The 48,448-nt window shown below is 47.3% G+C and carries 40 protein-coding genes, 1 other RNA gene and 1 riboswitch; of the genes, 25 read left to right on the top strand and 16 right to left on the bottom strand.

From position 1 onward, the window contains the following. The 4 genes from MGMO_RS10735 to MGMO_RS10720 form a co-directional block, all read right to left on the bottom strand. Positions 1-200: BrnT family toxin (locus tag MGMO_RS10735; protein WP_036307563.1), on the bottom strand; the 200-nt coding region annotated here is incomplete at its 3' end. Between the two features lie 334 nt (positions 201-534). Continuing rightward, the gene (locus tag MGMO_RS10730; protein ID WP_023495077.1) at positions 535-1,188 is read right to left on the bottom strand and encodes a hypothetical protein; all 654 of its coding nucleotides are present in this window, start codon (positions 1,186-1,188) and stop codon (positions 535-537) included. Further along, a complete protein-coding gene (locus MGMO_RS10725; protein ID WP_023495076.1) occupies positions 1,185-2,816 on the bottom strand; it encodes a carboxypeptidase regulatory-like domain-containing protein in 1,632 nt (543 codons plus the stop codon). The genes MGMO_RS10730 and MGMO_RS10725 overlap by 4 nt, the downstream gene beginning before the upstream one ends. Positions 2,817-2,928: 112 nt before the next feature. Beyond that, the gene (locus MGMO_RS10720; protein ID WP_023495075.1) at positions 2,929-3,396 is read right to left on the bottom strand and encodes a PH domain-containing protein; all 468 of its coding nucleotides are present in this window, start codon (positions 3,394-3,396) and stop codon (positions 2,929-2,931) included. Between the two features lie 383 nt (positions 3,397-3,779). Continuing rightward, positions 3,780-3,857: riboswitch (cyclic di-GMP riboswitch) on the bottom strand. Between the two features lie 733 nt (positions 3,858-4,590). Between MGMO_RS10720 and MGMO_RS10715 the strand changes: the two genes are divergently transcribed. From MGMO_RS10715 to MGMO_RS10705, 3 genes are all read left to right on the top strand, one after another. Beyond that, complete coding sequence (locus tag MGMO_RS10715; protein WP_200922729.1) at positions 4,591-5,016, top strand: FKBP-type peptidyl-prolyl cis-trans isomerase; 426 nt, start codon at positions 4,591-4,593, stop codon at positions 5,014-5,016. A 73-nt stretch (positions 5,017-5,089) separates the two neighbouring features. Further along, the gene (gene rlmKL, locus MGMO_RS10710; protein WP_023495071.1) at positions 5,090-7,447 is read left to right on the top strand and encodes a bifunctional 23S rRNA (guanine(2069)-N(7))-methyltransferase RlmK/23S rRNA (guanine(2445)-N(2))-methyltransferase RlmL; all 2,358 of its coding nucleotides are present in this window, start codon (positions 5,090-5,092) and stop codon (positions 7,445-7,447) included. Beyond that, the gene (locus tag MGMO_RS10705) at positions 7,431-7,706 is read left to right on the top strand and encodes an acylphosphatase (protein ID WP_023495070.1); all 276 of its coding nucleotides are present in this window, start codon (positions 7,431-7,433) and stop codon (positions 7,704-7,706) included. The genes rlmKL and MGMO_RS10705 overlap by 17 nt, the downstream gene beginning before the upstream one ends. A gap of 76 nt (positions 7,707-7,782) precedes the next feature. Here MGMO_RS10705 and MGMO_RS10700 read toward each other — a convergent pair whose 3' ends face one another. Together MGMO_RS10700 and MGMO_RS10695 are read right to left on the bottom strand one after the other, a co-directional pair. Continuing rightward, entirely contained in the window at positions 7,783-9,099 is a 1,317-nt protein-coding gene (locus tag MGMO_RS10700) for a dicarboxylate/amino acid:cation symporter (protein WP_023495069.1), read from the bottom strand. After that, positions 9,100-10,374, bottom strand: a complete 1,275-nt coding sequence (locus tag MGMO_RS10695; protein WP_023495068.1) for a dicarboxylate/amino acid:cation symporter — start codon at positions 10,372-10,374, stop codon at positions 9,100-9,102. It abuts the gene before it with no gap. A gap of 452 nt (positions 10,375-10,826) precedes the next feature. On the opposite strand from MGMO_RS10695, the gene MGMO_RS10690 reads away from it, so the two are divergent. Together MGMO_RS10690 and MGMO_RS10685 are read left to right on the top strand one after the other, a co-directional pair. Then, complete coding sequence (locus MGMO_RS10690) at positions 10,827-12,455, top strand: lyase family protein (protein ID WP_023495067.1); 1,629 nt, start codon at positions 10,827-10,829, stop codon at positions 12,453-12,455. A 153-nt stretch (positions 12,456-12,608) separates the two neighbouring features. After that, positions 12,609-13,373: a TIGR02391 family protein gene (locus tag MGMO_RS10685; RefSeq protein WP_023495066.1), complete on the top strand. Its 765-nt coding sequence runs from the start codon at positions 12,609-12,611 to the stop codon at positions 13,371-13,373. On the opposite strand, the gene MGMO_RS10680 is transcribed toward MGMO_RS10685, so the two are convergent. Together MGMO_RS10680 and MGMO_RS10675 are read right to left on the bottom strand one after the other, a co-directional pair. Beyond that, positions 13,354-13,812, bottom strand: a complete 459-nt coding sequence (locus MGMO_RS10680) for an EVE domain-containing protein (protein ID WP_023495065.1) — start codon at positions 13,810-13,812, stop codon at positions 13,354-13,356. The two genes, MGMO_RS10685 and MGMO_RS10680, sit on opposite strands and share 20 nt — an antisense overlap. A 355-nt stretch (positions 13,813-14,167) precedes the next feature. Further along, positions 14,168-15,151 carry a heme-binding protein gene (locus MGMO_RS10675; RefSeq protein WP_023495064.1) on the bottom strand — a complete coding sequence of 328 codons (984 nt, stop codon included), beginning with the start codon at positions 15,149-15,151 and terminating at the stop codon, positions 14,168-14,170. Between the two features lie 478 nt (positions 15,152-15,629). Between MGMO_RS10675 and MGMO_RS10670 the strand changes: the two genes are divergently transcribed. Then, positions 15,630-16,097 (top strand): hypothetical protein, encoded by a 468-nt coding sequence (locus MGMO_RS10670; RefSeq protein ID WP_023495063.1) that lies wholly within the window; start codon positions 15,630-15,632, stop codon positions 16,095-16,097. A gap of 2 nt (positions 16,098-16,099) precedes the next feature. Here the strand turns inward: MGMO_RS10670 and MGMO_RS10665 are convergent, their stop codons facing one another. Beyond that, positions 16,100-17,152, bottom strand: a complete 1,053-nt coding sequence (locus tag MGMO_RS10665) for an asparaginase (RefSeq protein ID WP_023495062.1) — start codon at positions 17,150-17,152, stop codon at positions 16,100-16,102. 59 nt (positions 17,153-17,211) lie between these two features. Here MGMO_RS10665 and MGMO_RS10660 point away from each other — a divergent pair, with 59 nt between their 5' ends. The 3 genes from MGMO_RS10660 (at position 17,212) to MGMO_RS10650 (ending at position 20,150) form a co-directional block, all read left to right on the top strand. Next, the gene (locus MGMO_RS10660) at positions 17,212-17,706 is read left to right on the top strand and encodes a dihydrofolate reductase (RefSeq protein WP_023495061.1); all 495 of its coding nucleotides are present in this window, start codon (positions 17,212-17,214) and stop codon (positions 17,704-17,706) included. A gap of 213 nt (positions 17,707-17,919) precedes the next feature. Next, positions 17,920-19,440, top strand: a complete 1,521-nt coding sequence (locus tag MGMO_RS10655) for an ArnT family glycosyltransferase (RefSeq protein ID WP_023495060.1) — start codon at positions 17,920-17,922, stop codon at positions 19,438-19,440. Next, positions 19,437-20,150: a phosphatase PAP2 family protein gene (locus MGMO_RS10650; protein ID WP_023495059.1), complete on the top strand. Its 714-nt coding sequence runs from the start codon at positions 19,437-19,439 to the stop codon at positions 20,148-20,150. The genes MGMO_RS10655 and MGMO_RS10650 overlap by 4 nt, the downstream gene beginning before the upstream one ends. 75 nt (positions 20,151-20,225) lie before the next feature. Here MGMO_RS10650 and MGMO_RS10645 read toward each other — a convergent pair whose 3' ends face one another. Beyond that, positions 20,226-21,008, bottom strand: a complete 783-nt coding sequence (locus MGMO_RS10645) for an outer membrane beta-barrel protein (RefSeq protein WP_023495058.1) — start codon at positions 21,006-21,008, stop codon at positions 20,226-20,228. Between the two features lie 1,104 nt (positions 21,009-22,112). Here MGMO_RS10645 and MGMO_RS10640 point away from each other — a divergent pair. The 6 genes from MGMO_RS10640 to MGMO_RS10615 all read left to right on the top strand — a co-directional run bounded on the left by MGMO_RS10640 (position 22,113) and on the right by MGMO_RS10615 (position 29,923). Continuing rightward, positions 22,113-22,688, top strand: a complete 576-nt coding sequence (locus MGMO_RS10640) for an ANTAR domain-containing response regulator (RefSeq protein WP_023495056.1) — start codon at positions 22,113-22,115, stop codon at positions 22,686-22,688. Positions 22,689-22,705: 17 nt separating this feature from the next. Further along, positions 22,706-23,626 (top strand): GAF domain-containing protein, encoded by a 921-nt coding sequence (locus MGMO_RS10635; RefSeq protein ID WP_023495055.1) that lies wholly within the window; start codon positions 22,706-22,708, stop codon positions 23,624-23,626. A gap of 487 nt (positions 23,627-24,113) precedes the next feature. Beyond that, complete coding sequence (locus tag MGMO_RS10630) at positions 24,114-25,517, top strand: CmpA/NrtA family ABC transporter substrate-binding protein (RefSeq protein WP_023495054.1); 1,404 nt, start codon at positions 24,114-24,116, stop codon at positions 25,515-25,517. A gap of 225 nt (positions 25,518-25,742) precedes the next feature. Further along, a complete protein-coding gene (locus MGMO_RS10625) occupies positions 25,743-26,759 on the top strand; it encodes an ABC transporter permease (RefSeq protein WP_023495053.1) in 1,017 nt (338 codons plus the stop codon). 95 nt (positions 26,760-26,854) lie between these two features. Then, the gene (locus MGMO_RS10620; RefSeq protein ID WP_200922730.1) at positions 26,855-28,576 is read left to right on the top strand and encodes an ABC transporter ATP-binding protein; all 1,722 of its coding nucleotides are present in this window, start codon (positions 26,855-26,857) and stop codon (positions 28,574-28,576) included. A 57-nt stretch (positions 28,577-28,633) separates the two neighbouring features. After that, the gene (locus tag MGMO_RS10615) at positions 28,634-29,923 is read left to right on the top strand and encodes an alginate export family protein (RefSeq protein ID WP_023495051.1); all 1,290 of its coding nucleotides are present in this window, start codon (positions 28,634-28,636) and stop codon (positions 29,921-29,923) included. Between the two features lie 399 nt (positions 29,924-30,322). On the opposite strand, the gene MGMO_RS10610 is transcribed toward MGMO_RS10615, so the two are convergent. Beyond that, positions 30,323-31,969, bottom strand: coding sequence for a SulP family inorganic anion transporter (locus MGMO_RS10610; RefSeq protein ID WP_023495050.1), 1,647 nt, complete (start codon positions 31,967-31,969; stop codon positions 30,323-30,325). Between the two features lie 621 nt (positions 31,970-32,590). Here MGMO_RS10610 and MGMO_RS10605 point away from each other — a divergent pair. From MGMO_RS10605 to MGMO_RS10595, 3 genes are all read left to right on the top strand, one after another. Beyond that, positions 32,591-33,316: a DUF2490 domain-containing protein gene (locus MGMO_RS10605; protein WP_023495049.1), complete on the top strand. Its 726-nt coding sequence runs from the start codon at positions 32,591-32,593 to the stop codon at positions 33,314-33,316. A gap of 273 nt (positions 33,317-33,589) precedes the next feature. Further along, entirely contained in the window at positions 33,590-35,014 is a 1,425-nt protein-coding gene (locus MGMO_RS10600) for a sensor histidine kinase (protein ID WP_023495048.1), read from the top strand. Continuing rightward, positions 35,011-36,396, top strand: coding sequence for a sigma-54-dependent transcriptional regulator (locus tag MGMO_RS10595; protein WP_023495047.1), 1,386 nt, complete (start codon positions 35,011-35,013; stop codon positions 36,394-36,396). The genes MGMO_RS10600 and MGMO_RS10595 overlap by 4 nt, the downstream gene beginning before the upstream one ends. Positions 36,397-36,423: 27 nt before the next feature. On the opposite strand, the gene ssrS is transcribed toward MGMO_RS10595, so the two are convergent. The 3 genes from ssrS to MGMO_RS10580 all read right to left on the bottom strand — a co-directional run bounded on the left by ssrS (position 36,424) and on the right by MGMO_RS10580 (position 37,147). Next, a non-coding RNA gene (ssrS, locus tag MGMO_RS10590) (6S RNA) lies at positions 36,424-36,602 on the bottom strand. 21 nt (positions 36,603-36,623) lie between these two features. Then, entirely contained in the window at positions 36,624-36,923 is a 300-nt protein-coding gene (locus tag MGMO_RS10585; protein ID WP_023495045.1) for a cell division protein ZapA, read from the bottom strand. Continuing rightward, the gene (locus MGMO_RS10580) at positions 36,920-37,147 is read right to left on the bottom strand and encodes a TIGR02449 family protein (protein ID WP_023495044.1); all 228 of its coding nucleotides are present in this window, start codon (positions 37,145-37,147) and stop codon (positions 36,920-36,922) included. Before MGMO_RS10580 ends, MGMO_RS10585 begins: the two co-directional genes overlap by 4 nt. Before the next feature lie 160 nt (positions 37,148-37,307). On the opposite strand from MGMO_RS10580, the gene MGMO_RS10575 reads away from it, so the two are divergent. From MGMO_RS10575 to MGMO_RS20340, 4 genes are all read left to right on the top strand, one after another. Next, a complete protein-coding gene (locus MGMO_RS10575) occupies positions 37,308-37,841 on the top strand; it encodes a UPF0149 family protein (protein ID WP_023495043.1) in 534 nt (177 codons plus the stop codon). Positions 37,842-37,855: 14 nt separating this feature from the next. Further along, positions 37,856-39,166, top strand: a complete 1,311-nt coding sequence (pepP, locus tag MGMO_RS10570; protein ID WP_023495042.1) for a Xaa-Pro aminopeptidase — start codon at positions 37,856-37,858, stop codon at positions 39,164-39,166. Then, a complete protein-coding gene (gene ubiH, locus MGMO_RS10565; protein ID WP_023495041.1) occupies positions 39,166-40,398 on the top strand; it encodes a 2-octaprenyl-6-methoxyphenyl hydroxylase in 1,233 nt (410 codons plus the stop codon). Before pepP ends, ubiH begins: the two co-directional genes overlap by 1 nt. Positions 40,399-40,613: 215 nt before the next feature. Continuing rightward, positions 40,614-41,282: a hypothetical protein gene (locus MGMO_RS20340; protein ID WP_235557268.1), complete on the top strand. Its 669-nt coding sequence runs from the start codon at positions 40,614-40,616 to the stop codon at positions 41,280-41,282. A 74-nt stretch (positions 41,283-41,356) separates the two neighbouring features. Here MGMO_RS20340 and MGMO_RS10555 read toward each other — a convergent pair whose 3' ends face one another. Together MGMO_RS10555 and MGMO_RS10550 are read right to left on the bottom strand one after the other, a co-directional pair. After that, positions 41,357-42,700: a sigma-54-dependent transcriptional regulator gene (locus tag MGMO_RS10555; protein WP_023495039.1), complete on the bottom strand. Its 1,344-nt coding sequence runs from the start codon at positions 42,698-42,700 to the stop codon at positions 41,357-41,359. Continuing rightward, on the bottom strand, positions 42,697-44,268 hold the full coding sequence (locus MGMO_RS10550) for a sensor histidine kinase (RefSeq protein WP_023495038.1): 1,572 nt from the start codon (positions 44,266-44,268) through the stop codon (positions 42,697-42,699). Before MGMO_RS10550 ends, MGMO_RS10555 begins: the two co-directional genes overlap by 4 nt. Positions 44,269-44,453: 185 nt before the next feature. Between MGMO_RS10550 and sucC the strand changes: the two genes are divergently transcribed. The 3 genes from sucC to MGMO_RS10535 all read left to right on the top strand — a co-directional run bounded on the left by sucC (position 44,454) and on the right by MGMO_RS10535 (position 48,340). Beyond that, the gene (gene sucC, locus MGMO_RS10545; RefSeq protein WP_023495037.1) at positions 44,454-45,623 is read left to right on the top strand and encodes an ADP-forming succinate--CoA ligase subunit beta; all 1,170 of its coding nucleotides are present in this window, start codon (positions 44,454-44,456) and stop codon (positions 45,621-45,623) included. Next, the gene (gene sucD / locus MGMO_RS10540; RefSeq protein ID WP_023495036.1) at positions 45,620-46,489 is read left to right on the top strand and encodes a succinate--CoA ligase subunit alpha; all 870 of its coding nucleotides are present in this window, start codon (positions 45,620-45,622) and stop codon (positions 46,487-46,489) included. The genes sucC and sucD overlap by 4 nt, the downstream gene beginning before the upstream one ends. A 213-nt stretch (positions 46,490-46,702) precedes the next feature. Further along, positions 46,703-48,340: an NAD+ synthase gene (locus tag MGMO_RS10535; protein WP_023495035.1), complete on the top strand. Its 1,638-nt coding sequence runs from the start codon at positions 46,703-46,705 to the stop codon at positions 48,338-48,340. Positions 48,341-48,448 lie beyond the last annotated feature (108 nt).

The raw sequence follows: 48,448 nt of genomic DNA, 5'->3' as shown, positions 1-48,448 counted from the left end.
CGTTCCATATAAGAAACGAATAATAATCTCCCTTGAGCCGATTTACCCAGCAGGATAAAACAGTGTTCTGCGAAGGAATGGTCTGGATCATAGAAATCCACATAGAATGGATCATCAAAAACTGTTTTCGCTTCTTCAAAAGAGACATCATGTTTTGACAAATTTGCTACTGCTTTGTTTTTATCCCAGTCGTATTCCATTGAAAACATCCTCAGCTCACAACGTAATATGCTATCTGTATTCCTTCCTTTTTGGCAACATATCCGCTCCGTTTATGACGGTTTGCTAGCGCGAAACCGTCTTACGGGTTGCTCACGCGAATCCACCTTACACACCGCACAATTTAACCGACATACGGACGTATGTTATGGAAAGCTAAACCGGAAACCCTAGCCTTTTGATGTCAACCCGTAAGATGCGCCAAATGTCGGATGTGCCGAGGAACGAGGCGCATCAATCGAGACAACACGAACGATGCGCTTCCCTTCGTTCAGCACATCCTATGGCCCTAACCGGCCTACCTTGATCTGAATATTATTCTTTACAAGTGATGCCTTGTTTTATTGCCTCGTTTTTGATCACGCTAGTCAGACGCTGTTTTGGAAAAAATAGCTCACCCCCTTGTACTCCTGGTGCCAACATAAGTATTTCTTCCATTGGCAACCCATCTCTGCAAAGTTCAACAGCTTCTGGTATCCAACGTTTCTGAGCGTCGGTAACATTTTTTTGGTTTTGGGCAATCTCTGGAGAATTTTCAATTATTGTAATTCCCATATCTGTTACCGCTCCGCCACCAGATGGATACTGCGCAGGAGTGGAAGGCCCTCCTTGGAAGAGTTTATAAATGTTTTCTAATAGTCCTGTTTTTAAAAAAGAATAGATTTTGTTTACGATTCCATTATCTGCATTTACCGCAGCGGCATGTTCTGACTGTGCCTTCGTTACCACAGCAGCGTGTTCGAATTGTGCCTTCGTTACCGCAGCGGCGTGTTCGGCTTGTGCCTTCGTTACCGCAGCGGCGTGTTCGGCTTGCGCCTTCGTTACCGCAGCGGCGTGTTCGGATTGTGCTTTCGTTACCGCAGCAGCCTGTTCTGACTGCCTTTGGTAGTCCAAAGATTGCACAGCCGTAGCTACACCAGGTAGTGAAATCAAGACGCATACGAGTAATACCAGCAGTTTAATCTTCATTTTGTTACTTCATATTTGATTAACTGAATATCCTGTTTGGATTCAACCCCTTCGGAATTTTTTGAAGAAGTTAACGACCTGACGCTTCTGCGTACTTCCGGCACATACCACGACGTGTCTGTACCTGTAGTTTTTTGTCCGGTGGTTCGGTCAAGAAGTTCAGTCTGAATCGTGACTTTAACGCCACGGAATGTTCCCGCAGGGACGGTAACGGTTTCCCAGTCTCCAACAGTAGCGGATAGCGTATGTTCCCTTGTTGCACTGGTCTTTGTGTTGGTCTCTATACTTGTTTGCTGCCACGTTTTCCCTGGAGTAAGAGGGAATTCGTAGTATTTAAGCGGTGGCGAGTAATTTAAACCGCTTCCCTCAGCGTTTCGAGTCGCGACTACATTCCATTCCGGGGTAAATTCAAGTTGTCGCACAGCGGCACTTTTACTGGCGAGGTTTCTTGATTCGAGTACCACTTTCTCAGAGCTTGCCAAGACTACTTTTCGTTCTGTCGTGTTATTAGGTGTTCCGCTGTCCAAGTTAATCGATACCAGCGTATAAGTATCTCCCTGCTTATGTATCGGAACTGCCGGTGCTTGAGTCGTCTGTTGGTCTTTGGTTTGGACTTTTACTTCTTGCTGTGGAACTTGAGACGTTTCGCGAGTAACTGCGGGTTGAGCGATAGCTTGCGATGGAGAGGTCGGTTCAGGAACTTGGGGAGCGGGTGCCTGAGATACGGCCGGTTGAGACGCGGGGATTTGCGCAGGCTCAGTCCGTTCTTGTTGAGAAATCGGCTGCGGTGGAACGGGAGCCTCAGATGACTTCTGTTCGTCGTTGGTCTGAGCGCCCGCCGCAAAATAGAAGCATGGTTTGTCTGGGGTTAGAATCCATCTACCGTCCGAGAAAATCGCTTGGTTGACTGCCACCCACGCGTATCTACCGTTGCGGTCGGTCGTAATGGTTCGGATCTGCAATTGCTCCTGACCAACTGTTGCCGTTTTCTCTTTCAGGAAGCCGCTGTACTTGTCTTCATTCTTACCAAAATAGTCTGCGCGTGCAAACTGCAGCGCGACTCCACTTTCAGTCTCGTCGTCCCTGCGCAGCTTCACGGGTTCGATATGCGCTGAAACACGGTCTATGAACGTAAGCTCCCCCCACTTTGGAAAATCACTCTTTAAGCCGTTCTGTGCGTTCACAGAAAATGTCCAGAGCGTCTGTCCTTCCCATCCGCCTCCAATTTTTTGGGTAGAGACGGAAACCTTGCAGCCATCCGAGACCCTTTGCAGGCCGCTTTCAGATAATAAAAACATACCTTCTGTTTCTGGGATGGGATACAGCACAGCGGGTTGAAGCGGGAGTTTCGTCTTCTGCTGAATTGACAAAGGTATGTTTTGAGTTGTATAGCCAGTCTTGGAGATTTTTACGGTGAATTGCCCTGGTGCGTAATCCAAGATGAAACGGCCGTCGGCTTCGCTGGTAGCTGCAAATAGTGTCTGCTCAATTTGAATATTGGCGCCGGCAAGAGGTTTGCCAAAAGAGTCGGTGACTTGTCCTTCGATTTTCTTAGACTCGCAGCCTGCGAATAAGATGGAGACCGCCGCAATACTCAAGCTCAAAAAAATGGTAGCTGTTCGATTCATAAAACCCTCACTATCGTTCACTTAGTTGTAAACGGTGGGCAAAAAAGCTTGCCCACCCTACCAGGCTGAACAACAAAATCGGATTATAACCGCGCTCCGGTTGAGCGCCCTTTTAGGTTTGTTGACTCTGGTCAATTGTTTCCATTGCATTTTTACGAAAATCAAACGGCGAGTCTACGCCTTGAACACCTGTTCTTCCCCCTCCTGTCCCTCTAACTATGATAGTTCCATAATTAAACATCCTTCCAAAAATACTTTGATTAACAATAAAGCTTTCAACTTTGCTGTGATTAAGCTCAACCGAACGCCTACGAATAAATCCAGCTTTTGCAATTACCCGTTTAGAGGTTACTGCTAAGTCAGTAGAAATTTTTATTATAAAAGCCTTAAGCAGTAAAATAACAGCGTAAATTAGTAGCAATAAACCAATAGTAGCACCGCCTTCCCCTTGCTTATTTGCAGCAATCAGCAAGATTCCCAATGCAGCAAAAATGATACCTGGCAAAAAAATAAACCAATGGATATAGGCTTTGTAGATTATTTTTTCTCCTGACATCAAATTACTTTCAACGTAGCTCATGTTCTCTCCTTCTTTCACATTGTAAAAACAGGTTAAACTTAAAGCTCAGCGGGCTGAGCGTAAGGCGGATTGAATGGAGGGAGGATTAGCAGCGCAAACATCTGGTCTATCCGTTTTGTTTGTCCTTTGGGCGCTTCTAATCCGCCCTACCCGACTTCCCACATCTTTATGCGGAGTACGAGGTGTGTTGCAAAACACCACGAGAGTTATCAATCCTAACGCCCACACCGCAAAGTTCGCGTGAGTTCCCTTTTGCTGCGGATTAACGCTTGGGTTGTGCGTCTTGGCATTGTTCATAGTCTTCACTCCCAGTGCTGCGGCGAGTAAGAACCTGCACGCAATAAAAAAGCCGAGCTGCCTTACGCAACATTCACGATGTCGCCCTCGGCAGTCCGGCTTTCCATCATTCTGGATCCGCGACTTTCTGTACCTACCTTCCGATAGGCTTAGCTTTTTTTGTTATTCTTCACGCTAACTTTTATTCTTAAACCAGTCTTAGGGCTATTAGATGCATATATTTAAAAAATGTCAAATTTATTATAGTTGGCTATGCCTTCCAGCCTACGACAGTGATTTTAGTCTTCGTGGCTAGGCGTTTAAAAAGCAGGTAAGTCTTGAAACAAGGTCGGGTTTCAATTGTTGCTTATTAAGTTTAGGAAGCTCTGAATAAGTCCTTCGACAGGCTCAGGACGAACGGTAACGTGTTGATTCCGTTCGTGGTGAGCTTGTCGAACCATGAGCGGAATCAACTTGTTCAGAGTTTCCTTTAGTTGTATCAGTCGGCTACGGGATGCCATAGTGAACGCCTACTGTTGGCCGGTCCTATTTTTTCAGCTTATCGACCAAAGCAGTCTATCACAAAGTCAAAATTGCTTTTGTATGTACCGTTATGATAGCTGGTTGATGAAATTATTGAATGTCGGGCTCTAAGAAAACCAGGGTATAGTTTTGATCGTCGGTTACGGGGTCGAAAGCTGTATTCCAACCTTGTTTTGCACATAGCCGATTATTTTTGTGGTGAGCCTATCGAACCATGATCGAAATCAACTTGCCTTGGGTTCTTAAATAATCCCTTTTTTAACAAGCATAGACGTTTATAATGTGACTTTTCATTTTTAACGCGAGGTCAATAAAGTGCAAAAAATTCATACCCAATTTCTTTCTGTCCTTTTTATCATTGCTATAGGATTTACCATGTTATCGTTCGCTAATGCGGGTACACCCGATGAAAACAAGGCCGCTGGTGAAAAATTTCTGGCTGAAAATGCCAAAAAACCCAATATCAAAACCACAGCAAGCGGCTTGCAATACGAAGTGCTGACTCCAGGTACCGGCAAAACCAATCCTACCGCAACCGATAATGTCACCGTGCATTACAAAGGCACATCCATTGATGGCAAGGAGTTCGACAGTTCCTACAGCCGTGGCGAACCCACCTCCTTCCCATTGAATGGCGTTATTCCCGGCTGGACAGAAGGCGTACAACTAATGACCGAAGGTGCGAAATACAAATTTTATATCCCTTCCGCGTTAGCTTATGGCGAAAATGGTGCTGGCGGCGCAATCGGCCCTAATGAGGCGTTGATTTTTGAAGTTGAGTTAATCAAAATCAATAAATAATAGTAGAAAAAACCACCTGCCTTTTTACGGCTATTGTTAAAGCCTTGCCTAGCAAGGCTTTTTCATTTGAACCATGCCAAACTACCCGCTCTTCGCCACCACCCCTAAAGCAATGGAAGATATCCTCGCGGATGAGCTACGTTCGCTAGGTGCAGAAAAAGTTAAATCGACCATTGCCGGTGCATTCTTTGAGGGTGATTTAGCCACCGCTTACCGAGTTTGTTTGTGGTCTAGGATTGCAAATAGGGTTTTGCTGCAACTCAGTACATTCAGGGTCACAAGCCAGGATGACTTGTATCAAGGCGTGCAAAAAATCAATTGGTTTGAACATCTTGGGCCCGAAGGCAGCTTTGCGGTGACCTTCAATGCGAAAAAATCGCAGGCCATTAACAATACCCATTTCGGCGCATTAAAGGTCAAGGATGCTGTCGTTGACCAGATGCGGGCAAAATTTCACTTACGCCCGAATATCGACACGGAACAGCCCGACATCCGCATCAATGTCAACTTAAACGGTGAAACGGCTGTGCTCAGCTTGGATTTGTCGGGCGAAAGCCTGCACCGTCGTGGTTACCGTGATACCACCATCAAGGCTCCCATAAAAGAAAACCTGGCGGCAGCGTTGTTGATACGCAGTCGTTGGTCAGACATCGCCAAACAAGGTGGCACGTTGATCGACCCCATGTGCGGATCCGGCACCTTATTGGTGGAAGGCGCGATGATTGCCGCCGATTATGCCCCCGGCTTGCTGCGGGATTATTACGGCTTCATCGGATGGAAAAAACATGATGCAACTAGTTGGAAATCGTTGCTGTCTGAAGCCTTACAGCGCAAAACGACAGGCTTAAAGCAATTGCCAATGATAGTTGGTTTTGATAAGGACCGCCGTAACATCAACGCCGCCCATACACATATTGCAACTGCGGGTTTAGAGGGCAAAATCCATCTTGAATGCCGTGAAATTGCGGATGCCGCGCCAGCCTTAAGTTGGAAAACTGGGTTGTTGATTTGCAATCCGCCTTATGGCGAACGCCTGGGTGATGAGCAGGAAACCGCTGAGTTATACAAAAAATTTGGCGATACCTTGAAAGCGCACTTTAACCATTGGCAAGCGGCGATGATTACGAGCAATCCCGAATTGGGTTTCCGTTTGGGCATACGTTCGCAAAAACCTGTCAGTTTTTATAACGGTGCATTGGAATGTAAATTATTGCGGATGACGGTTGAAGATACGGCTTTTTTTGTGCCTAAAGCCAAATCTGCGGATGAACGTATGGCCCAAATTAACGATGCCATCATTGCCAACCAAGGTGAGATTGCAACAGATACGAAAGTTAGCGGAGTGCTTGAACCAAAGCCAGAAAATGCCGCTTATTATAAGGCGATAACTGAGGCGCGTAAGCTTGAGGCTGCAAACCTCGACGACAAGGTTGACGATAAGGTGAGTGACCTGGGTGTGGCGAGCTTTGTAAACCGCCTGCAAAAAAACTTGAAAAAACTTGCATCCTGGAAAAACAAAAATAACCTGAGTTGTTACCGTATTTATGATGCCGACCTGCCCGAATATGCCGTGGCGATTGACCTCTATCACGTCAACAAAAATGGGGGCAAAGAAACCTGGGTCAATGTCCAGGAATACGATCCCCCCAAAAGTATTGATCCGTTCAAGGCCAACCAACGCTTGGCCGAACTGCTGGCAGAAATCCCCCAAATATTGGGCGTTCTGCCCAACCATGTATTCCTAAAAATACGCCGCAAGCAGAAAAGCACAGATCAATACCAAAAATTGGCCGACAAAAGAAATTTTCATGTCATCGAAGAACATGGTTGTCAGTTACAGGTCAATTTTGAAGATTACCTGGACACGGGCTTATTTTTGGATCACCGACCCATCCGGCTGATGATCCAGCAACAAGCCAAAGGCAAGCGCTTTCTCAACCTCTTTGCCTACACGGGCAGCGCGACAGTCCATGCCGCAGTCGGTGGGGCCAAAGCCACGACCACGGTCGATATGTCCAACACTTATCTCGATTGGGCAAAGGCCAATCTGGCACTTAACAATACCAGCGGCAAGCACGAATTCATCCAAGCCGATTGCCTGGAGTGGCTGGAAACTGAAGCGAGACATGCTTATCCTAGGCGATATGACTTGATTTTTCTGGATCCGCCGACCTTTTCAAATTCCAAGCGGATGGCCGACGTTTTCGACATACAAAAAGATCATGCATCGTTAATCCAGCAAGCGGCTACCTTGCTTGAATCCCAAGGCGTACTTTATTTTTCCACCAATTTTCGGCGTTTTGTCTTAGATAGAGGTGCATTGACTGGGCTTACAATTGAGGATATAACCGCCAAAACAATACCGGAAGACTTTATCCGCAACCCAAGAATCCATTATTGCTGGAGGATTCAGCATGAACCGCACCGTTAACATCCAAATTTCTGGGCGAGTGCAAGGCGTTTATTTTCGCCGCTTCACTAAAAACAAAGCCCAAGACTTAGGCGTAAAAGGGACGGTCAGAAATAGGGAAGATGGACGTGTAGAAATTGTCGCCCAAGCCGAAGTCGGCATCTTGGAACCTTTTATCCAATGGTGCCACAAAGGCCCGATTACGGCGCGGGTCGATCAAGTGGAAATCACCGAAGTGGAATCGAATGAAAACGTATTCAGCTCGTTTGAAATCCTATAATGGGCAGTAGCCTTGCTTCATAAATGTAAAAAAGGTTTTTCAGTTAACTTTAGAATGCTCCCATAGTTCTGCAGCTTTAATCCGTTGCTTTAGCATTAAGTTCGGCATTCATTTGCTGTTGGTCCAGTTCATTTTCCCATTTCGCGGCGACTATCGTAGCCACCCCATTTCCGATCAAGTTGGTCAAGGCACGGGCTTCTGACATAAAGCGGTCAATGCCGAGTATCAGCGCAAGACCGGCGACGGGAATGGTCGGTACAGTAGAAAGCGTGGCGGCAAGTGTGATAAAGCCGCTGCCTGTGACACCCGCTGCGCCTTTGGAGGTCAACAACAAAACCCCAAGCAGCGTTAATTCTTGCGTCAGTGACAAAGGCGTATTGGTCGCTTGGGCGACAAAGATAGCCGCCATCGCCAGATAAATAGACGTGCCATCAAGGTTGAACGAGTAGCCAGTTGGGATAACCAACCCAACCACCGACTTAGAGCAGCCCAAAAGTTCCAGCTTGGTCATGATGCGTGGAAGCACGGATTCAGACGATGAAGTCCCTAGCACAATTAGCAATTCATCCTTGATGTAGGCAATAAAACGCAAGATGCTAAATCCGGTTAACCGCGCTATCAAACCTAGTACGCCAAAAATAAACAGGCCGCAAGTCAGGTAAAAACTGCCCATCAGGGCTGCAAGCGGCGCAAGTGAGGTAATGCCGTATTTGCCTATCGTAAACGCCATCGCTCCGAAAGCCCCAATGGGGGCGAGCTTCATGATTGTCTCCACGATCCCGAACAGGGCGTGTGAAACTTTGCCGATAAAATTCGTCACTTCCGCCCCTTTGTCTTTCATGGCGGCTAGGGAAAAGCCGAATAGCAGCGAAAACAGCAATACCTGCAATATGTCACCCTTGGCAAATGCATCGATCACGGTGGTTGGGATGACATTCAGCAGGAACTCGACCACCGATTGTGTTTTTGCCGCATCCGTATAAGCCGTAAGGCCTTGGGTGTCGAGCGTACTTGCATCCACATTCATGCCTACGCCCGGTCGGATACTATGCACAACCAACAGGCCGATAAGCAGTGCCAGCGTACTCACCACTTCAAAATAAATCAGGGCTTTAACACCGACACGCCCAACTTTATCCAAAGCTTGCATCCCGGCAATTCCTGTCACTACGGTGCAGAAAATAATGGGCGCAATCATCATTTTGATGAGCTTAATGAAGCCGTCGCCCAGGGGTTTCATGTTAACGGCCAACTCTGGGCAGAAATGGCCGAGCAAAATCCCAAGGCTAATGGCGGTCAGGACTTGGATGTAGAGATGTTGGTGGAGTTTTTTATTGGGTTTATGTTTTTGGTCGCCCATCAAATTAGTCATCTGCTCTGAAGGGATACTCATCTACCGCAACGCCTTTTCCCATCGGCTAATGACTGCCGATGCCATGCTGTTGCCAAATACGTTGGTTGCGCTACGTCCCATATCCAGGATTTGGTCGATGCCGAGCAACAACAATAACCCGGCCTCGGGGATGTTGAACATCGACAAGGTGGCGGAGATCACAATCAGCGATGCCCGTGGCACACCCGCCACGCCTTTACTGGTGAACAGCAACACCAACAGCATTAAAAGCTGGTCGGGAAGCGGCATGTGGATTCCATAAGCCTGGGCGATAAACAGGACGGCAAAGGTCATGTACATCATGCTGCCGTCGAGGTTGAACGAATAACCCAAGGGTAACACCAAGCCGCAGACTTTTTCATCGCAGCCGAAACGTTCCAGTTGCTGTAATAGTTTTGGATATGCACTTTCGCTGCTGGCCGTGCCGAAAGCCAACAGCATCGGTTCGCGGATATGGCTGATAAGCGAGAAAAGTTTGCGCCCTAAAATCAGGAAGGCCACACAGCCCAACAAGGTGCATAGCAATAGCAATCCAAAATAGAATTCCCCGATAAATTTGCCGTAAGTCAATAACACCCCTATGCCTTGCTGCGCGATTACGGATGCCATGGCAGAGAATACCGCCACGGGGGCATAATGCATGACGTAACTGGTGACTTTCAGCATGATATGCGTCAGTGAATCCAGCAGTTTGACCATCGGTTGCGCCAGCTCGCCCAGCGAGGCGCAGGCCACGCCAAAGAACACCGAGAACACCACGATTTGTAAAATCTCGTTGGTTGCCATCGCTTCCACCACGCTTTTCGGGAAGATATGGGCGGCAAATGTGCTAAGTGTCGGTTTAACGTCCGGCAGTCCGGTCTCAGCACCGACGGTCGGCAAAGGAATATGGAGAGAAGCCCCCGGTTCCAGCACATTCACCAACAACATGCCCAACAACAGGCTCATGAGCGATGCGGAAAAAAACCACAACAACGCCTTGATGCCGATACGGCCAACGGTGTTTATGTCGCCCATCTTGGCCATGCCCACGACCAGGGTGGATATGACCAAGGGCGCGATAATCATCTTGACCAGGCGCAGGAAAATATCCGTCAGTACGGTAAACACCGTGATAATTTGCTTAAGTTCTGGGCTAGGCTTACCGTCCCCTGTATCACCGAGCGACAAATTAAGCAATTCGCCCACAATGACGCCTAATATAAGCCCGATTACGACATACAAGGTTTGGCGGTTGGGTTTGTGGCTGTGGTCGTGTGTTGTATGAGTGGTCATTGAATAAATACCTTATTGGTCGGTTCAGGCAACTTTAACAGAGACGCTGCGGTTAATACAATTGCTGCCTAGATGCTCGAATGGGTTGGGAGTTGCCAAAAGGAACCCTTGCCTCGTTGTGAAACATGGATAGCCGGATTAAGTTTTCAGTTTACCGATGACGATGTATTAGATTTATCGTAATCATTCTTTGGATTGATCGAGTTATCTTACAACAAATTGAGTTGAAAAGAGATTTTCGTTTTGCTGGATGCTATTACCCCATAGGTTAGGGCAAAGTGTTGTGCAAAATAAACCTGCTAAACATGTCGGGACAATCGATAATTCGCCTCAAAATCGCTAGAGTTTATGGGTAAAATAATTTAACAGGCAAATCGCGCCGTGCTTGCCACCGGTTAGGCTGGTAAAATGATGCCTTTGGGATTATCTTGGCAAACCATCGACTATCATCAATGAAATACCTATTGCTGGGGACATCCGGTTGCCATTTGTGCGATCTGGCGGAGGAATTGTTGCATGAATGCCTTGTTGTCGAAACCGGCATTACCGTTGAGCTGATCGACATTGCGGAACAAACCCGATGGCAAGCAGGTTATGCTGACTTAATCCCAGTGCTATTACACAATCGCACTAACAAATCCCTTAACTGGCCGTTTACCAAAACTCAAGTTTTAACCTTTATTGAACACACAATGACTGAACCCTATCGAATCGAAAAAGACAGCATGGGCGAGCTGAAAGTCCCTGCCGATGCCTTGTACGCCGCGCAAACGCAACGCGCCATTGATAATTTCCCGATCAGCGGCCTTGCCATGCCGCCCGCTTTTATCAAGACGGTCGCGCTTATCAAAAAAACCGCTGCCAAGGTCAATATGGCATTAGGCGAAATGAATGCCGACACGGGTAACGCCATTATTAAATCGGCCCAAACGATAATAGATGGGCAGTATTACGACCAATTTCCGATAGACGTGTTCCAGACAGGCTCCGGCACCAGCACCAATATGAATGTCAATGAGGTCATTGCCACGTTGGCCTCCCGTTCATCTGGGATTGTGATTAGTGCCAACGATGATGTCAATAGGGGACAAAGCAGTAATGACGTGATTCCTACCGCCATCCACGTCAGTGCCGCGATTGAATGCCAAAGCGCTTTACTGCCTGCTTTAAACCACCTTTTGGAAGCGATAGAAATAAAGGCGCGTTCGTTAGATCATGTGACCAAAACCGGAAGGACGCACCTGATGGATGCCATGCCCATACGCTTGGATCAGGAACTGGGCGCTTGGGCGTTGCAAATCAGGAATGGTATAGACCGAATTCAAGCGACCTTGCCCAGGGTGCATAAGCTCGCCCAGGGGGGTACGGCGGTGGGTACGGGCATCAACGCGCATCCTGAATTTGCCGAACGGTTTGCGGTGTTGTTGTCGGAAGAAACAAAGCTGCCTTTCCAACCCAACGCTTCATTTTTTGAAAGCCTAAGCTGTCAAGATGCCATCGTGGAATTGTCGTCGCAACTGAAAGTCATCGCCGTCAGCCTAATGAAAATCGCCAACGACTTGCGCTGGATGAACAGCGGTCCGCTGGCAGGATTGGGCGAGATCGAGCTGCCCGCCTTACAGCCCGGCAGCAGCATCATGCCAGGGAAGGTCAATCCGGTTATACCCGAAGCCGTAGCGATGGTCGCCGCGCAAGTCATCGGCAACGACGCCACTATCACCATTGCCGGGCAATCCGGTAGTTTCCAATTGAATGTGATGCTGCCCGTGATCGCCTATAATATCCTGCAAAGCATTGAACTCATCGCCAACGTCAGCAAGTTGCTGGCGGACAAGGCCATTGCGGGCTTTACGGTGCGCGAAGATAACCTTCAAAAAGCATTGGCCCTTAACCCGATCCTGGTGACTGCACTCAACCCTATCATCGGCTATGCCAAAGCCGCCGAAATCGCCAAAGCCGCATATAAACAAGGCCGTCCGATTATTGATGTGGCGGCTGAGATGACTGATCTGGGTCGGGATGAACTACAAAAGCTTTTGGAACCAGGGCATTTGACACAAGGGGGAATTGGAAATTCGTAATTTCCGCTAGTTCGATATAGGATTAATCTATTGAAATTTAATATTATTGATCCGGCCTTATAATGTTTGAAACCGTTCGTGTTGAGCCCGTGGAAAGGCGAACGGAAACGAGGGCTATACTAGGCCGAATCATTAGGACGACGAATACCATTTATGCCTACACTTTATGATCTGCAACCTGACGCTGCTTCGATCCTTGCTCTCGAACCCGAAGAGTTGGCTGGGCTAGCGCTGGAGCTTATTAATGCATCTGAGCCTAACGCCCAATCGCGGCTACATCCAACCAGTTTCTCCGATTCGGGGACAATAGGGCCTTTTGCACAGGCCGACAGGGAACAAATTCGCTTTGCGATGGCTGAAGGTTGGAACTGGTTAGTCAACGAAGGGATGCTGGCCCCAACCCCAGGCGGTACTAATGGCTGGCATTTTGTGACCCGACGCGGAAAGAAAATCAAGAACCGTGACGAGCTTGCTGCTTACGTCAATTCAATCCTTTTGCCCCGCTCTATGTTGCATCCGACAATCGCTAAGATCTGTTGGCCTACCTTTATGCGTGGCGATTACGCCACCGCCGTTTTTCAAGCCTTCAAGGAACTGGAAGTCGCCATTCGTGGTGTGGGAAATTTTAAAGTTGATGAATACGGTGTTGATCTAGTCCGCAAGGCGTTCGACGAATCAACGGGTTCGCTCACAGACCAATCAATACCTGCCGCTGAACGTATTGCGCTTTCTGACTTGATGGCTGGCGCTATTAGCTCTTACAAGAACCCGCACAGCCATAAAAAAGTCCAGTTAGGCGCAGAAGAAGCCTGCGAAATGATTATTCTAGCTAGTCACCTGCTCAAGATTGTTGAAGCGCGACAAGCCAGTTCTATTGAGCCGCCTGCCGTTAACGATCTTATTCCAGAGCCAGAATAAAATCCCACTGCTGCTTGCTGACGGGCATGATGGACAAACGGTTGCCCCGCCTTAGCAATGCCCAATCGGAAAGCTCCGGTTTTTGTTTGAGTTCGGTTAGCGTGATGGTACGGGTTAACGTCCTGACGTATTTGACATCCACCATCATCCAGGTCGGTTTGTCAGGATCGCTTTTGGGGTCGAAGTGGATGTCGTCGGGATCAAAAGCCAGAAAATCGGGATAACCTTCCCTTGCCACTTCCATAATCCCTACGATTCCAGGTTCGGCACAGTTGGAATGATAAAAGAATACTAAATCGCCCAGTTTCATTTCATCCCGCATCATGTTCCGCGCCTGATAATTACGGACACCATCCCAATGCTCAGTTTGGTTAGGGCGGTTTTTTAAATCATTAATGCCGAATGCCTCGGGTTCGGATTTCATTAACCAGTAATTCATGTTTCTCCCCGTATTTTTATTCTCATCGTTACTGCATGGTAGCTGAGTAACGCGCTCCCTGGCAATAAGTAAGAGAGACATCAATGGCAAATTCTTTTGTTTCAGGATAGCGGCTATTTTTGTGCTGATTATCGCACTATTAATTCCACGTTCGTCCTTATCGGATATTCTCAATGAGCCGCTTGGTCGAGGACAGCAAGACTATAGCGGCATCAAGCAATAGAGGTCTAGGGAGTAGGTTTTGGTTTGAGTTGTCGGGATGCCTTATGAAGGGATCATGGCAACGATGGGACACGGCGTACCTAAGGTAAGGCGTGTCCCATACGCTGGTTAGAACCCTCTAGGATTCTGGTGTTTAGCTAACATCTTTCTCCAATGTATTGATGCTGATATGAGGCCATCGGATGAGGCCAGGCAATCCGTCCCTGCGCGGGAAGAAATCAAGCATCACTATCTGCAAATATTGCAGGCGGAGTTTCGGGTTGCCATGGCTGTCTTTATCCGCCAGTTCCTGAATCCAGAATGTGGATTTCATAGACGCAGCGTTGGCTTGTTTCACGACGAATGGGATGTTGACTATGCCGCCCGTCGCGTTATTGGTATCTACCGTAAGCGTTGTGGTCTTAACGATATTCACGCCCTGGTTGGCAAGGTCTAGCAAGTTTTGCGGGTTCGTGGGGTCGAACCCTGGGAATCCTGGGGCGGCCACATTCCCCTTGAACGGATTATCGTGGAATTTCTTGTACGGGGCCAAGTAGGGATTGGCATTTAGGTCTTGGCTGACGCCTTCCGGTAAGCCATTGACTTTGGGGATTACCGATGCGCCTTGGGACTTGGCGCTCTTGCCCAAGGCCAGCACCGAGTCGCCGTGCGGAATGGTGGCAAGCCGTGCGATATCCAGCCCGTCAGTAACCTCATTGGTCATGAATAACCACAAGCCGGGTTCATGATGGATAGCCAGATTTGCTGGCCCCGCCTTCCCGCTGACTGGGAAATCTTCAGCCGCAACTTGTGCTATCGTCTGCTCATAATCCAATGCCACAAGAAACTGATCATCTTCGATGGTAACGCCACTCCTATGAATGCCACGGTTAGGGATCGCCTTATCCACAAGGTTGAATTTGAGTTCTTCGTTATACTGGTTTAACAGTAACCGAAAGTTCGCTGGGCTCCCGGGTTCAGTTGCAAACGGCAACGCGATCATGTTCCAGCCGCGACCCTCGCTTTTCCACACACCAGGCAGTCGTTTTAACGGGCCCATTGCCGCATCACCCCTTTTTGCGGGATAAAGCTTACGCCCTTCACTTTTAAGTTCGTCGAGTTGTTCTTTATCTAACATCACATAACTCCTATAAATTATTGCTGCTTATGCTGCAAAAACAGGTACGGATATTTCCATACCACGAGATTAGTGGAGCATAAAAACAAGGAATTATCAACTTTCCGGTTTTATGACCCACGAAAATACAGTGTTGAGTTGGCTGTATGACTACTGTCGATAATCCTGTGCATTTCAGGAAATCGCGGCATGCAAACAATTAACCCAGCTTATTTAAAAACTATCAAAAGAAGGGCCTTTCAATCGGCATTCTAGCCCGTCAATAAAATCAATGGGATTGCCACGACTCATCTTGCCGCCATTGATTTTCAATGCACATCCACTTTAAGTTAATTTGAAATTTATGGTAGTGAACCATTGCACTCAAAAAATGTGAAAATATTCACAGCTTAGGCAAGTTTAAATTTCTTGGTTTTTATCTTTGTATCGGCCTAAACGTATATAATTTTGGCGACAAAACTTTGCGAGCGTAAATTCATTGAAAATCGAGAATAGCGAACTGTCCCCCCATTGGTTTGTTGTGGGCATCATGCTACTGGCACTGATGGTTTACTTGTTCATCTGCCATCAATTCGGGCATGCATTGCAAGACCCGTTGCCGGAGGATCGGCGCATTTTCATCAGGAGCGTATTTTATGCGATAGCGATTGTGGTTTTCCCCATCACTAACTTGATTCGGCATATCCAACTCAGGCTAAACCAAACGATACCGGGCAACAAATCGGCAAAAAGTCGTTATCTGCTGACTGTTGTCGTTTCGATGATGTTGGTTGAGGGCGTTGGGGTTCTGGGTTTTGTAATGTTTATGTTGGGCGACGATTTCAATACCCTCTACATATTCACGGGACTTGCGGTTTTAGGCTTGTATTTGTACAGGCCAAAGTTTGCGGAATATGCCCAAATCGTTGACGCCTTATCGGATGAGGATGAGAAATTTCGGCAATAGCTTTAAATATGCTCAAACGCGATGTTCCCATGAAGAAAATTATTTATCTTTCCGGGTTCGGTAAAATTGCCGTAAGCCAGCATCAGCTTGACATAAGCGGCTTCAATCGACATATCCCAAACGGTTTCTGCGCCTTGTCCAATCAATTCTCGGGTACTTTGGTAAGCATTTTCTGATTGAATGGCTGGGGCGAGATAAACAGGAATTTTATTGTCGCGACAGCGAGTTATAAACGCAAGGAGCGAGTGTTTCTCGCCCCATCGTCCTGTGCTGCAAGCGGTGCCGGAATGATACAAATCGTGCAGGACCGCATCGACAGCAGTCAAGTTAAAATGGCTGTAATCCAGCCCAGGATAAGGCTTTACCATCAGGATACGGCTGGAAAACGTGGGCATAAGTAAGTTGAAATCACTTGCAGCGGTATTGCGGCAATCTTGTTCTGTTGATTTGCAAGAGTCGATCAAAGCGGTATCAACGGGCGTGAAATGCTGTCCGTCAAACAGCATAAGACTTTTGCCCTGGACGCTGTAAAAATCCCCGCTCAATTGCAAAGAACACGTCAAGCGTGAGCCGAGATGGATTTGCATGGCTTGCCCTGCATTGCGATAAGGCACGAAAACGCCTACGGCTAAGTGTTGCTTGATAAACTCAACCGCGCAGATAAAATTTGCCAAGCCGTTAGCTTTGGGGTTATCTAATGGGTAATCGCTGGAGACCAATAACACGGGTAAGGCCAAGGCACCAAAATAAAAGCTCAGTGCCGCTGCCGTATACGCCAAGGTGTCTGTGCCGTGGGTGACGATAATGCCATCATATTTATCGGGTTGTGCGGATTCGATAGCCTCTATGATAATTTTCCAGGCAGCAGGTGCAAGATTTTCGCTTAAGATTTGGATGGGCTGCAAGGTTTCAAATTGGATGGTTGCGGCATCGCCGTACTGGTCTTGAAAAAGGTGCAACAATTTGTACGGCGCATTGTCGGAGGGCCTGATCGTGCCGTTAGCCGCTGCCGAGCCGATTGTGCCGCCAGTAAACACAAGTAGAATCTTTTTCATAGTATGATGCGATGATATTCAATGTACGACAAGCATAGCAAAGCCGCCTAACCATTCAAATGAAAATATCGCTCATCGTCGCCATGTCCAGCAACCACACCATCGGCCTTGGGGGGCAAATGCCTTGGCATTTGTCCGCCGACCTTAAGCGCTTCAAACAAATTACGATGGGATATCCGATTATTATGGGCAGGCTTACCTTTGAGTCTATCATGCGCCCTTTGCCTGGGCGCACCAACATAATCGTCAGCAGAAATCCTGCTTACAAAGCGGAAGGCTGCATTGTGGTTGACAGTGTGGAAACCGCTGTCAGTCGCGCTTGCCAATTGGCCGATGAAGCGTTTGTGATTGGAGGGGCTGCGCTGTACGAATCGACATTACCCTTTGCCGATACCTTGTATATCACGCGGATTAACCAGGTTTTTGACGGTGATACGTTTTTCCCCAATTTTGACTGCAAAAACTGGGCTGAAGTTGAACGTGAAGATGTGCTGGATGACGCTGCCGTCAGTTTTACTTACCGTTTTTTGAAATTACAAAAAACGCTTAGATAACTATGGGTGTCCTTGCCCAACCCTGGATTTCGACTTATGGTGTTGGGGTAACCTATTTTAGAAACCTCCTGACGACACCTTATATTTATACCAAAAGATTGAGGTTTAACCTGCTTGTATATTCCTATCGGGCATTTATATTGCCGATCTTTTTATTTGGAATGGCGCATTTAGCGTTATCATAATTCGTATTGTTATTGTGGCTGCTTTCTGATGCTAGAAAATCTTTTAAACTTCATCAATCGTTATTTCGTGCCGGTGTTGACCGGCATTTTTGTATTGCGGGTAGGCTATCTTTTTTGCAATGGCCTGGATTTAATCGGCGATGAAAGTTATTACTGGGATTGGTCGCGCAGGCCGGACTGGTGTTATTACAGTAAGCCGCCGATGGTGGCGTGGCTGATCGCCCTATCTACCGGCTTGGGCGGAGATTATACCGCCGTGGTGCGAATGCCGACGGTTGTCCTGGGTACTATTTTTCTGGCCTACCTCTATGCGACGGCCAAAGCATTTTATTCGCCTAAAGCAGGGGCATTGGCGGTCGCATTAATATTGGCGATGCCGTTCAATATCCTGGCCAACTTCGTCATGACGATCGATCCACCGCTTTATTGCTTCTGGATGATGAGCCTTTACTATTTACGCAGGGCGTTATTCGACCACCAAAAAAGTGCCTGGTTTTGGGCTGGTGTGTCAACGGGGGGCGCACTGCTCAGCAAGCAGGTTGCGTTGCTGATACCGTTGATGCTGGTTTGTTACCTGTTGCTAGACCGACAACGGCATCCTTTATTCAAGCGCGAGTTTTTATGGTATTTGCTCCCAGTGGTTGTGAGCTCGCTGCCTATCATATGGTGGAATCAGCAACATGACTGGGTCATGTTCGGTCATAGTAAAGGGCATTTCGGCATTAAAGAAGCGCTTACGTTCACAGCTTGGATAGGGCAAGCGGGTTCATTCCTGTTATACCAATTGTTGCTGGTTTCACCTGTGCTTTTCGTTATAATTTTGGCCATGTCTTTAAAGGCAAGCTCTCGGCTTACCCGCTTAAGCCCTGAAGAACAGTTTTTGATACTGATGGGCCCTGTGTTATTGCTGGGTATCCTGTTGTTGGGTCTAGTGCAGAAAGTGCAGGGCAACTGGTCCATGCCTTTTTATTTTAGTGCGCTGATTTTGTTAAGCGGTCAATTCTTGTCCGGCGCATGGGAGAAATCGCTTAAAATAGGCATCGCACTGGGCTACCTAATGGTATCGCTAACCTACGCGCTGCCCATGCTGATATCGGCTTTTAACCTGCATAATACGCTGATTGACCCAACTGCCCGGTTCAGGCACTGGCAGGAAGTGTCAGAATCCATTGGGTCGGCACGTAGAGAAATACTGCCCAATACCGAGGGTACGCTGGTGGTTGCCCTGGGACACCGCTTTTTGGCAGGCCAATTGGCTTTTTATCTGCCCGACCACCCTGACGTGTACCGTTACGAAGAGAGCGGCCAGGTAGCTTCGCAATATGAGGTTTGGGGCGGGCCTAAAGACGCTGTCGGAAAAACGGCTTTCATTGTCGGTGAACAAAAAGAAACGGAAGTGCCTTCTGCCTTAAAATCTGCATTCCAGCGTTTTCATGAAGTGGGCACAATTGCCAACCCCATGAACATTAAGAGCCGTTACCACTTGTACTTGGGGGAATCGCTAAGGTCATGGCCGGAACTGGCAAAAATAACTAAGGGAGAAGAATGATTTTCGCTAAACTGGGACGACGTTGGAATGAACTGCTCATCCTGTTGTTATTAATCTGCGTTACTACCCCGGTATTCTGGTTGAGCGATCTCGACCAACGGGTCGCTGAGTTATTTTATCGGCCAAGTAATGGCGCTAATGTCTGGCCTTTGCAGCATGGCTGGCTCTGGGACAATTTATTTCGTTATGCGACGGTCTTTACCGTCACCATCGCGATGGGCGCATTGCTTGCCGCGGTTTCCGGCTATGTATTTCCAAAATTAATGCCGTTGCAACGGCCTTCAATCTATATCGTTTTAGTCATTGCGTTGGGTCCAGGATTGGTCATCAACCTAGTCTTTAAGGATCACTGGGCGCGACCAAGGCCTTTGCACACCAGCGAATTTGGTGGTCAGTATACTTACGTCCCACCGTTGAAAATAGGCAATACGCCTGACAAATCATTTCCTTGCGGACATTGCTCGGTTGGCTTCATGTTTTTTATGCTGTATTTTTTGTCGCGCAAGCGCAAGGCATTTTATTTCACCTTAACGATTTTGTTTGCGATGGTGATGGCTTTGACGCGGATGATGGCGGGCGGTCATTTCCTTTCGGATATTTTATGGTCCGGTTACTTGGTGTTTTTTGTGGCGTGGCTTGTTTACTACGGTTGGTATGAGCGCGAGGATTATCGTAATCGAGAGGCTCGCTACAACGACAACGCTAGATGACAAGCCTCTGTTTCTGTCCTTAAAAATACAACGGCTTACGCACAAATCAATATTCGTGCGTAAGTTGAAATCAGCTTAAAGGTCGAAGTGCGCTGCCAGACCGAAAATCAATTGATGGTTGACTGTTTCGGTGTTGATGGTGCCGCCACCTTTCAAATCGTCTTCCACATCAGCGTAAGTCAGCTTGTATTCGGCAAACCCAGAGATAAAACTATAAATGTCGTAGTTAACCCCTAACATGCCATTGACGACAGGGCCTGCCCCTGCTTGATATTCGTACGTCCTTACGCCTTTTACGACCGCTTCTACGTGCGGGACACTAAACCCTGCCCCTAAGCCGGAGTAGAGTTGCATACGCCCCAGTAAGGTTTGATCACGTTGCCCCGCAGGAAACCAGCGATATTGGCCATTGAACGTAATGGTGTTCAAACCGTGGGACATATTGAAACTTTCAAGATTCGTGCTATTTATAGGGACATTGCCGTTAAATGGGATACCGTTTTGGACACCATTGACCGCGACAGTCCCACTGTCAACGACATAATTCTTAAGATGGCTGTAATCAACGGAAACTCCCCAGTTTGGGGCATCATTAAACCAATAACCAATTCGTGCGCCATAAAAAATAGGGGACTCGAACGATTTGTCATCCCAGCTGACATTTTTGTAATTCAGGTTGGTGTTTCCTTGCGTCAAGTTTAAATCACCATTGTCGACAAATGATTGTCCAGCAAACACCCCAAGGGTCACTTCAGCAGTTACTGGGGGTGTCAACAAAAGCCCGGCTATAAAAAGTAGCGCAAGCAGTTTCAGCTTGTTGGGCCGGCTCTGGGCAGGGTTCACTTTTTGTTGTTTCATTGTGGAGTTACCTTAATTTTAATTATGATAAAAAATAACAATCAAGATGGACCTGGCCAGGTCTTAAAGTGGATTGTTGGGATACCTAATCACTCATGTAGCCAAATCTTGGCGTTAATCAGCGTTACATGGATCATGTAAGTGCAACACAAGCCTAAAGAATAGCAAATATGGTGCAATTTTGTAAAGAAACCTTAAATCAAGGGATTCCCGCAATCGGATGGATGCTTAAAAAATTTGCCAAATTGGTGCGTTCTAATTATCCGCCGCACATAATCAATGCAACGGCATCACGAGTTTAAATTTTCTATCTTAACCAAAAGCGTCGTTTAGTCCATTGTAAATAAAGACTAAAATATAAATGTTGTTAGGATTTTATTAAATTGGCGCGTTGTATGCATGGTCAATAATAAACGGATTATGAGTGAGCGTTAAATTTAAGTTTGACCCTGCCTCGCAACCTTATTTGTAATCCCCAATAAACTAACTTTGAGGTTAACATGATTCAAACCCGTAAAGCCGTAATGAGAAATACCGTTTCGGAAGTATACGTAATCGCAGGATTAATCGCATTGATGATTGCTTTCAATGGACAGGTCGCAAGTTGCCTGAATGATGTTTTGGGTATGTCTTTTGAAAATTACTAAAGTTCCAGTGTTGTGCCAGTTGTAACCCTCCTCGTGTAGATTGGATGTCGATTTAGTGCAAGGATGCACTTTTTTTGGAAGGGGTGATACTGAAGAATGAATAGGTTATGGCCTGAATGCTTATCGTTCAGCTTCGAAAGGTAAAGTGTTTTTATTTGATAAGGAGAAAATTACCAGGATTTGATACAGTTTTTGCTTTACCATTAATACCTTCCTCGTGTAATGAAAACGGATTTCAATTGATGCAAGGATGCATTTTTTAATGATAGTCAGTTTTTTCTATTAAAGGGTAGCTGTTCAGTAAGGCTTGTGGATCAATTTTTCATTTTGGTTGCTGCAACTTTAGCAGCCCTTTGGGATAATGCCTGAAATGAAAATTAGGACGACTATCATGAACGCAATAACCGTAACTACTCAATGATTGTCGCACCTATTCCAGCAAAATATTAGACATATTATGTTGAATGTCTTGTTAGTTGAATGCGAACCCGCTAGTGTCTCGCTAGAAAAAATGCCTGATCTCGACGTAATCGATTTGCTGGCAGTCCAGTATAGCCCTCTTTTTTTGTCGTTCGTTAAGGAATCCAAGCCTGACTTGGTTATATTGAATTCCGATAAGCCATGCGATAAGTTATTCGCCGATTTGCGGATGCTAGGCCAGCAATTTCCTTTGCCGATAATCATGTTCTCCAATGACGGGAGCAATGAGATCATTGATAAGGCCATCAAGTCCGAAGTCAGCGCTTTTGTCGTTAACGGTTTTCCCTTGACTAGCCAGCGTCTCAATAGTCTCATCCAAGTCGCTTTATCCCGATTTAAACAAACGCAAGTACTGAAAAATGACTTGGAAGAAGCCCGCACCCAACTTGAAGACAGGAAGCAGATAGACCGCGCCAAGGCTATCTTGATCAGGACCCAAAATTTTACCGAAGACAAGGCCTACCACACCCTCAGGAAATTGGCGATGGACAGGAATATCACCCTTGGCGAGATGTCCAGAAATGTCATTGCGATGGCTGAATTACTCAAATAACAATCACTCAATTTGCCATGAAGACGTTTATCAAAGTAATTGAAATATGGGTGCCCGACAAAGAGCGTACCCAGTTAGAATTTGGCTCCGGCCTATACGGCGCTCTCTCTGAATTTAAAAGCGCAAGCGAGCAACAACACTTTTCCTATGATGAGGGATTGCCCGGCAAAGCTTGGGCCAAAGGGCATCCCATTGTTTTGACACGATTTGAGCATTCCTATTTTAAACGTACTGTGGCGGCACAAAAAGCAGGTTTGACTTGTGGCATAGCGTTGCCGATTTTTTCCGGCGATTTCCTATTGGCCGTGGTGCTTTTTTTATGTGGCGATGATGAGCACCATGCTGGCGCGATCGAAGTCTGGTGCAATAACCAAGGAGAGGAAAATACCTTGCACGTCATGGATGGTTATTATGGGAAACTGGAAAATTTTGAAAACATCTCAAGGCTGGTATCCATGCCCAAAGGCAAGGGTATTCCCGGCCTAGCCTGGGAAACAGGCATGCCGGTACTAGTAGAAGATATCGGCAAGGCGGATGAATTTACCCGCGCCGCTGATGCACAAATAGCTAGCATTACCACAGGAATTGGCATACCTGTCGGCAACGAGGGCGCTCAAACCTATGTAATGACATTCCTGTCTGCGAAAGAAACGCCAATTGCAAAACGCATCCAAATTTGGGTGCCTGAAGGCAACCAAATGGTTTGTCGGCAAGGCCACAGCAAGGACAGCAATAATTTGGCGGAAATGTTTGAAACCCTTACTGTCAATAAAGGCACGGGGGCATTGGGTCGGGTCTGGTTGACTGGCATGCCGCTCATTACCGGAAATCTTGAAGATACCGAATACAACCCTGAACTCGATAACTTGAGCAGTATGTTGGCGATACCTGTCATCCAACAAGGCAAGTTAAAGGCGATAGTGACATTTTTGTTTTAACGTGGTGATGGCCTCTCATTAGAATTGCTCGTCAGCATTCTGGAAACACTGGCTGGCATATCTAATTGGCAAAGGAGTTTATGAAGCCAACATTTCTTTGCAAGCGGGCAAAATTTCCTGATTACGCATCACACTACGAATGAAAAGTGCTTTATTGGTGCAAATACGGCTGCGGCTGCACTTTTGTTGAGCAAAGTCATCGTTATGTTTGATGGCTAAATGAGCCTGTTAGCATGTAATATTTTCTTTTTCTATTTTTAACGCATTGTTATTGCTAATGTTAATAAATTAATGGCGGTATATGAAAAATATTGGCATAACTCCTGCTTTACTTAAATTAAGGTAGGCTCCAATGCTGGGGACTATTTTTCATAGCTCACAGCTGAGCAATCTGACAAAGGCGTCAACTAAACGGATGTGTTATCACTAACAATCCTGTTTATTGACGTTTTTTTTTGTTCAAAATTCTATACAGGACTTTTAACTTATGAATCACACTAGAAAACGCGCACTGACCAATTTGGCCAATGTATTCTCAGCTGCCGTGCTTGTTGTTTCAGCTTTAACCTTTGCATCTCATGCCAATGCGGCGGAGAAACTCGAAAAAGAAAGCTTAAAATTCGGTTTTATCAAGCTGACCGATATGGCACCGTTGGCGGTCGCTTTTGAAAAAGGCTTTTTCGACGAGGAAGGGCTTTCGGTGCAACTGGAAGCACAAGCCAACTGGAAAGTTTTACTGGATCGGGTGGTAAGCGGTGAACTCGATGGGGCGCACATGCTGGCTCCCTTGCCCTTAGGCACAGCCATAGGCTACGGCACCAAAGCGGATATAGTCAGCGCATTCACCCTGACCTTGAACGGCGATGCGATCACGGTTTCCAACGATGTCTGGAAGCAGATGAAACCGCAAATCCCGATGGCGGGCGGAAAGCCCACACACCCCATCAAGGCCGATACCTTAAAGCCGATATTGGAAAAATATAAGGCCGAAGGCAAGCCCTTCAATATGGCGATGACCTTTCCGGTCGGCACACACAATTTTAAGTTGCGTTACTGGTTGGCGGCGGGTGGTATTAATCCGGGCTTTTATGAACCTCCTCAAGATACATCGGGCCAGATTAATGCGGAAGCGATGCTGTCCGTAACACCCCCTCCACAAATGCCTGCGACGATGGATTCAGGAACGATAGTCGGTTACTGCGTGGGCGAACCTTGGAATCAACAAGCGGTGTTCAAAGGCATCGGCGTACCCGTCATCAGCGATTATGAACTGATGAAAAACAGTTCCGAAAAGATTTTTGGGGTGACTAAGGAATTTGCCGACAAATACCCTAAAACGCACGTTGCTGTCATTAAAGCCTTGATCCGCGCTTCCCTCTGGTTGGATGCCGAAGGCAACAAAAATCGCAATGAAGGCGTGGAAATGCTGTCGCAAAAAACTTACGTTGGCGCGGATTACGATGTCATCGCCAATAGCATGAACGGCACGTTTGAATACGAAAAAGGCGACAAGCGCGACTTGCCCGATTTCAACGTCTTTGCACGCCATAATGGCTTCTATCCTTATTACAGCGATGCGGTTTGGAATCTAACCCAAATGCGCCGCTGGGGTATGATTAACGAAGAAAAACCGGATTCTTGGTACATTGACATCGCTAAAAAAGTTTATCGTCCAGACGTGTTCATGATGGCAGCCAAGGCGTTGGTTGCAGAAGGTAAAGCCAAGGCCAGTGACTTTCCGGCTGAAGGCGAGAGCGGTTTCAAACCAACTTCCAGTGACTTTATAGATGGCATTGCTTTTGATGGCACTAAGCCCAATGACTACTTGACTAAATTTGCCATCGGCTTAAAAGGCAAGCAAAAAGTGACGGGCGGGAAAATTGTAGATTAGATGGTTGTAGTTAAACCTCAAACGGCTGAATCACTTAGCTGGCGAGGGAGTTGCAAGCTTGATTCCAGTGGAAGAAAGTAAGATAAGCGACAAACAAAGTTTTATGTTGTGTATGTGTTGTTCCTCATGCGGTATCGAACGGATTTTATGTTGGTGCAAGGATGCATTTTTTTTAAAAGGTAACAATACGACGAATTTTTCGGAATACAAATTAAGGTGACACTCATGAGCAACCGACTCATCAAATTTTTTAACCTCACCGGACTGACTTGGTTCGTTCCCTTGGTCAAAATAGCCGCTGGGGAAAATCCTACGCAACAAATCCGGCAGTTATTCCTGATAATGGGCGTACCTATTATAGCCATGTTGTTTTTCTTGAGTTTCTGGGGCTATTCGGCATCAAAGGTGAACACCTCGCTAGGTACAATACCTGGGCCGAGTGCGGTTTGGCATGAAGCGAAGGGGCTGATAGAGGAACATCGCGCCGAAAGAAAGAAGCAGGCCGAATTTTATGTGCGTCAGGAAGAACGCATACAAAAGGAAAAAACTGAGAATCCCGATGCCGAAATAAGGGTTCGCCCCTATAACGGCAGCGCTACTTATTTCGATAAAATCTGCACCAGTTTGTACACTGTGTTCACGGGTTTTATTTTAGCTACGCTGATAGCGGTGCCGCTGGGTTTGTTATGCGGCATGAGCCCGGTCATTAACACGGCTATCAATCCGTTGATCCAGATATTCAAGCCGGTTTCGCCTTTAGCTTGGTTGCCTATTGTTACCCTAGTAGTGAGTGCGGCCTATGTGGCTAATGATGACTCCTGGTTTGAAAAGTCATTCATTACCTCGGCAATTACCGTGACCTTATGTTCTTTGTGGCCGACTTTAATCAATACCGCCGTTGGGGTTTCTTCGATAGATAAGGACTTGGTGAATGTCGGTAAAGTGTTGCGCCTGAACTGGGGGACGCAAATCCAAAAAATCATTATCCCTTCTGCGATGCCTTTTATTTTTACGGGTATGCGCCTGTCGCTTGGTGTGGGTTGGATGGTATTGATTGCGGCGGAAATGCTGGCGCAAAACCCAGGGCTTGGTAAATTCGTTTGGGATGAATTCCAAAATGGCAGTTCCAATTCGTTAGGCCGCATTATGGTCGCAGTCCTGACGATAGGCATTATCGGATTTATTCTTGATCGTATTATGCAGACACTGCAAAAAATCTTTTCTTTTGGCAGAGAACTTTAGGAAGGGGAACGATGATGAATTTAGCGATAGATACAGTTGATCCCTCAAAAGGCCGTAAACCTTCATCTGTCATCCCGTTGACGAACTACCTAAAAATGAACGCAATGAACCAGACGATCGAGGCATCAGTGTCTCTTCCTTTGTTGGAATTGAAAAACGTCTGCAAATCATACGGGGCGGGAAACACCAAGACATCTGTTTTGCATAATATCAACCTGCGTATCAAAGAAGGTGAATTCATCGCTATTGTCGGTTTTTCAGGCAGCGGTAAAACCACCTTGATTTCAACCATAGCGGGGTTGATCCAGGCCGATAGTGGCGACGTATTGAAACAAAACAAGGTCATTAATGCGCCTGGCCCGGATCGTGGCGTGGTATTCCAAAATTATTCCCTAATGCCTTGGCTTACCGTGTATGAAAACGTTGCGTTGGCAGTCAATGAAATATTTAAGGATTGGCCTGCCGCCCAACGCAAAGCCCATACCGAAAAATATGTCAGAATGGTTAACTTGGGCTCGGCAATGGACAAGAAACCTGCCGAACTGTCTGGCGGTATGCGGCAACGGGTCAATGTGGCACGAGCACTGGCTGCCAATCCCGATATTCTGTTGCTGGACGAGCCGCTCAGTGCGTTGGATGCGTTGACACGGGGGATGTTGCAAGACGAAATCCTGCAAATTTGGGAACAAGAGAAAAAAACCGTCATCCTGATTACCAACGATGTCGATGAAGCCATCTATATGGCAGATCGGGTGATTCCCCTTAATCCTGGGCCCAATGCCACCTTGGGGCCGGATTTCATAGTCAACATCGATCGTCCCAGAAACCGCACTGAACTCAACCATAACGAGGTGTTCAAGAAATGCCGCGCCGACATTACCCAGTATTTGATGGATATCGGTATGGAAAAGGCACTATCAGACGGGCAAACCCAAACCAAGCTCCCGAATGTCCGTCCTAACACCAGTAATGATTGGAGCCTGGATCGTTCTGCGTTAAAGCCAGTTAAGGAAGATGCGGGCCGACCCAATTACCGCTACCTGGAGTTTTCGCAAATTGCCAAAACATACCCCACGCCTGACGGCAACAGCACTACCAAAGTGGTCGATGGTTTTGACCTAAGGGTCAAAAAAGGCGAATTTATTTCCATCATAGGACACTCCGGCTGTGGTAAGTCTACCGTGCTATCCATGGCCGCTGGATTAAACTCAATTTCGGAAGGGGCAATATTCCTTGATAACCGCGAAGTATATAGCGCAGGCCCTGATCGTGGCGTGGTTTTCCAGGCACCGAGCCTGTTTCCCTGGTTGACGGCATTTGCTAACGTCATGTTAGGTGTCGATAAGGTCTATCCCCATGCCACTAAAGCGGAACGGGAAGATATTGTCGAATATTACCTAACCCGAGTTGGCTTGGGTGATTCCCTGCAAAAAAAGGCCGCCGACATGTCAAATGGGATGCGCCAGCGCGTGGGGATTGCCCGAGCGTTCGCATTGTCGCCTAAGTTGCTGTTACTGGACGAACCGTTCGGCATGTTGGATTCGCTCACCCGCTGGGAATTACAGGAAGTCTTGATGGAAGTCTGGGAACGCACCCATGTAACTGCGCTTATCGTGACGCATGACGTGGATGAAGCCATCTTGTTGGCAGATCGTGTCATCATGATGACCAATGGGCCACACGCCAAAATTGGTAAGATTGAAAATATCGATTTACCCAGGCCGCGTTCACGGAAAGCCCTGTTGGGCCATCCAGATTATTATAAATATCGGGAGAGTATTTTGCGGTTTTTGTCTGACTGCGAACATTCGCACTAGCGGTTAATTTACTATTTAATTTATAAAATATGGCTTTTGCAGCCAAGGGGAATAGCTATGTCAAAATTTAGTACACTTACACTGGCGATTTCGATATCGTTAGTTTTCGTCAGCACTGCGACTTATGCAGTCGGGGTGACCCAATCCGTTGAGGATGCACTGAATTTTTATCATTATGGCAATAAGGGTGCAGTAAAGGTTGACCTTAATTACCGTTATGAGAATGTCAACCAAGATGACGTGACCCAAAATTCTACACTCAGTCCGCCCCCGAGAAACCCTGACACCGCCAACGGCAATACAGTACGTTTGCGTTTCGGCTTATTGTCGCCAGTGTTTTACGGTTTCCAAGGTTATGCGGAATACGAGGGCAACCTTGCCATCCAGGAAGATTACAACAGCACCCGCAATTTCAATACGAAACATTCCACTATTGCCGACCCGGACAAAAGCGAACTCAACCAATTTTGGTTAAGCTATAACGGAATCCCAGACACGCTAGTCAAAGGGGGGCGGCAACGCATCAAATTCGACGATGACCGCTATATCGGCAACGTAGGTTGGCGGCAAATGGAAACCACATACGACTCGGTGTTGCTTACCCATACAAGCCAGCAGCTATTTGGCCTTGTGATTAATGCGGGTTATATTGGGAATGTACAAACTTTTACATCCACGCAAGAAAATATCAATGCCCCAATCTTAAACGTAAACTATAAAGTCGGCGATTTCGGCAATGCGATTGGCTACAGTTATTGGTTGGATTATGTCGAAAAAGAAAACTATGAAAAATCCAGTGCGACTTATGGCTTACGTTTCACCAATTGGTTAAAGCCCGGTGACTCCTATAAAATTACTGATAAATTAGGGGTTATGTATACTGCTGAATGGGCGTATCAACAGGATTACGGTCATGGGAAGACCGGTTATCACGCAAATCGATACAATTTTATGGGTGGCTTGACGGCGTTCAATGTCACTTTGCAGGGCGCTGTTGAACAACTTGACGGTTATGGCCTAAACAAGACCTTCGACACCCCGCTAGGGACTAACCATGCTTTCCAAGGTTGGGCGGACTTATTTTTGGTTACCCCCGCTAACGGTATTCGTGATGTATTCGGCACCGCGCATGTCATGCTTAACCGGGGGAATGTCATCCTGACCGGTGTCTACCATGATTTCAGCGATGACACGGGCAAAAAACACTATGGTGACGAATGGGACTTCCAGGCCCTATGGAAAATCGACAAACATTATTCGGTCTTGGCTAAGTACGCTTATTACAATGCCGACAAGTTCAATACCGACACCCAAAAAATCTGGGTGCAGGGGAATATCAGTTTTTAAGAACCTGAAGTTAAATTCATAAATACTTTTGGCATTGATAAGCCCATTAAAAAAGAAAATCCATTTAAATCTGTCCAATCAAAATGTAGGCCGGGTTGCTAAACCCGGCAAATGTATAATTAAGTTACAGGTCAGGCTGGATTTCGTACCTTAATCCAGCCGACATTGGCATGGGCGCATGTTTTTCTGCAACGATGGTGTACGTAATAATTAAAGGTGACGAGTAGAATGGCGTAGTCCCTACCGTTGATGGCCATCGAAAGCAAGTCGCCCGCCTTTCACCCAACGTAGCGGCACAAATCTTAAGGAACCAGAAGTGAGGGTTGTTTGCGCCACTTTAGTTCTATGCATCACAAAAAAAGCCATATCGTCCCCTTATGGGTCGATATGGCCCATAAATCAAACCAAGTTTTTCTTACGTGCAGCCAGCGGGTGATCAGAATACGGTTTATGGTCGTCCAATCCGACTATAGTGCATGTCCCGCCATTGTGAGTATATTCATTACTAAAGTCGTGGATAAACTCCATAACGGTGTGGTCGATCAATTCAGCTTCGGACAGGTCAAAGAATACCGCCTTTTTTTTTGGCAACTCAGATAACATACTTTTTAAGGTGATGAAGTTGGAGAATACCGCCGCGCCACTGATCGCTATATGGTAGGTGTTGTCTTCGGTTTGTTTGACGTGGTAAGCCATTGAGAAGAGATTGCCCAATTTCACGCCACGGGCTATATGCATCAGGAGTTTGACAGCGATCCCAATCAATACGCCGACCAACAAATCGGTAGCCAAAATGCCTATTATGGTTACTACGAACAAAATAAAATTATCTAAACCAACGGCCATCGTCTTCCCAAATTCTTTCGGTGAAGCGAGACGGAAGCCTGTGAATACCAACAATGCCGCCAAGCAAGCAAGCGGAATTTCGTGTATTAACGTTGGGAAAAAGGCGACAAATATCAATAGGAACGCGCCATGGAAAAAATTGGCCCAGCCAGTCTTGGCGCCGTTGTTGACATTCGCGGAACTACGGACAATTTCCGCTATCATGGGCAAACCACCAATCATGCCAGAGAAAAAATTACCGATGCCAACGGCGGTCAAATCCTTATTCAAATTTGAATTTCGCTTGTAAACATCAAGCTTATCTACCGCTGAAGCACTTAATAAGCTTTCCAAGCTACCGACCAACCAAATGGTTACGACGGCTTCCCAAAACTCCAAGGTCGGAACTTTGGAAAAATCGGGAAAGTAAAATCCTGACATAAAGTGTTCCGGTACTGACACCAAAAAGGCAGGCCCAAGGGTAAATTCATGGTGTGGTAAAAACTGGAAATCTGGCAAGAACATATAGTTATGGACGTGGTCCAGGTCGAAAACCCGTTCCAAGCACAAACCTAGCAGCACAACCAACAAGGGCGCAGGAATCATTTTTAAGGTCTTATTTTTAATAAATGACCAGAGGATCAACAATGCCAGGCCTGAAAGGCCAATGATTGTTACTTCTGGATTGAATTCAACAATGGAATGCGGGATTTCGCCAATTATCCCAAACAAAGACTTGGCCGCAGGCTTTACACCCAGCAGGGTGTGAATCTGTTTTGCCATGATGATGATCCCGATTGTCGCCAACATGCCGTGGACGACGGAAGAGGGGAAAAATGCACTGAGTTTTCCGGCTTTGAATACGCCCAACAAAATTTGTAAAACGCTTGCAAAAACGATAGCCGCCAACGTAAAACGGTAGCCCGCCATTGCGTCGCCTTCTCCCAGGGATTGCACGGCATCGACGATCACCACAATCAATCCGGCGGCAGGCCCGTTGATGGTGACAAAAGAGCCATTAAGCCTGGAAACCACCAAGCCGCCTATAATAGCGGTGATAATGCCTGCCATTGGGGGGAAACCGGAGGCCATAGCAATACCTAAACATAAGGGCAAAGCAATGAGGAATACCAAAAAACCGGACAATAAATCGCTACGCCAATTTTCGATAAGGCCGGGGACGCCAGTTTTAGGCAGCGAAACTGATACGGGATTGGACATGAACGACTCCTGAGATAGATGTTTTACTTAAAGATGGCTGTTATGGTTAAGCAATACCTATGCCAGACTGGTTTATTCACATAACATGCTTATTTTTCTAGGTATTTAGTGCACAGTTGCTCGCCGTGAAAGTTTATGAATCGGCCAATGGTTCAAATAAACCCATTTAATTGGTTTATTTAAACCAATTTGCTTTACCCGCCGAGAAGTCATCCGTTATTACGATGCAACATTTAACGTCCAACTTTTTTTTGTTACGCAGACGCTGCTTTAAATTTCTAAGAGTCTCCCATGCCTCTCAAAGAGGGCAAGGGCGATGTATATAACTGATTAATTTTTATTAAAATTCGGGTGAACAAAAAATGTGCTGCTTGAATTTTTCTAGGCTATTTGCAGCTCACAGACCAAATCAAAATGACAGAAATGGCCTTGCCCTAAAGCTTAGGTAACACTCCTGAAAATCGATATGGCACGACTAATGCTTTGTCATACAGGGATGCCCAAGCTTTATTGAATATTCCCGGCTCTTGATGAAATGCACTCAAAATATTAGTCCAAAGATTGCAACCAAAGTAAGAGGTTTAAAACAAGTAAACATTAGAAAACAATGAGATCATCGATATGTTTAAGAAACAAATAAAAACATTAGGTATAACTATAGCGGCTGTGAGTACCCTTGGCGCAGCGACACCCGCCCTTGCGGTGGACGATTTACTCCAGGATGCCGGTAGTTGGTTGCAAATTGTGGGCGAAGGCAGCTTGGGAGTGATCGACCCAAGGCTGCAAAAGGGCCGTGTCTGGTTGGAAGGCCAATCTCGTTTCGATGACAATTGGGATCATTGGTATCAAGGCATGGTGCGGGTGGCGGCAGGTTATTCGCTTAGCGACCGCGCCACGATTTGGGCAGGCTACACTTGGCTGCCTACACAAAATGTTGGCAAGGCCTATGTCGCCCAACAAGATGTGTGGCCCGCTTTCCGCTATGTGTTGCCCACCGACATCGGGACTTTCATGTTCAGGACGATGGTCGAAAGCAACTTCCTGCCGGGCAATAATAGTGAAGTCCGGGTACGCCCTCGCCAGATGGTTCGATTCATGCATCCTCTGGAATTTGAACCGCGTTTAAGCCTGATCGCTTGGGATGAATTCTTCGTGCGAGTCAATTCGACACCCACTGGTGGCCAGGCTGGGTTCGATCAAAACCGCGCCTTTGCCGGTCTCGGCTGGACTTTCAACAAAAGTTTTCGTGCCGAAGCAGGATATTTGAACCAGTACCTGGACGATGCGACACATACGAATAACACCATGCACCACTTAATTATGGGGTCTTTGTTCATCAATTTCTAATTTGCCTTATAAACCAAAAATGTTTAAAAACTGATTTTCATAGGTTTCAGGGCAGCATTCACGTCTGACTTATATATCCCATGCGAATTTTCTGTTTAATTGTTCTTGTGATTATTACGATCCTTGAAATCGGCCCAGTTCCTTTAACTCCCTTAGTGTTAATCTGGGTGGTGTTGTTTCGCCCCCTATGGTTCTATAAATTGGTGCTTAAAATATATGGCAAGATATAGTTATTTATTCAATGAATTGTGAGTTATTTAGGTATTACCCTTTATGCATAAGATACTTTACCGCCCGATAATTGTTATCAGTTTGGTGTTAGGCATGTTGGTCATGGTGGAATTGCTTGCTTTAGGCAGCATTACTTGGCGCAATTTGAGTCGGATCGACAAAATCAAGCAGGACATTAGCCAAGGGCATGAGCTTGAACAATTGGTTTTAGACCTGCTCAAAGACCCAGTGCTAATTTCAGGAGAGAAAATTAACCCAAGCCTAGAAAATACCGAACTGCATAAAAAAATCACCCATTTTTTTGCGAACAGGGACATCGGAGAAAACGGTACGGAGGCGTTGTTGGATGAAATCAAACCCTTCCTACTGAACATCGAACAAGGTAAACGCCAGGACATCTCCCAAGTTCTTTCGGTTTCGCAAAAAATATTTAACCTACAGCGTAGCAATGAAGAAAAGCTGTTGACCCAGGTCTATGAAGACAGTAGGTTGGAGTTGAATTTTGCCGTGGTGATCCCGATCGCTGTGCTGCTGCCCGCCTTTTTGCTGGGCATACGGTTTTTTAGGAGACAAATCTTATCCCCGCTCAATTCGTTGGAACAATTGCTGAAACGTCTGACTGACGGTGAAATGCAACCCATAGAAGACCGTAAAGATCCGTTGATGCAGCCGTTGTTCAGCAGTTATAACCGACTAATTCGACGTTTGGCGGAACTGGAAGAGGAACACGTAAGCCACACCCAAACCTTGGAACGAGAAATACGTCAGGCTACCCACGCCTTACTTGAACAAAGCCATACGTTGGCGCGTTCAGAACGTCTGGCGGCGGTGGGTGAACTCGCCGCCAGCGCGGCGCATGAACTGCGAAATCCGTTGGCAGGTATCCAAGCTGCGCTCGAAAACATGTGCGGCGAATGTACGGATCCGAATATTACCGAACGATTGCCGTTAGTGAGTACAGAAATCAAGCGCCTGACTAATCGCCTTAACGATTTGCTGGCGTATTCCAAACAGCAGCCGGAAACAGCCAAAGTGATTAATATTTCGAAACTTGTGGCCGATCTTCTAACCTTATTGAAATATCAGGTACATGAAAACATAAAATTGATTTACTCGATTCCGCCCAATTTACAATCCCTGTTGCCGGAAACTGAATTCCGTCAGGCCTTGCTCAACTTGTTATTGAATTCTGCCCAAGAACTCGGCAAACAAGGCGGAACCATCAACTTAACTATTAACAAGCAGGCAGACAGCTTGAAGGTTGAGGTGTATGACAGCGGACAGGGTTTTCCAGAGAATTTGCTGGAACAAGGTGTCCGCCCTTTCGCAAGTTACCGCGAACACGGGACGGGGCTGGGTTTATCCATGGTGTTGCGGTTTGCCCGTTCGTTGGGCGGCCAGTTAAGCCTAAAAAATGACAGCCAAGGTCATGCTTGTGCGACCCTTATTTTACCGGCGGGTGTATGAAAGATTGCTTATTGATTATCGAAGATGAAGCTTTGTTGGGCAATGAATTGGCCCGATTTTTCCGTAAGCAACACTGGGATGTCAGTGTCGCTGTTGACATTAAAAGCGCTCGGCAATTTCTAAACGGGCAGGATGTAGAACCTATCGTAATCCTGTCCGACATGAACTTGCCGGATGGTAATGCCTTGGATTTTTTAGAGCAATCTGGAAGTGGCTTGCCGTATGCTGAATGGATATTTTTGACAGGCTATGGAAGTGTCACCGATTCGGTGCGCGCCTTGCGCCTGGGTGCGTATGATTTCATCGAAAAGCCCTGCGAATTGGACAGGTTACATATGTTGGTGGAAGGCGCCGCCCGGAGCGCCAGGGCGCAACGGCGCTTACAACAAGAAACCAGCCAACATTTCAGCCGTTATAGCTTAGATGCGCTCATAGGCCGCAGCCAGAAAATTCAAATCTTGCGGGACATGTTGAAACAACTGGCTAACGTACCGTTCTCCAGTTTGGTCATCAGTGGGGAAACGGGCACGGGCAAGGGCTTGGTGACGCGTATTTTGCATTACTCAGGCAATCGTGCCAGCAAGCCCTTGGTAGAGCTTAACTGTGCCGCCATCCCCAAGGATTTACTGGAATCCGAATTGTTTGGCTATGAAGCCGGGGCGTTCACAGGCGCAAAAAAACGCCATCGTGGCTTATTGGAACAAGCGGACACCGGAACGATTTTCCTAGATGAAATCGGCGAATTGGATTTGGACTTGCAAGGCAAGCTGCTTAAGGCGGTGGAAGAATTAAAGTTCAGGCGTTTGGGCAGTGAAAGTACGGTTGAAGTTGATGTCCAGATTATTGCCGCCACCAACCGGGACTTGCTGGGAAAGGTCAAGAGCGGAGAATTTCGCCAAGACCTGTACCATCGTCTCAGCGTGTTAAACATCCATATTCCGCCTTTGCGGGAACGGATTGAAGATTTGCGTGATTTGGTGCCGCAATTTGTTGCCGATTGCAATATCAAAACCGGAAAAAATATCAAAACAATTCCCGACAGCGTGTGGGATCAGCTTGAATCTTACGACTGGCCGGGTAACATCCGCGAATTGCATAACATCGTCGAGCGTTGTGTATTGCTTGCCGACAGCGAGGTGTTTCCGGCGCAATGGTTGCAATTGCCAAATAAAAATGTAGCGGCTGCCGTTGTTGCCAATGACGGCATGTTTATTCCGTTGGACGGAAGCCTGTCGTTACAGGATATGGAAAAGGTGATAATCCAAGAAGCCCTCAGCCGTGCCAACAACAATGTCACTGGGGCGGCCCGTCTGTTACGGGCGACACGCGAAACCATGCGCTATCGGGTACAGAAGTACCATCTTAAATACGATCAGGATTGATTGCGAGGCAGGCAAAGTTCGAGGTATGCATCTCCCGCCTGTGCCGTTATGTATTTTCGTCCTTGAACCGAAAGTTCAAGTGGGGACAGGCTCGTTAAATCAGGCTTCTCGTCGAGACGGGCATGCACACCATTAACGGTATTTGCCCCCTGGGTAAAAATAGGTTCAGGAAACACCCAATACACCATCGAACACCGCAGGAGATACAGGGCTATAGTTTACTCTGATTAGTGCTTTTCTAAAACATTTTCGATTTTGTCCATCATGCTCATAAAGCAGTCCTTCCAGCCTTGACTAAAAACAGTGGTTTGATTTTTCAGGGAGTGCAGTTCATGGCTTAAATTAAGCGCCGCCATCACGGCTATCCGTTCGGCATTGCCCACTTTGCCGGAATCGCGCATTTTGCACATTTGCTTATCTAATTCTTGGGCAGAACGGACGAGATTTTCTTGCTCATCGGGTTCACAGGCAATCTTGTATTCTTTCCCCATTATGTTAAGTAACACAGCTGTGTTTTTACCGCTCATGAACCCTGCCCCATCGTTTTCAGTCGTGAAATCATGGCCTCTACCCTGTTCCTGGCGATTGTGGTTTTTTCAAGAAGCTCGGCTTTTTCCCGCACCAACGTCTCCTGTTTGCTTTTTAAGGCTTCATTTTCGGTTTCAACCGTATGGTACAACTCGATGAGCTGATCCAGTTTTTTTTCAAGATCCTTTATCTCCAAGGATTGATAAGGTTCTTTCTCGGTCATGGCTTCACTTGATTTAAGGGGTAGGCTACGGCGGATAGCACGTAAGATAGCCCCTGCAGAAACAAAGGCAATGTATTTGTTAACTTAATAATAAACAAATTTTTGATAAATGGTAGCATAAGCCTAACTAATTCTAGTACAGTTTAGGCACTTGTGCGCTATGTTCTATCAAGACATCAATACAATAATTGTTAAAATTGATGCCGGCCTTTCCGCAGCGGAATCCCACGGCATGGCAGTAGGTATGCTCTGTGTCAATAACCGTACAGGACCAGGGTATTGGTTGAGCGAGTTATTGCATGAAGGTGGGGATGTTAGTGTTGAAGATAAGGCTATCTTAGAAGATTTGTTTGGAGAAACCAGTAGTCTGCTGGCAAGCGATGAATTCACCTTTGAGTTGTTGCTCCCAGATGAAGATGCGCCCCTTAGTGGGCGGATTGAGGCTTTGGGGCAATGGTGTCAGGGCTTTTTGTTCGGCTTGGGTTCAACCTCTGCCACATCTGAGCCAGCAGCAAACTGGTCCGATGATAGTCGCGAAATCGTGAAAGATATTGCCGAATTCACTAAACTTGATGCCGATGCTGAAAGCGAAGATGCAGAGAATGATTTTATGGAAATTACTGAATACCTCAGGGCGGCAGTCATTTTCCTGCACACTGAATTAAACTCAGTTGATGGCCGCACCGTACATTAAATGATCAAGGGCACATGAAACAAAGCGAATTCAAAAAACGCCGCAAACAATTGATGCAGCGCATCGGTAAGGGAAATATCGCCTTATTGGGCAGTTCATCGACAAAAATACGCAACCGTGACGTGCATTACCCGTACCGACAAGACAGTGACTTTTATTACCTGACGGGTTTTTCTGAACCGGATGCGTTGGCTGTGTTTATCCCTGGCCGCGAACAAGGCGAATATATCTTGTTCTGCCGTGAATTCGACGCCACTAAAGCCTTATGGGAAGGCGCGCACGCAGGCCTGGAAGGCGCGACCGGGCATTATCAAGCCGATGACGCGTTCCCCATAGACGACCTGGATGACATCTTGCCCGGCATGTTGGAAAACAAGCACAAGGTTTTTTATCCAATGGGGCGCGATTCCGATCTGGACCATCATTTGCTGGACTGGATCAACCACATCAAAAGCCAGTCCAGGTCGGGGTTGGTTGCACCTGGGGAATTGGTTTCGCTAGAGCATATCCTGCACGAAATGCGGCTTTTCAAAAGTAATGAAGAAATCAAATTAATGCGCCGTGCTGCGGAAGTTTCAGCCATAGGTCACGTCAAGGCGATGCAGGCCTGTAAGGCAGGTTTGTACGAGTACCAAATTGAAGCTGAATTAGTGCACCATTTCATGGTGGAAGGATTGCGGTCAGTTGCTTACCCGTCTATTGTTGCAGGCGGCAAAAATGCTTGCGTCCTTCATTACACGGAAAATACCGATAAGTTAAAAAACGGTGATTTATTGTTAATCGATGCGGGTGCGGAGTGCGACCACTATGCCGCCGACATTACCCGTACTTTCCCCGTGTCCGGTCATTTCAGCGAACCGCAAAAGCAGTTATACCAGTTGGTGTTGGATGCCCAAACCGCCGCTATCGAGCAAATCAAGCCAGGAATACCGTGGCATAACGCCCATGATGCCTCTGTAGAAGTGCTGACCAAAGGCTTGGTTGCCCTGGGTTTGCTGGAAGGCAAAGTAAAATCGCTCATCAAGAAAGAAAAGTTCAAGCAATTTTATATGCACCGCATCGGCCACTGGCTGGGGATGGACGTGCATGATGTCGGCGATTACAAGGTCGAGCAGAAATGGCGCTTGTTGGAGCCGGGCATGGTGCTTACCGTTGAACCGGGCTTGTATATTCCCACCGACTGCCTTACCGTGGATGAGAAGTGGCGGGGTATCGGCATACGTATCGAAGATGACCTGCTGGTTACCGAACAAGGCCACGAAATCCTAACGCATGGAGTACCAAAAACTATTATGGAAATTGAAGCCTTGATGCAGGGAAGATAATGCCACTCGACGGGCAAAATTTTGACATCATTATTGTCGGCGGTGGGCTTGCAGGCAACTGTCTAGCCTTGGCGCTGGGCGGTAGCGGCTTAAAGATTGCTGTCATTGAAGCCAATACTAGGGAGCAACTACTAAATTCGGCTATGGGTGACCGGGCGCTGGCCTTGGCTGCCGGCACTATTGCTACCTTGGAGGGCCTTGGGATTTGGCAAGGCATCGAAGCAAAAGCCACCGCCATTACGGATATACACGTTTCAGATAAAGGCCATTTCGGTAAAGTCCGGTTATCGGCACGAAAACAAAACGTAGCTGCCTTGGGTTATGTCATAACTGCACGGGATATTGAAAGCCATGTAGCAGAATTGGTCGATCAAACCCAGATTACACAAATTCGCCCTGCACGGCTGGTTGGCCTGATGTCGGACAACCATGCCGTCAATGTCAGCATAAAACATAACGACGATTCATTGTGCTGTTCGGCGAAATTATTGGTCGGCGCGGACGGCGGCAACTCGTCCGTACGCAAATTGCTGGACATACCCCAACAAGTCACCGAGTACGGGCAAACCGCCCTGGTTACGACTGTAAAGACCACGCTGCCGCACCGTAATGTCGCTTATGAACGCTTCACCAAATCGGGGCCCTTGGCATTCTTGCCTATCGGGAAAAACCAGTGTTCCGTTGTCTGGACGCGTACCTGTGAAGATGCCGATGCGTTGATGTCGGGCGGCGAAAACGATTTCCTAGAACGACTCCAACAGTGTTTCGGCTATCGGCTGGGGCAACTCACTTTAACCGCGCCACGGCGGGCATTTCCGGTATCCCTCGTTCGCGCTGAACGGATGCAATCAGGAAGGGCGGTGATTGTCGGCAATGCCGTCCATCAACTTCATCCCGTGGCAGGCCAAGGGTTCAACTTAGGTTTGCGCGATGTGGTGCAATTGGTGGACGGGCTACTTAAACACCATGGGTTAGGTGAAGATATAGGTTCAGCAACCTTTCTGGACGATTATGTAACGGCACGCGAACAAGACCACCGCAACACCATCGCTTTCACGGACACGCTGGTGAAGTTGTTTTCCAATGATTGGTTAGCGTTTGCTGCAGCCAGGAATATTGGCCTTGTTGCGTTGGATCATATACCGGTTGCAAAAGCCTTATTGTCACGACACGCGATGGGATTGGCGCAACGACTGCCCAAGCTTGGCAACCGTATTCAACGTGATGGCTAGTGCTTTGGAGCGGCAAAGGGGAAGCGCATCATAAACGAGTCAAAAACAGAAAATATCCATTTAGCATTTAGGTTTTGCTAGGCCTCGCTCGGAGGCATTAACGACCAGAAAAGCTAAAAATACATACCAATTTAAAATTGTTCCGAATTGCGTTTAACAAATTCACTTGCATCTGGTATATTCAGCCACGGCGTTAGGCTTTACGACCAAAATGGATGACGTTAACAGTAAGGGACAGCAAAAATAATATTAATCTTAAAAAGATGGGGGATCGTATGACGGAAGGGTTGTTTATTTTAACCACGTTGTTTGTTGCTTATGTAATTTATGTCATCGTAAATGAAAAGAAAGCGGGAAGCACAAGTTCTAAACCTGCGGCTGCAGCTACTCCGGCTTTACAGGAAGCCGTTGTGACGGAAAAACCAAAGGCCGCTGCCGCAAAACCAGCCGCCGCTAAAAAAGCCCCTGCCAAGGCGGCTGCTGATGCTAAACCCGCCGCCGTTAAACCCGTAGCGGTACAGGAGGCAATCGTCGCTAAACCTGCTGTAGTGGAGGCACCGAAACCGGCAGCCGTCAAACCAGCCACAGTAGCTGCACCGAAACCAGCAGCCGCCAAACCAACCGCTGCCGCACAAAAGCCAGCCGACACACCCGCACCAGAAGCCACCGCCATTAAAGGCACTGGCTTGAAAGATCCGAAAACAGGTGAGGTAGCGACCGCCTACGGCAATTACCGTTTCACCAAGCGCTGGATTAAAGAAGCCTTAGTTTCTGAGAAACTAGTCGACAAGGTTTACAAAAATGACGAATTGAATGCGAGTGTTGAGGCCAAGATAAAGGCGGGTCTCATTAAGCTTGAAGGGATGAAAAAATATAAGCCTTAGCCTTGTGCCAATGAATGGCTAACGCAAACAAATGCATAGGGCTTTGGATAACTTTCTTAAGCCTTGTGCCTTGTTCAGTCTTCCATGTTTAGTTTTTTTAAGCGATAACGGAATGAGCGAAACGTAAGCCCTAATTGCTTTGCAGCCGCCGTTTTGTTCCATCTGTTTTCCTCCAATGCGGTCGTGATTGCTTTACGTTCTATCGCATCCAGATAATCTTCCAAACTTTCTTTAGCAGGATCGTAGTCAGCTTGCTCGGTATCGGTACTATAGGCCCTGTCAACCAGGGGCAAGTTCAGGTCATCCACTTCAATCGTATTGCCATCGTATAAGGCCAACGCACGTTCCAGGATGTTTTCCAGTTCTCGCACATTGCCAGGGAAACGGTAGCGTTGAAGCGCAGCCAATGCGGATGTTGATATTGTTGGTGCATTTTCCTTGCTTAACTTGGTCAATACATGCTCAGCCAGCATTGGAATATCGGTTACCCTTTCCCGCAATGGCGGTAACACCAAGTCAATCACATTAATCCGATAGTACAAATCCTGCCGGAACACGCCGGACTTTACCATGTCGGCAAGATTACGGTGGGTTGCACTCAGCAAGCGCACATCGACCGGGATTTCCAGTTGCTCGCCTACAGGGCGGATTTTTTTTTCCTGTATGGCGCGAAGTAACTTGACCTGCAAAGTCTGCGGTAAATCCGCCACTTCGTCCAAAAATAATGTGCCGCCATCAGCTGCCTGGAACAGCCCTTTTTTGTCGCTTATCGCACCCGTAAAACTGCCTTTCTTATGGCCGAAAAATTCGCTTTCCATTAACTCATGGGGAATGGCACCACAGTTGATCGCAACAAACGGTTTGTCACCGCGTGAGCTTTGTTGATGGATCAACCGTGCCACCATTTCTTTCCCTGACCCTGACTCCCCACTGATATAAACGGGAGCTTGGCTACGTGCCAGCTTGTCAATCCTGGAGCGTATGTCGCGCATGACAGGGGAATCACCCAACAAAGTATTTCGAGTCCGTCGCTCTTTGGGGGTCTCGGGATTAGATAGTTTTAGGGCGCTGTTAATGAGCAGCCTCAATCCCGCCAAATCAATGGGTTTGGAAATAAAATCGAAAGCGCCCTTTTTCATCGCTTGAATGGCTGTGTCCATACTGCCAAATGCAGTGATGACGGCTATGGGTAGCGGTTGGGACAAACCCTGGATGTGGCTGATCAACTCCAAACCATTACCGTCGGGCAGTTTCATGTCAGTCAGGCATAGGTCAAACGTCTTGTCTTCCAGTAATGCCTTGGCGGTTTTAATGTTTTCTGCGGTATGGGTTTGAATAGCCATCCTATTCAGGGTCAACTCCAAAAGTTCCCGAATATCCGGTTCGTCATCGACAATCAAAGCCAGCGGTTTTTTCATATTTCAATGGTGGTAAGGTTGGCATCCTTAAGGCATAGCCTAAAGCAGCTACGATTTCCGTTTGTTAGATAATAACTCAATTTTGCCTGGTTTAATTCGGCCAATTCCCTCGATATATAAAGCCCCAGGCCAGTCCCTTTGGCAGAAGTTGTAAAAAACGGCTCGAACAACTGTTTAAGGTGCTCAGGGCTGATCCCAGGGCCATTGTCTATTACCTCTATGCACGGCCCATATTGGCTGTCCCTCGTCTGGACGCGTATCGCGCCTCGCTCAGGGTGTCCATAACGTAAGGCATTTTGGCATAAATTATCCATAATTTGCTTTAAATGCCCAGAGTCGATAAACCCCCACAACGGCTTGTCGGCCAAAGTAAGTTTAAATTTACCTTCAGCGTCGGCTTGTTCAACATAATAATTACTAAAATAATGATTGATCCAGGGGGCCAAGTCTATTTTTTCACGGGTAGAATCTGTCCTTTTTGAGAGGTTTAAAATATCTTCGATAATCTGGTTTACCCTGCTTGAATTAGTCTTGATGATACTGGTCAACCTCAAGTCTTGGTCCGTTAGCTGCTGGCATTCCGAGAGCAGTTGCCCCGCATGGCTGATGGCGCCTAATGGGTTGCGGATTTCATGGGCAATACTGGCGGTCAATCGGCCTAATGAGACTAGTTTGCTTTGCTGCAAACGTTGATTGTATAGGGCAGTGTCCTCAAGGATAATCATAAAAAAAACTTGCTGGTGAGTCGGCAAAGCAATAAATCGGCACTGGAGTTCAGCCTCTCCTGATAGCCGCAACATAATCACATTATTTTCAGGTGAGATAAGCCAGCATTCAAATGCCTGTGTCAACGTCTCGGATACGCCTTTTAGCTCATGGGGCATAAGGGATAAATTCGCCAACTGCAAGGCCGCCTGGTTTGCCACATGAATTGACTGGTGTTCGTCAACGATAATAATACCAGACTGCAAATGCTGGATAATATACTGGTTGAGCTCTTCCAGCTCGATGATGGTGTGCTGCTGCCGATCGGCAAGCTGCAACATCTGTTCTGAACGTCTTGCCAGCACCACAGACAATAAAGCGATTGCAAAATAGGTGGCGCCCAACATGCCCGCATAGGTAAAATTAGTTTGACGGAACAAATGGTTCTGGGCGGCGTACACTTCGGTTGATAAAATCGCCAAGCTGGCAATGGCTGCAAAAACCAGGGCACATCGACCGCCGATTAACAAGCCGCCCGCCGCTATCGATACCCCTAATAAAATGCCTATGCCGCTGCTGATACCTCCCGATGTGTGCATCAGAAAAACCAGGAATATAATATCCGTAAAGATCAATAACTGAACCAGGGTGCTGTAACCGAAAATCCGCCAGAAAGCCAAAAATCCGAGAATTATGGTAAATAGCAGATAAGCCGAACTACTGTAAGCGTACAAACGGCTATCAAATGAGCCAAGTAAGGACGGCCCAAAACGCATAAAAAATAGCAGCGCAAACGAACAAGCCAGGATAAAGCGGTAGATATAGTAAATATTAAGCAATTGCCAGGCCTGGCTGGCTGGCATCCCATAACCTTTTGAAAAAGGACACGGGTAAATCGTCGTTGCACTCTCGGTGGGTATCATTGTATTTAAGAATTACGTTTTTCAGGGACTTAGCCAGAATTGTCGGTTATCATAACTATAGCCGAAACTTGAGCGATCACACAGCGCACAAACCATACCGCGATAATCAAAAGCAGGAATAATTAATGAATATCCACGAATATCAAGCCAAACAGCTCTTCTTGGACTATGGGATACCCGTCCCTGGCGGCAAGCAAACCGCAAGCCCTGAAAATGCAGCAGACATCACGGAGCTCTTAGGTGGTGAAAGCTGGGTGGTCAAAGCCCAGGTTCATGCGGGCGGTAGGGGCAAGGCGGGTGGCGTTAAGCTTGCCAAATCCGGTGCTGAAGTTGCTGAGATTAGCAAAGCCATGTTGGGTATCCAATTGATTACCCACCAGACAGACGCGGTTGGCTTGCCGGTCAATCAAGTATTGATCGAAAAAACTTACCCTATCGAACGCGAACTGTATCTCAGCCTCTTGGTCGATAGAACCAGCGAACGGATGATTTTTATCGCCTCGGCAGCAGGCGGGATGGATATTGAAGCAGTCGCCCACGAAACCCCAGAGAAAATAGTCACGGCAAAGCTAAGCCCCATAGCGGGCCTGCAAGCCTACCAATGCCGCTTGGTCGCTTATGCACTGGGATTAAAGGGAAAACAACATAAGGCCTTGGAAAAGATCATGCAAGGCATGGTTGATTTGATGTTGGCAAAAGATGCCAGCCAGATTGAAATTAACCCCTTAATCGTAACAAGCAGCGGCGAATTAATGGCATTGGATGCCAAAATTAACTTCGATGATAATGCCTTGGCGCTGCATCCCGACATTTTGGCGCTCAAAGATCCTTCCCAAGAAGATGACAGGGAAAATATTGCCCAACAGTTCGGGCTTAACTACGTCACTCTTGAAGGCAACATCGGTTGCATGGTCAACGGCGCGGGCCTTGCCATGGCGACGATGGACCTGGTCAAGCTCAAAGGCGGCAAACCCGCCAATTTCCTGGATGTTGGCGGCGGCACTAACGTAGAAAAAGTCTGTGAAGCCTTTAAGCTCATCCTGTCTGACAAACATGTAAAAGCCGTGTTGGTGAATATTTTTGGAGGCATCGTCAAATGTGACGTAATCGCCCAAGGTATCTTGGCTGCGGTCAAGGAAGTCCACGTTACCTTGCCCGTCGTTGTGCGTTTGGAAGGGACAAATGTCGAAGAAGGTCGGGCGTTATTAAGCAATACCGGGCTGAATATTTATGCGGCGGATGATTTGGCACACGCCGCCGAACAGGTTGTTGCTTTGGCAGGAGAAGCGGCATGAGCGTTTTGGTCAACAAGGACACTAAGGTTATCTGTCAAGGCTTTACGGGCAAACAAGGCACCTTTCACTCCCAAGGGGCATTGGACTACGGCACTAAGCTTGTGGGCGGCGTTACCCCTGAACGCGGCGGGGAAACTCATTTGGGCTTGCCGGTATTCAATACCGTCCAAGATGCCGTAAGCTCCACTGGCGCAACCGCGAGCATGATTTACGTGCCGCCCTTTTATGCGGCGGATGCCATCCTGGAAGCAGTCGATGCGGGTATTAAGCTGATCGTCTGCATCACCGAAGGTATCCCTATCTTGCAAATGCTACGGGTTAAAGCCGCAATCGCCAGTACCGATGCCTTATTGATCGGCCCCAACTGCCCCGGCATCATTACGCCGGGCGAGTGCAAAATCGGCATCATGCCGGGCAAAACTCATCTTCCTGGCTCGATTGGCATCGTCTCACGATCCGGCACATTAACGTATGAATCCGTCCATCAAACCACCCGCGAAGGCTTGGGCCAAAGTACCTGTGTCGGTATCGGCGGCGATCCCATAAGGGGAATGAACTTTATCGACGTACTCAGCCGATTCCAAGCCGACGAACAAACTAAAGGCATCGTCATGGTCGGCGAAATCGGCGGCAGCGACGAAGAAGCCGCCGCCGACTACATCAAAGCCCACGTCACCAAACCCGTTGTCGCCTACATCGCCGGACAAACGGCTCCGCCGGGCAAACGCATGGGCCATGCCGGGGCGATTGTCACCGGCGGCAAAGGCACGGCGGAAGGAAAAGTTGCCGCGCTGAAAGCGGCAGGGGTTGAGGTCGTAAATTCGCCGACGGATATTGGCGCGGCAATCAAGGCTGCTTGTCAATAAGCAATGCAGGAAATAGCCTGTATGAAGTGCAACGTAATATGGGAATTCGGGGGTTTCATCGCGGATGAATAATAGAATTTGATTTTGGTTACAGGCAACACCAAGGATAAACCCAGGTCAACTTAGGCTCGAACGGTGATGTTCAGTCGAAAGAATGTTTGTTTCAAGAGGCTTTCATCTGGGAAAAGAGGGGAATGGAGAAGGCACAATATAATGACTAACGCTGAAGTAACGGGAAGCCTCAAAATCGCCCTGGCCCAAATCAATTTCCTGGTCGGCAACATAGGGGCCAATGTTGACAGCATCATCAAGACGGCAGGTGTTGCCCGTGACGATTTGGGCGCGGACATGGTCGTCTTTCCTGAGCTTATCGTGACGGGCTATCCCGCAGAAGACTTACTGTTCCGTGCCGACTTTATCGAAGAAGCCAATAACGCTATCCACCATATTGCCGAAAGCGTTGATGGTATTGCCTTGGTGGTGGGTTTTCCTGAACTGGCTGACGGCAAGCTTTACAACAGCGCTATTGTACTGCGCGACGGCGTGACCCTAGCCTGTTACCGCAAACAGGCATTGCCCAATTACGGCGTGTTTGATGAACGGCGTTATTTCATCCCTGGCAATCAACCCTGCGTATTCGAGTTTAACGGGTCGTTTATCGGCCTGACGATCTGCGAAGATGTCTGGCAGGAAGGCATCATCGCCGCCAACAAACAGGCTGGAGCGGACATCTTACTAACCTTGAATGCATCCCCGTTCAACTTGGGGAAAATGCACCAGCGTGAAGCAGTCATTTGTTCGCAGGTTAAAGCGGAGCAAATTCCTTTAGTGTACGTCAACCAGGTTGGCGGGCAGGACGAGTTGATTTTTGACGGCGCATCTTTTGTCACCGACGACCAGGGAAGCATCGTTTATCGCGCCGAAGAATTCCAGGAGTATCTGGGCGTAGTGGAATTCAAGGACAACCGGCCCATGCCAAGTACCTGTGTGCCTTTGGATGAAAAAATTGCCAGCGCTTACCATGCCCTCGTATTGGGTATTAAGGACTACGTACGGAAAAACGGCTTTGCTGGCGCAATCCTGGGCTTGTCCGGCGGTATTGATTCAGCACTGGTATTGGCGCTCGCCGTTGATGCGCTAGGTAGTGATAAGGTCGAGGTTGTCCTCATGCCGTCCCGTTACACCCAAGACATGAGTAACGAAGATGCCGTGCTGGAGGCCGATGCGTTAGGGGTTAAATACCATGTGATCCCCATCGAGCCTGCCGTCAATGCTTTCACTGGCATGTTGTCCGACGTGTTTGCCGGCATGAAAAAAGACACCACCGAAGAAAATATCCAAGCTCGTTGCCGGGGTGTAATCTTGATGGCTATATCGAACAAACAAGGCAAATTATTGCTGACGACCGGCAACAAAAGCGAGATGAGTGTAGGTTATGCCACTCTTTACGGCGATATGGCGGGCGGTTTCGCGCCGATCAAAGACGTGCCGAAGATGTTGGTTTACCAGCTGGCACATTACCGCAACTCACTCTCGCCCGTTATACCCGAACGGGTGATAATTAGGCCACCTTCGGCTGAGCTTGCGCCTGACCAAGTCGATGAAGACTCTTTGCCGCCTTATGAAATACTCGATGCTATTCTGGAACGCTATGTGGAAAAAGACCAATCCGCCGACGAAATCATGGTGGCGGGTTTTAGCCGCGAACACGTAACGAGGGCAATCAACCTCGTCGATAAGAATGAATACAAGCGTAGGCAATCACCTCCCGGTATCCGCATTACCACCAGGGCTTTCGGCAGGGATAGGCGTTACCCCATCACTTCTGGTTATAGGGGCATTAAGGGGTAGGTTATTTACCGATCGACAATCGGGTCTTCGCTTTTTTCAATCCATGTATGCACTACAATTGTGCCATCAACCTGCATGTAAGCATCGGTTGGTTGCGTTAATATTTGC

The organism is Methyloglobulus morosus KoM1 (genome assembly GCF_000496735.2).
Classification (GTDB): domain Bacteria; phylum Pseudomonadota; class Gammaproteobacteria; order Methylococcales; family Methylomonadaceae; genus Methyloglobulus; species Methyloglobulus morosus.
Note: the sequence above shows the minus strand (reverse complement) of the source record. Positions and strands in the feature narration are given on the sequence as shown.

Bases quoted from the DNA above. Each gene is read 5' to 3' on its own strand.
- MGMO_RS10730 (WP_023495077.1), bottom strand. From the start codon at position 1,188: ATGAAGATTAAACTGCTGGTATTACTCGTATGCGTCTTGATTTCACTA.
- MGMO_RS10725 (WP_023495076.1), bottom strand. From the start codon at position 2,816: ATGAATCGAACAGCTACCATTTTTTTGAGCTTGAGTATTGCGGCGGTC.
- MGMO_RS10720 (WP_023495075.1), bottom strand. From the start codon at position 3,396: ATGAGCTACGTTGAAAGTAATTTGATGTCAGGAGAAAAAATAATCTAC.
- MGMO_RS10715 (WP_200922729.1), top strand. From the start codon at position 4,591: ATGTTATCGTTCGCTAATGCGGGTACACCCGATGAAAACAAGGCCGCT.
- rlmKL (WP_023495071.1), top strand. From the start codon at position 5,090: ATGCCAAACTACCCGCTCTTCGCCACCACCCCTAAAGCAATGGAAGAT.
- MGMO_RS10705 (WP_023495070.1), top strand. From the start codon at position 7,431: ATGAACCGCACCGTTAACATCCAAATTTCTGGGCGAGTGCAAGGCGTT.
- MGMO_RS10700 (WP_023495069.1), bottom strand. From the start codon at position 9,099: ATGAGTATCCCTTCAGAGCAGATGACTAATTTGATGGGCGACCAAAAA.
- MGMO_RS10695 (WP_023495068.1), bottom strand. From the start codon at position 10,374: ATGACCACTCATACAACACACGACCACAGCCACAAACCCAACCGCCAA.
- MGMO_RS10690 (WP_023495067.1), top strand. From the start codon at position 10,827: ATGAAATACCTATTGCTGGGGACATCCGGTTGCCATTTGTGCGATCTG.
- MGMO_RS10685 (WP_023495066.1), top strand. From the start codon at position 12,609: ATGCCTACACTTTATGATCTGCAACCTGACGCTGCTTCGATCCTTGCT.
- MGMO_RS10680 (WP_023495065.1), bottom strand. From the start codon at position 13,812: ATGAATTACTGGTTAATGAAATCCGAACCCGAGGCATTCGGCATTAAT.
- MGMO_RS10675 (WP_023495064.1), bottom strand. From the start codon at position 15,151: ATGTTAGATAAAGAACAACTCGACGAACTTAAAAGTGAAGGGCGTAAG.
- MGMO_RS10665 (WP_023495062.1), bottom strand. From the start codon at position 17,152: ATGAAAAAGATTCTACTTGTGTTTACTGGCGGCACAATCGGCTCGGCA.
- MGMO_RS10660 (WP_023495061.1), top strand. From the start codon at position 17,212: ATGAAAATATCGCTCATCGTCGCCATGTCCAGCAACCACACCATCGGC.
- MGMO_RS10655 (WP_023495060.1), top strand. From the start codon at position 17,920: ATGCTAGAAAATCTTTTAAACTTCATCAATCGTTATTTCGTGCCGGTG.
- MGMO_RS10650 (WP_023495059.1), top strand. From the start codon at position 19,437: ATGATTTTCGCTAAACTGGGACGACGTTGGAATGAACTGCTCATCCTG.
- MGMO_RS10645 (WP_023495058.1), bottom strand. From the start codon at position 21,008: ATGAAACAACAAAAAGTGAACCCTGCCCAGAGCCGGCCCAACAAGCTG.
- MGMO_RS10640 (WP_023495056.1), top strand. From the start codon at position 22,113: ATGTTGAATGTCTTGTTAGTTGAATGCGAACCCGCTAGTGTCTCGCTA.
- MGMO_RS10635 (WP_023495055.1), top strand. From the start codon at position 22,706: ATGAAGACGTTTATCAAAGTAATTGAAATATGGGTGCCCGACAAAGAG.
- MGMO_RS10630 (WP_023495054.1), top strand. From the start codon at position 24,114: ATGAATCACACTAGAAAACGCGCACTGACCAATTTGGCCAATGTATTC.
- MGMO_RS10625 (WP_023495053.1), top strand. From the start codon at position 25,743: ATGAGCAACCGACTCATCAAATTTTTTAACCTCACCGGACTGACTTGG.
- MGMO_RS10620 (WP_200922730.1), top strand. From the start codon at position 26,855: ATGAACGCAATGAACCAGACGATCGAGGCATCAGTGTCTCTTCCTTTG.
- MGMO_RS10615 (WP_023495051.1), top strand. From the start codon at position 28,634: ATGTCAAAATTTAGTACACTTACACTGGCGATTTCGATATCGTTAGTT.
- MGMO_RS10610 (WP_023495050.1), bottom strand. From the start codon at position 31,969: ATGTCCAATCCCGTATCAGTTTCGCTGCCTAAAACTGGCGTCCCCGGC.
- MGMO_RS10605 (WP_023495049.1), top strand. From the start codon at position 32,591: ATGTTTAAGAAACAAATAAAAACATTAGGTATAACTATAGCGGCTGTG.
- MGMO_RS10600 (WP_023495048.1), top strand. From the start codon at position 33,590: ATGCATAAGATACTTTACCGCCCGATAATTGTTATCAGTTTGGTGTTA.
- MGMO_RS10595 (WP_023495047.1), top strand. From the start codon at position 35,011: ATGAAAGATTGCTTATTGATTATCGAAGATGAAGCTTTGTTGGGCAAT.
- MGMO_RS10585 (WP_023495045.1), bottom strand. From the start codon at position 36,923: ATGAGCGGTAAAAACACAGCTGTGTTACTTAACATAATGGGGAAAGAA.
- MGMO_RS10580 (WP_023495044.1), bottom strand. From the start codon at position 37,147: ATGACCGAGAAAGAACCTTATCAATCCTTGGAGATAAAGGATCTTGAA.
- MGMO_RS10575 (WP_023495043.1), top strand. From the start codon at position 37,308: ATGTTCTATCAAGACATCAATACAATAATTGTTAAAATTGATGCCGGC.
- pepP (WP_023495042.1), top strand. From the start codon at position 37,856: ATGAAACAAAGCGAATTCAAAAAACGCCGCAAACAATTGATGCAGCGC.
- ubiH (WP_023495041.1), top strand. From the start codon at position 39,166: ATGCCACTCGACGGGCAAAATTTTGACATCATTATTGTCGGCGGTGGG.
- MGMO_RS20340 (WP_235557268.1), top strand. From the start codon at position 40,614: ATGACGTTAACAGTAAGGGACAGCAAAAATAATATTAATCTTAAAAAG.
- MGMO_RS10555 (WP_023495039.1), bottom strand. From the start codon at position 42,700: ATGAAAAAACCGCTGGCTTTGATTGTCGATGACGAACCGGATATTCGG.
- MGMO_RS10550 (WP_023495038.1), bottom strand. From the start codon at position 44,268: ATGCCAGCCAGCCAGGCCTGGCAATTGCTTAATATTTACTATATCTAC.
- sucC (WP_023495037.1), top strand. From the start codon at position 44,454: ATGAATATCCACGAATATCAAGCCAAACAGCTCTTCTTGGACTATGGG.
- sucD (WP_023495036.1), top strand. From the start codon at position 45,620: ATGAGCGTTTTGGTCAACAAGGACACTAAGGTTATCTGTCAAGGCTTT.
- MGMO_RS10535 (WP_023495035.1), top strand. From the start codon at position 46,703: ATGACTAACGCTGAAGTAACGGGAAGCCTCAAAATCGCCCTGGCCCAA.